Origin of the sequence: Catellatospora chokoriensis (assembly GCF_011297315.1) — a bacterium.
Lineage (GTDB): Bacteria > Actinomycetota > Actinomycetes > Mycobacteriales > Micromonosporaceae > Catellatospora > Catellatospora citrea.
The window spans coordinates 282,457-340,127 of record NZ_JAAOTI010000002.1; the positions used below are offsets into that span (position 1 = coordinate 282,457).

Below are 57,671 nucleotides of genomic sequence, written 5' to 3' on the forward strand. Positions count from 1 at the left end.
CCACGGGCTGCACCACGGTCCCGCCGACCCCGGCCGGCCTGACGGTCACCGGCACCACCAACACCTCGGTGTCGCTGTCCTGGTCCGCCTCCTCCGGCGCGACCGGCTACCGGGTGTACGAGGGCACCACCCAGGTCGCCTCCGGCACCGGCACCACGGCCACGGTCAGCGGCCTGGCCACGTGCTCGGCGCACGCGTACACGGTCGCGGCGTACAACGCCTCCGGCGAGTCCGCCAAGAGCGGGGCGGTCAGCGCGACCACCACGGGCTGCGTCAACACCGGGCTGCCCAAGCACGCGCTCATCGGTTACCTGCACGCCAGCTTCGCCAACGGATCCGGTTATCTGCGGATGGCCGACGTGCCGTCCTCGTGGGACATCATCAACCTGGCCTTCGGTGAGCCGACCTCGGTGACCTCGGGTGACATCCGGTTCCGGCAGTGCCCGGTGGCCGAGTGCCCCAATGTGGAGAGCGAGGCGGACTTCATCGCCGCCATCCGGGCCAAGCAGGCCCAGGGCAAGAAGGTGCTGATCTCCATCGGCGGCGCGAACGGGCAGGTCCAGCTCACCTCGACCGCCGCCCGGGACACGTTCGTCAACTCGGTCAGCGCCATCATCGACAAGTACGGCCTGAACGGCCTCGACATCGACTTCGAGGGCCACTCGCTGTTCCTGAACGCCGGTGACGGCGACATCCGGAACCCCACCACCCCGGTCATCGTCAACCTGATCTCGGCGCTGCGCACGCTGAAGGCGCGCTACGGCTCGGGCTTCATCCTGACCATGGCGCCCGAGACGTTCTTCGTGCAGCTCGGGTACCAGTTCTACGGCGGCACGTGCAGCGGCTGCGACAACCGGGCCGGGTCGTACCTGCCGGTGATCTACGCGCTGCGCAACGACATCACGGTGCTGCACGTGCAGGACTACAACTCGGGCCCGATCATGGGGCTGGACAACCAGTACCACAACATGGGCGCGGCGGACTTCCACATCGCCATGACCGACATGCTGGCCGCGGGCTTCCCGGTGGCCAACACGGGTGTCACGTTCCCCGCGCTGCGGGAGGACCAGATCGCGTTCGGCGTGCCGGCCGCGGTCAGCGCCGGCGGCGGGTACACCACCCCCGCCCAGGTCCAGCAGGCGGTCAACTGCCTGGTCAAGAACCAGAACTGCGGTGGTTACACCCTGCGCGGCGGCACCAGCCCCGACTTCCGCGGCCTGATGACCTGGTCCATCAACTGGGACCGCTACTACAACTGGGAGTTCAGCAACTCCCACGAACCCTTCCTCAACGCCCTCCCGTAACCCCTTCCCCGCACCACGCCCCGCCCGGCCCCCGGCCCGGCGGGGCTCACCCTTTCTCCGGGTTGATCATGAACTTATGGACGTGTTCGACCGGTGTGTCGCCGCCCTAACTTCATGATCAACCCGCCGGCCGCCGGCCGCCGGCCGGCAGCGGGCAGTGGGTGGTGGTCAGTCGAGGAGGCGGAGGCGTTTCATGTCCATGCCGCCCAGGCCGTGCGGTATGTCCGAACCTGAGTGCAGGTCCTCGCCGGCGCTGACCGCCTCGCTGGTGCTGGTACGCGAATGCTCGCTGGCGAAGTCGGCCTCCTCGGCGAGCACCTCGTCCAAGCTCAGCGATTCGCGGGGTTCGGGCTGCATGTGGCCATTGTCCGCCCGCCGGATGGTTCGAGTTCGCCTGATCGGGGAATCCCACGGGCAGCCCCGCCGAACCCACCCGGCATCGATCATGAAGTTAGGGCAGCGACACACCGTCGAACACGTCCATAAGTTCATGATCAACGGGAAAAGGGGGTGGGTGAGTGAGGGGGAATCATGGGGTGGGGGTGGGGTTGGGGGAGTAGGTTGGGCGGTCTCACGTACCGGTGGTGATGGGCGGGGGTGAATGTGGTGGTGCAGCAGCAGGTGATGCGGGACGCGGGGGTGCGGATCGCGGATCGGGCCGAGGCCGAGGGCTATGTGGCCAAGGTGTGTTTCAAGACCGGGCCGCCTGGGCGGGTGGGCATCGAACTGGAGTGGACCACGCACCACCTGGACGATCCGGCGCGGCCGGTCGATCCGGGAGCACTCGGCTCGGCGCTGGGCGAGCACGCCCCGCGGAGCCTGGTGCCGGACAGCCCGCAGACCCCGCTGCCGCACGGCGGCCGGGTCACCCTCGAACCGGGCGGGCAGGTGGAGATCTCCACCGAAACCAGCGACTCCCTCGCCGGGCTGCTCGACGCCACCACGGCGGATCTTTGGCAGCTGACCGGCCTCCTCGATCACGCGGGCCTGGCACTGGACGGGCGGGGCTGCGACGCCCACCGCCGGCCGGACCGCATCCTGGACACCCCGCGGTACGCGACCATGGAGCGCGTCTTCGACCGCTTCGGCCCGTACGGCAGGCAGTGGATGTGCGGGACGGCCAGCGTGCAGGTGTGCCTCGACGTGGGCCTGCCCGAGCGGGTCGCGCCGCGCTGGCGGGCCCTGCACGCGGTGGGCCCGGCGCTGGTCGCCGCGTTCGCCAACTCGTCCCGGCACGCCGGGGTGGACACCGGCTGGGCGTCGGCGCGGATGCGGGCCTGCCTGGCCGCCGACCCGATGCGCAACGGGCCGCCCGCCGACGACGCCGATCCGGTGGCCGCCTGGGCGCGGCGGGCGCTGGACACACCCTTGCTGTGCGTACGCCGGGACGGCTCGTGGGAGGCGCCGCCCGGCGTCACCTTCGCGGACTGGATCGGTGGCGCGATCCCCCCGGGGCCGACCTATGCGGACCTCGACTACCACCTGAGCACGCTGTTCCCGCCGGTGCGGGCGCGCGGCTACTTCGAGGTGCGCTACCTGGACATGCAGTCCGGGACGGACTGGGTGGCCCCGGTGGCGGTGCTGGTCGCGCTGTTCGCCCGGGAGGAGACCGTCGATGCGGCGGCGGCGCTGGCCGCCCCTGCGGCGGGGCGCTGGGTGCAGGCGGCCCGGCACGGCCTGGCCGACCCGGCGATCGCCGCGGTGACCCCGCCCCTGCTCGACCTGGCCTGCTCCGCACTCGACCACACCGACCTGCCGCCCGCGACCGCCGAGGCGGTGCGGGACGTGGTGGCGCGGCGGCTGCGGGAAGGGGGCGTCAGATGAGCGCCCGAACCGTGCCGCCGACGAGCGAGCGAGGTGAAGCCATGAGCACCGGACTGCGGGAGCGGGCCGCCGCCGAACTGACCCGGACCCGGCAGCGCAGCGTCGGGCTGACCGACGCGGTGGACGACGACGATCTGGTCCGCCAGCACTCCCGGCTGATGTCGCCGCTGGTGTGGGACCTGGCGCACGTCGGCAACCAGGAGGAGCTGTGGCTGGTCCGCGACGTGGGCGGGCGGGAGCCGGTCCGCGCCGACATCGACCAGCTCTACGACGCGTTCAAGCACCCGCGCGGGGAGCGCCCGCAGCTGCCGCTGCTGGGGCCGGCCGAGGCGCGGGCGTACGTGCGCACGGTGCGCGAGAAGGTGCTGGACCTGCTGGACACGGTCGAGCTGGAGGGCCGCCCCCTGGTGGAGCAGGGCTTCGCGTTCGGGATGATCATCCAGCACGAGCAGCAGCACGACGAGACCATGCTGGCCACCCATCAGCTGCGTACCGGTGACCCGGTGCTGGTCGCCGTGCCGCCCCCGCCGTCGCAGGCGATCGTGGCGGGCGAGGCGCTGATCCCCGGCGGCCCGTTCGAGATGGGCACCTCGCTGGAGGCGTGGGCGCTGGACAACGAGCGGCCCGCGCACCAGGTCGACGTGCCGCCGTTCTTCCTCGACCGCGCGCCGGTCACCAACGCGATGTACCAGGCGTTCATCGACGCCGGCGGCTACGACGACCCGCGCTGGTGGAGCCCGCGGGGCTGGGCGCACCGGCGGGAGGCCGGGCTGACCGGTCCGGGGCACTGGCACGGCGACGGCACGTACACCCGGTTCGGGCGGCGGGAGCCGATCGTCGGTGACGAGCCCGTGGTGCACGTGAGCTGGCACGAGGCGTCCGCGTACGCGGCCTGGGCCGGGCGGCGGCTGCCGACCGAGGCCGAGTGGGAGAAGGCGGCCCGCTTCGACCCGGCGACCGGGCGCTCGCGCCGGTACCCGTGGGGCGACGAGGATCCGGCGCCCGAGCACGCCAACCTGGGCCAGCGGCACCTGTCCCCGGCGCCGGTCGGCGCCTACCCGGCGGGCGCCTCACCCGCGGGCGTGCATCAGCTGATCGGCGACGTGTGGGAGTGGACCAGTTCACCGCTGTACGGCTACCCGGGCTTCCGGGCGTTCCCGTACCGGGAGTACTCCGAGGTCTTCTTCGGCGACGACTACCGCGTGCTGCGCGGCGGCTCGTTCGGCACCGACGCGGCGGCCGTCCGGGGCACGTTCCGCAACTGGGACTACCCGATCCGGCGGCAGATCTTCAGCGGCTTCCGCTGCGCCCGCGACCCGCGCCCGGGGGAGCTGGCCGCCTGATGTGCCGCCACCTGGTCTATCTCGGTCCGCCGGTGCCGCTGGCGGCGCTGCTGGTGGAGCCGCCGTACGGGCTGCAGCACCAGTCCTGGGCGCCCCGCGACATGCGCGGCGGCGGGACGATCAACGTGGACGGTTTCGGGGTGGGCTGGTACACCCCGGCCGGTCCGGTGCGCTACCGGCGGGCGGTGCCGATCTGGACGGACCGCAACTTCGCCGCGCTGGCCCGGGTCACGGTCACCGGCTCGCTGCTGGCGGCGGTGCGCTCGGCGACGCCGGGCCTGACCGTGACCGACGACGCGTGTGCCCCGTTCAGCGGGGACGGCTGGTTCTTCAGCCACAACGGGTTCGTCGCGGGCTGGCCGGACACGGTGGCGAAGCTGGCCGAGCGGCTGCCGGTGACGGATCTGCTGACGATGGACGCGCCCACGGACGCGGCGTTCGTGTGGACGCTGGTGCGCGACCGGCTGCGCGCCGGCTACGGCCCGGCCGAGGCGCTGCGCGCGACGGTGGCCGAGGTGAGCGCCACCGCGCACGGCTCCCGGCTGAACCTGCTGCTCACCGATGGCGACAAGGCGTACGCGACGACCTTCGGGCACGCCCTGGCGGTGCACCACTCGCCCGGGCGGGTGGTGGTCGCCTCCGAGCCCTTCGACGACGACCCCGGCTGGGTGCAGGTGCCCGACCGCCGACTGGTGGTGGCGCACCCGGCCACGTACACCGTGGAGGAATTATGAAGCTCGACGTGTACCTCACACCCGACGACCTGAGCGAGCAGCTGCGCGAGGACGCCCGCGAGGGCCTGACCTCGTCTCCGAAGTGGCTGCCGCCGAAGTGGTTCTACGACGCGTACGGCAGCGACCTGTTCGAACGCATCACGCAGCTGCCCGAGTACTACCCGACCCGGGCCGAGCGCGCCGTGCTGGCCGAGCACGCCGCCGACATCGCCCAGGAGACCGGCGTGAAGACGCTGGTGGAGCTGGGTTCCGGGTCGTCGGACAAGACCCGGCTGCTGCTCGACGCCATGCACGACACCGGCACGCTGGCCCAGTTCGTGCCGCTGGACGTCTCGGAGACGGCGCTGCGCTCGGCCGCGAAGGCGATCGACGGCGACTACCCCGACCTGGAGGTGCACGGCATCGTCGGCGACTTCAGCCACGACCTGCACCGTATCCCGGAGGGCGGGCGCCGGATGGTGGTGTTCCTGGGCGGCACGATCGGCAACCTGCCCCCCGTCGAGCGGGCCGCGTTCCTGGAGGAGCTGCGCGACGTGCTGCACGAGGGCGAGTGGCTGCTGCTCGGCACCGACCTGGTCAAGGACCCGCAGACGCTGGTCGCGGCGTACGACGACGCGGCGGGGGTGACCGCGGAGTTCAACCTGAACGTGCTGCGGGTGCTCAACCGCAACCTCGGCGCCGACTTCGACCTGACCGCGTTCGAGCACGTGGCGCTGTGGGACCCGAAGCACAGCTGGATCGAGATGCGGCTGCGGGCGACCCGGGACATGCGGGTGGAGGTGCCTGCGCTCGACCTGGACGTGGACTTCAAGGCCGGCGAGGAGCTGCGCACCGAGGTGTCGGCGAAGTTCGACCGGGTGCGGGTGGAGGCCGAGCTGGCCCGGGCCGGGTTCCAGGCGGCGCGCTGGTGGACCGACCCGCAGGGCCGTTTCGCGGTGACGCTGGCGCGGGCGGTGGAGTAGCCGGGTTCGGTCCCTCCGCCGTGCCGTTGGTGGTGAGATGTCGGGTATGGGGGATCTGCGGCCGCGAATGCCGGGCGACGCCGCCGACAAGCCCCGCCTGACCTGGTTCGACTTCGTCATCACCGCCGTCGCGCTGATCGTCGGCCAGATCGACGAGCTGGTCGGCGCCGGCTCGCCGGGGCTGCTCGGACACTCGGTGATCGCCGAGGTGCTGACCCTGGCCGCGGGACTGTCCCTGCTGGCCCGGCGGCGCTGGCCGCTGCTCGTCACCCTGTTCGTGGCGGCGTGCCACCTGTTGGCGTTCACCCCGTTCGTGTTCGCGGTGATGATGTACACGATGGGCGTCATCACCCGGCAGTGGTGGCAGCTGGGCGTGCTGTCCGTGTTCGGGGTGGGCGTGCAGGCGCTGTCGGCGGCGGAAGGGCTGGCCCCCGATGTGCGCGCGTGGGCGTACACCCTGTCCTTCGCCCTCGGGCCCCTGTTGCTGGGGTGTGCCGCCGGGGTGCGCCAGGACCTGGTGGTCAGCCTGCGGGCGCGGGCCGGGGACCTGGAGCGGGAACGGGACATGATGGCGCAGACCGCGCGCCGGGCCGAGCGCGCCCGCATCGCCCGCGAGATGCACGACGTGGTGGCGCACCGGGTCAGCAACATGGTCGTCACGGCCACCGCGCTGCAGAGCGTCCCCGAGGCGCAGGCCCCCACGGTGCGCCTGGAGGTGGACCGCATCCGCGACGAGGGCCGCGAGGCGCTGACCGAACTGCGCGGTCTGCTCGGCCTGCTGAACGCGCGCGGCGCGCCCGGTGACAAGGCCCCGCTGGCCCCGCAGCCCGCCGCGCGCGACCTGCCCGCTCTCGTGGAGCGCATGCGTGGCGTCGGCCGGATGCCGGTCGAGTTGGACGTCACCGGCTTTCCCGAGCTGCTGGCAGACCGGACCCAGCGCGCGGTGTACCGGCTGGTGCAGGAGTCGCTGACCAACGCCGTCAAGCACGCGCCGGGCGCGCCGGTGCGGGTCGGGGTGCGCTGCGCCGCCGACGGGGTGCACGTCACGGTGGAGAACGACCGTCCGCCGGGCGGGCGGGGGGCGGGTCTGCCCAGCTCCGGCCACGGTCTGATCGGGCTGAGCGAGCGTGTCGACCTGCTCGGCGGCGAGTTCGCCGCGTTGCCGCTGCCCGCCGGCGGATTCCGGGTGACCGCGGTCATCCCGCCCGCCGGGCAGCCCAAGGCCGTCCCGCCGGGCGGCGGTGTCGCGGCGCAGCCGCAGGTCAGCGCGGGAGAGGGCAACTCATGATCAAGGTAATGATCGTGGACGACAACGACATCATCCGGCGCGGCCTGCGCACCATCATCGACGCGGCCGACGACCTGCGGGTGGTGGCCGACGCGGGCGACGGGCGCAGCGCGATCGAGGCGGCCCGGCGGGCCAGGCCGGACATCGCGCTGGTGGACATCCGCATGCCGGGCATGGACGGGCTGACCGCCACCCGCCGGCTGCTGGAACTGGACACCCCGCCCCACGTGATCATCCTGACCACGTTCAACACCGACGAGTACGTCGACGAGGCGATCCGTTCGGGTGCGGCCGGTTTCCTGCTGAAGGACTCGCCGCCCGAGGAGCTGCTGCGGGCGCTGCGGGCCGTGCACGAGGGCCACGCGATGCTCGATCCGGCGGTCACCCGGCAGGTCATCGACGCCATCGCCGACCAGGCGCCCCGGCTCAGCCCGCAGGAGAAGGCGCAGCTGGAGTCCCTGACCGCGCGGGAGGTCGACGTGCTGCGGCTGATCGGGCGGGGACTGTCCAACGCCGACATCGGCGCGGAGCTGTTCATGACCGAGGGCACGGTGAAGGGCTACGTCAGCGCGATCCTCACCAAGCTGGCCGCGGAGAACCGGGTCCAGGCCGCCCGGGTGGCCTACCGGGCGGGCCTGGACAGCGGGTGAGCAACGCGGCAGCGCTCGGCCAGGAAGAGGGGGACACCGAGGCGCCGGCTGTTCGTCGGTGACCGGCGTCACCGCGAATATTTCATCATGCGTTGACTTGACGCCGTGGTGGCGCGTTAAGCTTGCGTTAACGCATTAGTTGCGAAGTCACAAGCAAGAGGAGGTGCCGTGGAGAAGCAGCACGACCAGCTCGCCGAGGACATCGGGCTGTTCCGGCGCGCGCTCATCCCGGACTTCCTGCTCGGCCTGCTCCGCCGGATGGGCGACGAGGAGCCCAACCTGCTGCAGATGGCCAGCCTCTACGCCCTGGACGCCGGACCGCACCCCACGGTCCGAGACCTCGCCGAGCAGGTCGGCCGGTCGATGTCGGTGACCAGCAGGCTGATCGACCAGATGGTGCGCCGCGGCTGGGTCGAGCGCGCGGAGGACCCGGTCGACCGGCGGGCCAAGCGGCTGCGGATCACCCCGGCCGGGCGTGACTACCTGCGTGCCTTCGAACGCGTACGGGCGCAGGCGCAACGGCAGCTGATGACGTACCTGACCGACGACGAGCAGCGCCAGGTGAGCGAGGCCATGGCACTGCTCGGCAAGGCCTCTAGGAGACATCTCGATGAGCGAGCGCAGGGAGCGGATCATGTGGCCTGAGACCCGGGTCGCGGGCGAGCGAATCAGGGCGACGGTGACTCGTGCCGGAGCCGGGCGCAGCGGGGTGACGGCATGAGCGCGACGGTGACCCCCGCGACCGACCTCGTCCTCGACTTCGCCGACATCGACGCCGGGATGCTGCCGGTGGTCGGCGGCAAGGCCGGCAACCTGGGCGTGCTGACCCGGGCCGGCCTGCCGGTGCCACCTGGGCTGTGCCTGACCACCGAGGCATACCGGCTCGTCGCCGACACCGCGCACCTCGACGAGATCCACGAGGAGCTGGCGCGCACCGCGCCGACCGACGTGCCCGCGCTCACCGCGCTGGCCGGGCGGGCGCGGGCGGCGCTGCTGGCCGCCCCGATCCCGGCGGGCATCGCCGCCGCGGTCGCCGCCGGGTACGCCCAGCTCGGCGACGACGTGCCGGTGGCGGTGCGCTCCTCGGCCACCGCCGAGGACCTGCCGTTCGCCAGCTTCGCCGGGCAGCAGGACACCTACCTCAACATCGTTGGCGAGGACGCCGTGCTCGACGCCGTACGCCGCTGCTGGGCGTCGCTGTGGACCGACCGGGCGGTGGTCTACCGGGCGACCCACGCCATCGACAACCGCACGGTGCGGCTGGCCGTCGTCGTGCAGCGGATGGTCGACTCCGCCGTGGCCGGGGTGCTGTTCACCGCCAACCCGGTCACCGGTCACCGCCGCCAGGCAGTCGTCGACGCCAGCCCCGGTCTCGGCGAGGCCGTCGTCTCCGGCGCGGTCAACCCCGACCACTTCGTGGTGGACACCGCGGGCGGGGTCATCCTCGACCGGCGGCTGGGCGACAAGCGGCTGGCCATCCGGTCGCTGCCCGGCGGCGGCACCGAGCACGTCGCGCTGCCCGCCGGCGGCGACACCGCCTGCGTCACCGACGCGCAGGTGCTCGCGCTGGCCGCGCTCGGCGACCGGGTCGAGGCGCACTACGGCGCGCCGCAGGACACCGAGTGGGCCATCGACGGCGACGGAGCGCTGTGGCTGACCCAGGCCCGTCCCGTCACGACGCTGTTCCCGCTGCCGGAGCACGCCCCGCCGGCCGGTGCGGACACCCGGGCCTACTTTTGCTTCAGCGTCGCCCAGGGCCTGTACCGTCCGATCACGCCGATGGGCATGGCCGCGTTCCGGGTGGTGGCCTCGTCGGCGGCGCGGTTCTTCGGCTTCGGCGTCGCCGACCCGCTGGCCGGTCCGGCCGTGTTCGCCCCCGCCGGGCAGCGCCTGTTCCTCGACGTCACCACCGCAGTGCGCAGCACCATGGGCCGCACCCTGATCCCGAAGATCCTCGGGGTCATGGAGGCCCGCTCCGCGGCGATCTTCCTGGAGCTGTTCGAGGACCCGCGGTTCACGGTGACCCGCCGCTCGCGCCTGCCGTTCGTGCGCCGGGTCGGCCGGACGGCCGTCAAGCACCGGGTGCCGGTCAGGCTGGTGCGGGCGCTGGCCAAGCCGCAGCGCGGGCTGGCCGCGGTGGACCGGGTCGGGGCCGAGCTGGAGAGCCGGCTCACCGCGCCGGAGCGGGCCACCGCCGCGCAGCGGCTGGACTTCGTCGAACGCGTGCTCGGCAACGAGGTGGTCCCGCTGCTGCCGCGGGTCATGCCGGTGGCCGCGGCGGGCTTCGCCGCGCTCGGCATCGCCGACCGGCTGCTCGGGGCCGACGCCGCGGTCGGCGACGTGCAGGCCGTGCTGCGCGGCATCCCGCACAACGTCACCACCGACATGGACCTGGAGCTGTGGCACCTGGCGGTCCGGCTGCGCGCCGACGACGCCACGGCACGGCTGTTCGGCACGGCGAAGGTGGACGAGCTCGCGCACCGGTACACCGCCGGCACCATGCCCGCGGCGGCCCAGGCCGGGATCGCGGAGTTCCTCGCACGGTACGGCCACCGCGCCGTCGCGGAGATCGACATGGGCATGCCGCGCTGGTCCGACGACCCGCGCTACCTCCTCGGCGTGCTGGCCAACTACCTGCGGACGGACCCGGCCGACGGGGCCGCGCTGACGCCCGACCGGCTGTTCGCGCAGGGCGCGGCCGAGGCCGAGGCGATGGTGGAGACGCTGGCCGCTCGGGCCGCCAAACGCAGCCGCCTGCGCGGCAGGCTGGTGCGCGCCATGCTCGGCCGGGCCCGGCAGCTGGCCGGGGTGCGCGAGCTGCCCAAGTACTACATGGTGCGGATCATCGCGGCGTGCCGGCAGCAGGTCGCCCTGGTCGGGGCCGAGCTGGCCAAGGAGGGGCGGCTCGCCGAGGCCGACGACGTGTTCTTCCTCGACCTCGCCGAGACCCGGGCGGCACTGTCCGGAACGGACCAGCGGGTGCTGGTCGACGCGCGCCGCCGGGCGTACGACGAGGAGCTGCGCCGCCGCCACATCCCGCGGGTGCTGCTGTCCGACGGCACCGAACCCGCGGCGAAGGCGGCCCCGGGCAGCGCGGACGGGGCGCTGACCGGCACGCCCGCCTCGGCCGGGACGGTCACCGGCACCGCCCGGGTGATCCTCGACCCGGTCGGCGCGCACCTGGAGCCCGGCGAGATCCTCGTCGCGCCGTCCACCGACCCCGGCTGGACCCCGCTGTTCCTCACCGCGGGCGGCCTGGTCATGGAGATGGGCGGGGCGAACTCGCACGGGGCCGTGGTCGCCCGCGAGTACGGCATCCCCGCGGTGGTCGGCGTCCCCGACGCCACCGCCCGCATCACCACCGGCCAGCAGATCACCGTCGACGGCGCCGCCGGCACCGTCACCCTCCCCTGACTCCCACCCATCCCCACCCGGGCGGCCCGCCCCCAGCGGGCCGCCCTGCACTGCCTCATGACCCTCCACCTGCCGCAACTCTTGAAGAGTCGCGGTCCCAGCAGGCCGGTGAGGGCGCGACTCTTCAAGAGTTGCGCCAGGGTTGGGGCGGGGTGGGGTGGGGGAGGTTATTGGCCGAGGGCGCGTTGGAGGGCTCGGTAGATCTTGCCGAAGCGGGCGGCGTCGTCGATGCGCAGCAGGAGGACCTGGGTGCCCTGGGTCTCGGCCCAGACCTCGTAGATGGCGTTGCCGCGGTCGTAGCTGTCGTCGACGCGGTGCAGGGCCCACTCCCAGAGCAGCGGCACCAGGCCGAGCACCAGCAGCAGCACCGCCACCAGCAGCAGGGTGTCGCGGGGGAACGGCAGCCTGCCGAGCGCGGCGGCGACGCGGGACTCGCCGTACGCGGATGCGATCAGCCCGATCAGCGCGACGAACCCGGCGAAGGCGGACAGGATCATCAGCAGGTTGAGGATCCCGCGCCCGGCCGTGCGGCGGCGCACCTGCCAGTCGGGGCGCTCCTGGCGGTGCCAGACGTAGCGCAGCTCGGAGAGCCGGAACCGGCGGTCCTCGACCTGTATGTACGTCGAGGTCACCGCCACCGTCTCATCACGATAGTAGGTGATCACGACCCCTCCGACGCTTCAGCGTTGTCTTAGGATCGCGCAGAGTGACCAAGTCGTCCGTGAGTGAATCCGCCCGCCCTCGATCGGCGGACTTGCCTGGCACCTGTGCGTATCTTGGTCCCGCTTTCGCCCACCTGCCTGGCAAGTCGGGCGATCTTTGCCCCCGACCGCGCGCGACGGGGGTGGGGTGTCGCCCGTGAGCTGGCGCGGGGTCGACATACTGGGACGATGTTCACCCTGGACGAAGCGCGCACCCGGCTCGCCGCGCTGATGCCGCAGCTCGAAGAGCTCATCGGCGTACGCGCCGACCTCGCCGAGCTGCGCGCCGATCTGGACACCGGCGGGCACAGCGAGCTGGGCGGGCTGGCCGAGGCCAAGGCGCTCGAAGCGCGGCTCTACGCCGCGCTGGAGGAGATCGCCGATGCCGACATCGAGGTCAAGGGCTTCGCCCCGCTGCTGCTGGACTTCCCCGGCGAGCTCGACGGCCGTCCGGTGCGCTGGTGCTGGCTGGAAGGCGACGACGGCATCGACTGGTATCACCGCAGCGACACCGGCTTCGCGGGCCGCCGCCCCTGCTGACGGCGGGTCAGCCGCGACGCTGGGCGCGGGCGGGCATCTGCTCCTGAGGGCGCAGCAGCAGCCCCGCCTGGGCGGCGGGCAGCGGCCGGGACAGCAGGTAGCCCTGCCCGAGGCGGCAGCCCAGGTCCCGCAGTGCCGCGCGCTGGTCCTCGGTCTCGATGCCCTCGGCGATGGCGACCAGCCCGAGCGAGTCGGCGATGGCCAGGATGGCCCGCACGATGCTCAGGTCGAGGTGGCCGCCCCCGGGACCGGTGACCCCGCTGACGAAGGACTTGTCGATCTTCAGGATCTCGATGGGCAGCCGCTTGAGGTAGCTCAGGTTCGAGTAGGCCGTGCCGAAGTCGTCGAGCACCAGGTGCACCCCGGCCGCGCCGAGCGCCCCGGCGTACTCGGTGACCTCGTGGCGCAGGTAGCTGTGCTCGGTGATCTCCAGCCAGATGTCGGCGGGGTGCAGCCCGGCGGCCCGGATGACGTCCAGCGTGCGCTCGGCGGCGCGGTCCTGGTGCAGCTGCACGGGGGAGAGGTTGACGCTCATGCCCAGGCCGCGGCCCTCGGGCAGGCGGTGCCACTGGGCGAGCTGGCGGCAGGCCTGCGCCAGCACCCACTGGCCGATCTCGACGATGGCCCCGGTCTCCTCGGCCAGCGGGATGAACACGTCCGGCGGCACCGTCCCGTGGTGCGGGTGGGTCCAGCGCAGCAGCGCCTCGAAGGCGACGATGGCGCGGGTGTCCAGCGCGAAGATCGGCTGGTACGCCAGGTGCAGTTGGCCGCGGGAGCGCGCGAGCAGCAGCTCGGAGCGCAGGTCCAGCCGGTCGCGGGAGCGGTGCGAGGCGTCCTCGTCGAAGACCTCGACCTGGCCGCTGCCGCGGGCCTTGGCCACGTACATGGCCGCGTCGGCGTCGCGCAGCATGGTGCTCGGCGTGGCCTGGCCGCGGATGCCGAGCACGCCGCCGATGCTGGCGGACACGTGCACCTGCTCGCCGCTGACCACGAGCCGGTCGTCCAGGTCGGCGCAGACCCGGGCCCCGATCTCGGCCACCTCGGACAGCTGCTTGACCCCGTCGAGCACGATCACGAACTCGTCGCCGCCGAACCGGGCGAGCAGGTCATCGGGACGTACGCTGCTGCGCAGCCGCTCGGCGACCTGCATCAGCAGCTCGTCGCCGGCCTCGTGGCCGAGCAGGTCGTTGACGGCCTTGAACCCGTCGAGGTCGCAGAAGAGCACGCCGACCCGGGTCGCCTCGTCGGCGGACAGCAGCGTGTCCAGGTGCGACACCAGCGCGCTGCGGTTGGCCAGGCCGGTGAGCGGGTCGCGGGTGGCCCGGTCGGTGAGCGCGCGGTACAGCTCGGCGTTGGTGAGCGCGACGCCGAGGTGGTTCGCGAAGATCGTCATGATTTCGAGGGTGCCCTGGGCGAACAGCCGGGGGCGCTCGCGTCCGGCGCACAGCAGGGTGGTCGCGCCGTTCTCCCGGGAGACGGCGACCTTCAGCATCTCGGGCAGCCCGGCGTCGCAGGTGGGCAGGTCGTCGAGGCTCTTCGCGGGGACCGGCCAGGCCGCGACGTGCTCGGGTGGCAGGCCGCGGTGGGCGCGCAGCTGCCCCTGGCCGCCTTCGACGGTGACGACCCAGGCCCGGTCCGCGCCGGTGAGCCGGAGCAGCAGCCCGGCGGCCTCGTCGAGCAGCGGCTCCACCTCCAGGTGACGGGCCAGCAGGTGGCCGTAGTGGGCCAGCTGCTCGATGATCGCGTGGCGCTCGCGCTCCTCCAGCGCCATGTGCAGACGGGCCGCGACCGAGGTCAGCATGCGCAGGTCGGCGACGGCGAACGGCTGATCCAGGCTGCGGAACAGGATGAGCAGGGTGTCGGCGTACGGCTCGGTCGACAGCGGGATCCACGCGGCCGACCGGATGCCCAGTCCCGCCACCGAACCCGGGGCGTCCTCGCCGGGCACGTCGCCGTGCAGGGCGGCCGGCTCGGCGGTGGTCAGCGTGCGGCGGGCGGCCTCGCCCACCGGCCAGCCCTCGGTGTATGCCGGGTCGTCCTCGGGCAGCCCGCACGACGCGGACACGATGAGCCGGTCCCCGGTCACCCGGGCCATGCAGACGACATCGGCGAAGAAGGCGTCGGACAGCTCGTTCAGCATGTCGCCGATCAGCTCCGCCGAGCCGGCCGGGCGGCCCAGCAGGTCCAGCAGCTGGATGAGCCGCGTGGTGTCGCGGTAGGCGTCGCGGGCCGCGTCGACGGCCTCGGCAAGCTGCTGTCTGAGCTGCTCGGTCTCGCTGTCGGCGGGCACGGCGGCGGTCACAGCGCGATCGCGGTCAGGGTCGCGTTGTGGTATCCGGCGACGCGGGTGGTCCGGGCGAACTCGCCGTAGGTGTAGAAGCCGAACGTCGCCACGTCACCGGCGGCGTCCTGGATCAGCGCCGCCTCCTCGGCGCCCTGCTCGGCCAGCACGTCGAGGCGGGCGACGCAGCTGAACGCCAGCAGCACCGACGCGTGGCGATCGGCCAGGCTCCGGCGGACCACGTCGCCGGTGACCCGCAGCAGGTCCTCGGCGCGGCAGGACACGATCTGCACCGGGGCGTACAGCGGCAGCGGGCTGAATGTCATGAGCCGGCCGTCGTCGTCGATGTACGCGCCGCGGATCAGCTTGCTGCCGTCGGGCTGGATGAGCCCGAAGGCGTACGCCGACAGGTAGCCGGGCGCGGGTTTGATCAGGCCGGGGCGTTCGAAGTTGACGTCGTCGTGGAAGTGCTCGCGGAACACCTCGACCGCGGGGCGGCCGGCGATCTCCTGGATCTCCAGGCCGTCGGACTTGGTGACCAGCAGCGGCAGGCCCACGTCGTGCCAGCCGTGTTCGGCGACGACCGACAGCGGCGCCGGTGCGGCGATCCAGACGGCGGTGGCCCCGCCGTCGGTGAGCACGTTGTCGTTCTCGAACACGCAGGTGCGGATGAGCAGGCGGTCGTCGCCGGCGCTGCCGCCAACCACGGGCACCGGCGCGCCGAGCACCTTGTGCACGCCGTTGAGCAGCTCCTGCTGGTGACCGGCCAGTCCGGTGGTGAGCAGCAGCAGGGCGGCGTGCGCGGCCGGTTCGGGCCCGGCGGCGGCGCGCGCGGCCCGGGCCAGGCGCTGCCCGGCATGGTCGCCGTCCTCGGTGACGCCGGTGACCGAGGCCACGCCGAAGCGGTACGGCCCGGCCGACAGCGCGAGCACGGACACCCCGAGGCCGGGGTCGATCAGCCGGCCGTCGTGGAACTGCCCGCTGGTCGTGGCGCCGACCAGGGGCGCCTTGCCGGTGGCCCGGCGCACCGCGTGCAGCAGGGCGATCAGGTCGTAGGAGACGGAGGCGTACATGATGATCAACTCTGGTGGCGTGCCGTGCAGGCCGGCCAGGGCCTCGGCGGCCGCGCCCCGCCCGGCCGTGACCGCGTCGGCGGCGTCGCTGTAGCCCACCCCGACGCGCAGCGGCTCGGCGGCGGTCGGACGGGCGCCGGGCCGGGGTGTGGGTACGTCGACAGGCATCATCACTCCTAGCGCCCCACGGAGGCCCGTACGGGCCGCCTGACCTGGCACTTCACAAAGCGACCATAACTCGCTAACCGGTCAGTACGCCAAAGATCACGCCTCATGGCAGCGCCCCCGCCAGCGCCACGATCAGCGGTCCGAGCAGCGGCAGGAGCACCGCGGAAAAGGCATAGACGATGGTGTACGCCATCAGGGGTGTGGAGTTGCCCGCGGCCTTGCGCACCGCGTCGACCGCGGGCGTGCTGCACTGCTGGCCCGCGATGGCCCCGGCGACCAGCGGCGCGGGCAGCTTCATCAACCGGCCGCCCACCCACAGGCTCAGCAGCGCCGGGATCACGGTGACCAGCACCGCGATCAGCGGCAACAGCACGCCGTACCGCTTGAGCAGGGTGATCGCGGCCGGGCCCGCGCTGAGCCCGACCGCGCAGACGAACGTGGCCAGCCCGAACTGCTGGATCACCTGGGCGGCGGCGGGATGGTACTGCCCGTAGGTGGGGTGCCGGGCCCGCAGCCAGCCGAAGAACAGGCCGCTGAACAGGCAGCCCCCGCCGATGCCCAGCGACAGCGGCACCCCGCCCATCGGCACCGACAGCTGCCCGACCAGCATGCCGACCACGACGCCCAGCGCGATGAAGCTCAGATCCGCCTTGACCGCCGGGTCGATGCGCACGCCCAGCAGCGGCGTGTACACGTCCAGGTCGTGCGCCGCGCCGGTGAGCCGCACCGTGTCACCGGTGGTGATGCCGGTGTGCGGCTTGATCGGCAGGTCGTGCTCCATCCGGGACAGGCCGGTGACGAACACGCCGCGCGGCGGGACCTGCTGGTGCAGCCGTTCCAGCGTCCAGCCGCGAAAGCGCGGATCGGTGATCACGACCTCCGCCACGTCCAGGCTCAGCGGGTCGGCTCCGCTGCCGATCGTCTCCGGCCCGATCAGCTGCTCCGCCTGCAGCAGCGCCTCCCGCCTGCCGACCAGCACGATCCGGTCCACGGTCTGCAACACCATGCCGGGCTCGACCGGCGTGATCTCGCCACCGCGGCGCAGCCGCTCCACCGCCGCGTCCGGGCCCAGCGCCTCCGCCAGCTGCGTGAGAGTGCGCCCGTGCGCCGCCGTGACCTCGTACACCCGCCCCACGACGCCGGGCACCGCCCGGGTCGTGCTGTCCGAGCGCTCGGGCTCGCCGCCCAGCGCGCGCCACAGCGCGCGGGCCTGCTCGCGCAGGTCGACCCGCATCAGCATGGGCACGAACTGGCTGGTGAACAGGATGAGCGTGACCAGGCTGAAGATGTACGCGATCGAGTACGCGGTGGCCAGGTTGGACTGCAGCTCATGGATCCGCGCGGGGCCGACGGGCAGCGCGCCGATCGCCTCCCCGGCCGTGCCGAGCACCGACGACGACGTCGTCCCGCCGGCCAGCAGCCCGGCCGCGGTGCCCTGGTCCAGCCGCAGCGCCACGGTCGCGACGCAGACCAGCGCGACCAGCGTGACCACCTGGATCACGGTGAAGACCGCATACCGCAGCGCCTTGCGGTTGAGGCTCGCGAAGAACGACGGCCCGGCCAGGTAACCCAGCGTGAAGATGAACAGGGCGAACGCGACGTTGCGCAGTTCCGGGCTCAGGGTGACGTCCAGCATGCCGACGGCGAGCGCGACCAGCAGCGTGCCGGCCACCCCGCCGAGCGTGATCTTCCAGAAGTGCACCCGGCCGAGCGTGAAACCAGCCGCCAGGCAGCTGAACAGGGCCAGCCCGGGGATGCTGCGCAGCAGGTCGCCCAGCCAGTCGAGCACCCCGCACCCCCGCCCCATGAGTTCACCTCATATTAGGACAAAGGTGATGAGCGCTTATGGCATCTCCACCGTCTCGGCCCGCATGATCTCCGCGAAGGCGGCCGACAGGTAGGGATCCAGCCGCCGGCCCGAGACCGTGAGCAGGTATGCCAGCAGCACCGGCGCGTGCCAGGCCAGCAGCCGCGGATCGGGCCGGGGTGCCCCGTCCTCCTGCTGGTGCACGCCCAGTGCCCCGGTCAGCACCACGACCAGGGTGTCGACGTCCAGCTCGACGGTCCACGCCAGGGTTTCGCGTACGCACTGCTCCAGCACGTCCTGGATGTCCTCGCTGGCCAGCCCGTCCGGGTGCAGGTCCTCCAGCAGGGACCGGACGACGCTGCCGAGCACCAGCCCGACGTGCTCCGAGTCGGCCGCCGCCAGCCGGTCCGCCGCCTCGCGCAGCCCCTCGGCGTCGCGCGCCCGCGCCGCGTCCACCGCGTCGACCGCCGCCTCGGCGATCGCTCGCGCCACTCCCGGCAACCGTCGCAGCTCCTGACTCAGCACCCCCGGATACTCCCACGCCCCACCGACCACCTGGGCCACCCACCCTGGCCGCCGGTCGCCGCCACCCAATTGAATCGACGCCGGCCTATTACATCGAGTTCGATCTCCGAATACTCGATGTAATAGGCCGGCGTCCATGGGGAGATGGTGTGCCAGGCGGGAGGGCGAGGCGGCGTGGGGCCGCCTCGGGGTGTCAGCTGGGTTGGGTGGAGCGGAGGGAGATGGCCTTGAGGAAGATCTCGCCGATCTTGGCGGGGTCCTTGGCGGAGAAGACGCCGCCGCCGGTCAACTTGGTGATCTTGTTGAGCGGGTCGGTGCTGACGTCGCCGATGGTCAGGATCACGACCTGGATCGGCCGCGCCGGGTCGGCGATCTCCTTCAGCTTGTTCAGCAGCGCGTCGTGCGAGATGCCGTTGGCGTCGTCGTTGTCGCCGTCGGTCATCAGCACCACGGAGTTGACGCGGCCGGGATCCCAGTCCTTCTGCACGGTCTGGTAGGCGGCCAGGATCGTGTCGTAGAGGCCGGTGTCACCGGTCGGCTTGGGCTGGATGGCGGCCAGGGTCGACAGCATCTTCGTCCGGTTCGACGACAGCGGCCCGATCGGCATCAGCTGCTTGTAGTCCTTGCTGCCGTCCAGTTCGGTGGAGAAGGTCCACAGGCCGACCGCCCACGAGTCGTCGAACAGTCCCAGCCCGCGCCGTGCCGCCTCCAGGGTCACCTGGGCGCGGGTCGCGCCGCCCGCGGTGGCGACCTGCTGCAGCATCGAGCCGGACACGTCGATCACGGCCAGCATGCGTGCCGGCAGCGTCACGGCCACCCAGGTGGACAGGATCCGCTCGACGGCGGCCGTGGTGGTGGCCGCGGTGGGCGAGGCGGCGGGCGCCGGAGCGCCCATCACCTCCGGCGCGCCGCGCGGGGTCGTCGCGCCCGCGCCGAAGCCGCCGTCCGGCCCGCGCAGGCCGATCTTGGCGAGCCGGTCGCGGAACGAGGGCGTCTGCAGCGCCTCCAGCAGGCGGGCCGCGGTGGCATGGCGCTCCGGCTCGATGCCGGGCATGACGGCGTACGGGTAGTCCAGCGCGATCGGGGCGGGCTCCAGGTAGAGCCCGGCCAGCGGCACCGGCGGCTTCGCCGCGTTGTACGCGATGACGGCCTGCTCGGACAGCGGGGCCGCGCTCAGCCCGGAGGCGATCGCGGCGGGATCGCCGGCCCGCGGGAAACGCGCCAGCACGTCCTGGCGCAGCGCGGAGCGGCCCGCGGCCAGGGAGCGCAGCGCGCCGGTGGTGGCGGCCTGGGCGTTGGGCGAGGTGCCCGCCGCCTGCGCCATGGCCAGCAGGCCGGACAGGCCGGCGGAGTCGCGGGTCGGCTCGACGATGCCGACGTGCAGCTTGGTGCCGGCGGTCATCTGCTGGAGCAGCGCGGGCCACGTCAGCTTCGCCGCCGGCCAGCCGAGGCCGGTCGCGATCGGCTCCGGCATGGCCACCACGATCGGGCTGCGCGCGATCGAGGGCGACTCCTGGACCGCGGTGTTGGGCGCGGCGGCGCTCACCCGGGCCAGCCAGGTCGCGGAGTCCGGGATCCACACGTCGGGCACCTCGGTGCTGCCGCTGGGCTGGCCGACACCGGTCAGCGAGAGCCCGCGCAGCGCGGCGACCGCTGCCGCGACGTCGGCGGGGTCGGCCGCCTTGACCTGCACGGCGATGCAGGCACCGTCGACCTCGGCCTTCTGCGCGGTGAGCGCGGCGGCGGTCTCCTGCAGCGCAGGCGCCAACTCCGCGGGCGCGGCCACGGTCAACGGCGCCTCCCCGGAGCAGCCCGGCTCGGCGAGCTGGCGGTAGACGAGAAAGGCACCCGAGACGACCAGCGCGACCGCGAAGACCGCGGCAATGGCGCTGGTGGCGGGGTGGAAGCGGCGTACGTTGCGATGGCGGCCCGGCACAAGAAGCTATGTTTCGTCAACATGAAGGCGTCTCGCCACATACGTTCGGACGAATGTTACCGGAGAGAAACATGTCACACCGGCCTTCTGTACTGCCTGATCACCGCTAACCCGGCGGAAAGATCACCCGTTACTCCTTCTGGCGGACAGGAATTCATCCCGTCCCGTCCCATTCCCCGGGACCCCCAGGAGGTGCGCCGATGTGGGCGTCACGACAGCGAGCTTCGACCGCGCGGCGCGAGGACGATCCCGTGCCCGGGTCGGGCGGGGTCGCCGTCGAGGAGCTCCCGTACGCCGCGGACGCGCCGCACCGCGCCCGGCACGGGGCTGACCTCGGCCCGGAAGAGGAGACGGCACTCGCCGAGTCCTACGACCGGCAGGTGCGCATCGGTCGGCGGCGGGCGTACGCCGAGCCGGACGACATCGAACCCGGCCTCGCCGAGCAGTGGGACGACCGGGCCGCCGAGTCCTGGGACGAGCCGTCGGACGGCGGGTCCTGGCCGCCCGCCGAACCCGACGCGCAACGGTGGGACGGGCGGTCGCGGGACGAGGCAGGGCGGCCGGCGGGCGTCGAGCTGACCCGGGCGCGGCTGCTCAGCTTCACGCCGTACCAGCCCAAGCGGGACCGGTTGTGCACCGACACCGCGTCGCTGCTGCGGCCGCTGGTCCGGGCCGGGATCATCGACACCTGGGCCACCGATCACAGCTACCCGTCCCACCGGGCGTGGAAGCTGCTGCCCTCCCGGCTGGCGATGCCCCGGCAGCTGCCGCTGGACGGGTACGTCGAACCCGACGGCGGCATCACCCTGCTCCCGCTGCCCGAGGCCTACGACGAGCCGCCGCTGTGCATGCTCGACTGGGTCATCGACTGGACGTCCGCGGGCCGCCTCGACAGCGGCTGGTGGACCACCGCCGTCCACGTCACCGCCTCCGCCGGCCTCCCGCCTACCGGCACCGTCCGCCCCTGACGCCACGCCCGCCCGGTCAGGCGGCGATCCAGGCGGGCTTTGGCTGGCGGGCGTCGAGCCAGGTGGCGGGAGACCCCGTCGAGGCCGGCGCGAGGATCCCGTCGACCGGCGGACCCGTCAGGACACCGCGCGGCGGGCTTCGTCCTGGATGTCGCGGCGGATCCGGTCGACGGCGCGGGACACGCCGAACAGCAGCAGCAACGCCACGGCCGACGCGCCGGCCAGGCCGGGCAGGGTCAGCGGGAGGTCGCTGCCGTAACCGGTGGAGCTCGCGGCCTCCACGATCAGCGGGCCGAGGGCCTGCCCGGCGAGCAGCACCGTGGCGAGGCCGAGCACCGCCGAACCGGCGACGTCGACCGGCGTGCCCTGCGTGGTGCGCAGCACCCGGGCCAGCCCGGCGGCCAGCGCGAACCCGGTGCCGGTCGCGACGAGCACCGCGGACGCGTAACCCCAGGACGGGCCCATCCGGTAGGCGGCGGTGCTGACCGCGATCCCCACCCCGGCGAGGCAGACGCCCAGCGCGTCCGCGGGCAGCCAGCGGTCGGCGTAGGCCGCCGCGGCGACGCCGAGAGCCGCCGCGCCGGCGGCGGCCAGCAGCATCACGTACGGCGCCGACGGCAGGTACAGCCCTCGGACCAGCCCCATGTGCAGCGGCGCGGCGAGCGCGAGGCAGAGCAGCGTCCAGCGGGCCAGGTCCGCGCGGCCGCGGCGGTAGGCGTACCCGGTCAGCACGAGGCCGACCGCCACCGCGACGGCGAGCATGCCGTAGCGGGCGAGGTCCTGTACGAAATCGATGCGTCGCTCGGAGGCGAGACCGTCGCGGCTGAGCCGCAGCGCGTCGACGGTGGCGGCGAGCGCGGCGTCGCCCCCGTACAGCACGGCGGCGGCGACGGCGGTCGCGACCGCGGGCCCCCACACCCGCGCGGTCGGCGCGGTGGCGGGAACGGGGCGGGTCGTCGCGGTGACGGCCGCGGCCACCACCAGCGCGAGTGCGATGCCGGGCAGGTAGACGTCCGGGCCCAGCGCCTCGGGATCGTAGTTCCGCGGGGCGAGCAGCAGGAGGACCGGCGAGGCCACCCCGAGTCCGGCGGCGAACCCGCCCGCGGTGGCGAGCCGCCCGGCGAGCTGCTGCTGTCCGGCCGCGACCAGCAACCCGCCGCACATGACGCCGAGCCCCGCGGCGACGAGCGCCGTCGAGACGATGCCCTGGTCCGGCACGCCCGCGTTCGCGAACTGCAGGCCCGCCAGGGTCAGCAGCACCCCGGCCGCGCTGACCGCCCAGCCGCTGAGCCGGGCGAGCGCGGCGGCCGACCCGGCGGCGAGCACGGTCAGCACCGCGGCCAGCGCGATCACGCCCGGCTCGAACGCGCCTACGGCCAGCTCACCGTTCGGATAGCCGGCGAACAGCCGCCGCGGGACCGCGACCAGGCCCCAGCGGGCCAGCAGGATCCCGGCGGCGCAGGCGGCCAGCCCGGCCACGACGACGGTCAACATAGACGTACGACGATCTGATTCCCCGTTCATGACGCGTGATCGTGCCACAGCGCGCCGCGCCGTGCCGCCCCGTCCTGACGCGCCGGCCCCTGCCCGGACGGCAGAATCGAGGCGTGGGCCTCGCGGTGACGGAGCCGGACCGGCTCGGGCAGGTGCGACTGGCCGACGGCCGCCGGCTGGGCTGGGCCGAGTGGGGTCCGCCGGGCGGTGCGCCGGTGCTGTTCTGCCCGGGTGCGGGCACGAGCCGCCGGCTCGGGTTCGGGGCCGAGGCTGTCGACGCGTTCGGCGTACGCCTGATCTCGCTGGACCGGCCCGGCCTGGGCGCCTCCGATCCCGCGCCGGGGCGCACGCTGACCGGCTGGGCCGCCGACGTCGCCGAGTTCGCCGGCCTGGCGCGGCTGCGGCGGCCCGCAGCGGTGGGTTTCTCGCAGGGGGCGCCGTTCGCGCTGGCCTGCGCCGCGGCCGGGGCGGTGAACGCGGTCGCGGTGGTGTCCGGCACCGACGAGCTGGCCCGGCCGCAGGTGACCGCGGCGCTGCCGGAACAGGTGCGCTGGCTGGTGGGCGCGGCCGCCGACGACCCCGACGAGGCCGAGGCACACTTCGCCCAGTTCGACGCGGAGCGGCTGCGGCACATGGTGACCGCCATGTGCGGACCGTCCGATCGCGAGGTGTACGAGGGGGAGCCGTTCGCGGCGCAGTTCCGCCGCGCCCTGGCGGAGGGCTTCGCGCATGGCTCGGCCGGATACGCCCGGGACACCCTGCTGTCGATGACGCCGTGGCCGTTCGACCCGGCCGCGATCCGGGTCCCGGTCGAGCTCTGGTACGGGGCGCTGGACACCAGCCTGGTCCACTCGCCCGACTTCGGGGAGGCGCTGGCCGCCCGGATCCCGCACGCGCGCCGCCACCTGCTCGCCCAGTCCGGCGGGGCGCTGCTGTGGACGCAGGGCGAGCGCATCCTCGTCTCCCTGCTGCGCCTTGCCGGCGTGCTGGCGTCACCGGACTTCTGACCGGCGTCCCCGGGATCCGGGCCGCCACCGGGCGGGATCGGGCGGGCCGGGTTCCGTGCCACCGGCGTGAGGGGTGATGCTGGTCGGGTGGACATGACCCTGAACGACGTCAGCCGCCCCGGTCGCCTGGCCGAGCCGGACGAGGGCATCAGCGCCGAGGAGCTGGCGCTGGCCGCCCGCAACCACGGCATGCCGCTGGAGGCGCTGCGCTACGACGTGACCCCGGCCGGGCTGCACTACCTGCTGATCCACTACGACATTCCGTACGCCGAGGAGGCGTCCTGGCAGATCGCCGTCGGCGGGCTGGTCGACCGGCCGGCGGCGCTGGACCTGGCGGCGCTGCGGGCGATGCCGGCGCGCACGGTGCGGGTGACCATGGAGTGCGCGGGCAACGGCCGGGCCCGGCTGTTGCCCCGCCCGGTCAGCCAGCCGTGGCTGGTGGAGGCGGTCGGCACCGCGGAGTGGACCGGCGTACCGCTGCGCGACGTGCTGGCGGCGGCCGGCGTGGACCCGTCCGCGGTCGAGGTGGTGTTCACCGGCGCGGATCACGGGGTCGAGCGCGGGATCGAGCAGGACTACCAGCGCAGCCTGCCGGTGGCGGAGGCGCTCGGCGAGGACGTGCTGCTGGCGTACGAGATGAACGGCTCGCCCCTGCTGCCGCAGCACGGATTCCCGGTGCGCCTGGTGGTGCCCGGCTGGTACGGCATGGCCCACGTGAAGTGGCTGCGCGAGATCACGCTGGTCGACCGGCCGTTCGAGGGCTTCCAGCAGGCCGTGGCATACCGGGTGCGCCGCGACGCCGCCGACCCGGGCGTGCCGGTGACCCGGATCGCGCCGCGGGCGCTGCTGGCCCCGCCCGGTTTTCCCGACTTCATGTCCCGCGCCCGGGTGGTGCGCCCGGGACCGGTGTCCGTGCAGGGGCGGGCCTGGTCCGGCCGGGCCCCGGTGACCTCGGTGGAGGTCAGCGTGGACGGCGGCGAGACCTGGTCGGCGGCCGAGCTGGAGCCGGACAACGGGCACCGGTGGGCGTGGCGGCGCTTCACGTACGCCTGGGACGCGGCGCCGGGCCGGCATCTGCTGACCGCCCGCGCCGTCGACGCGCTGGGCGGGGTGCAGCCGGTCGAGCAGGCTTGGAACCGCGGCGGCTTCGCCAACAACGCGGTGCAGCAGGTCCCGGTGGCCTGCCTGGACTAGTCCCCACGGCTGCTGGACCAGCCGCCGCAGGTCACACGTGGTCGACGGTTAAGAAGGGCACCTTCTACAACGCATGGCGATGTGAAGGTGCCCTTCCTTCACGGGTGGCGGGGCCACCAGGTGCGGGGGCCTACGTGGTGGACGAGGGCGGGGACCAGGAGGGTGCGCACGATGAAGGTGTCCAGGAGGACGCCGATGCCGACGAGGATGCCGACCTGCATCATGAAGACGACCGGCATCAGGGAGAGCACCGAGAACGTCGCGGCCAGCACCACGCCGGCGCTGGTGATGACGCTGCCGGTGACGGACAGGGCGCGGGTGACGCCCTCGGCGTGGCCGTGCACGGCGACCTCCTCGCGGGCCCGGGTCATCAGGAAGATGGTGTAGTCGACCCCCAGCGCGACCAGGAACAGGAAGCCGTGCAGCAGCACGGAGCGGTCGATCGCGGGGAAGCCGATCGCGTGGTAGATCAGTGCGGCCGCGCCCAGCGCCGCGCCGAAGGACAGCAGCACGCTGCCCAGCAGCAGCAGCGGTGCGACCAGCGAGCGCAGCAGCACGATCAGCACGCCCAGCACCACCGCCAGGATCAGCGGGATGAGCAGGCGCAGGTCGGCGTCCATGGTGGTGTTCTCGTCGAGTTCCTGCGCGGTCGCGCCGCCGACCAGGGCCGACGGGTCGACGGCGTGCGCGGCGTCGCGCAGCCGCAGCACCGTCTGCTCCGCGCGGTCACTTGACGGCGCGTCGGCGAGCACGATGCGCAGCCGGGTCCAGCCGCCCGCCAGCGACGGCTCCGCCTCGCCGACCTCGGCGACGCCGGGCAGGCCGCGCAGCGTGCCGGTGACCCGGTCCGCGGTGGTGGTGTTGAGGTACACCTCGGTGGGGTCGCCGGAGCCGGCGGGGAAGTGCGTCGCGAGGACCTCGAAGCCGCGTACCGAGTCGGGTTTGGTCACGAACGACTCCGACTGGCGCAGGCCGGTGTCGAGCGTGGTCGCGCCGAGGCTCAGCGCGGCCAGCCCGAGCGCGGTGACGATCCAGATCGGACGGGCATGCCGGGACACGTACCCGGCGGTGCGCGCCCACAGGCCCGGTCCGCGGGCCGGTTCGGCGGCGCCGCGCACCGCGGGGACCAACGGCCAGAACACCCGCCGCCCGCACATCACCAGCAGGGCGGGCAGCAGCGTGGTCATCGCCAGCAGCGCCGAGACGATGCCGAGCGCGGCGACCGGACCCAGCCCGCGGGTGGAGTTCAGGCCCGCGGCCAGCAGGGTGAGCAGCGCGAGGATCACCGTGACGGCGGACGCGATGATCGCGGGCAGGCTGTGCCGCAGCGCCAGGCGCATCGCCTGCCGGTGGTCGGCGTGGCGGGTCAGCTCCTCGCGGTAGCGGGAGATCAGCAGTAGCGCGTAGTCGGTGCCCGCGCCGAACACCAGCACAGTGAGGATGCCCGCGCTGGCCCCGTTGACGACCAGGCCGAGATACTTCGCGCCGACGTAGACCAGCGCGCTCGCGAGCTGGCTGGCGACGCCGACGGCGAACAGCGGCACCAGCAGCAGCACCGGGCTGCGGTAGGTGAGCAGGAGCAGCAGCGCGACCACGCCGACGGTGACCCCGAGCAGTGTGGTGTCCAGCGAGTCGAAGGCGGCGTCGAAGTCGGCCCCGGCCGCCGGTCCGCCGGTCATCCAGGCGCCCAGGCCCGCGGGCAGGCCCTCGGTCAGCACTGTGCGGGCCTGGTCCAGCACCGGGCCGACGGCCTCATCGGCGGTCTGTGCCGGGCTGAGCGGCACGGTCACCAGCAGTGCCGCGCCGTCCTCGGACGGGATCGGCGGGGGCACCGGGCCCGCGGCCAGCGCCGCCAGCGCGGTGGCGTCGGCCGCGGCCGCGTCGCGGTCGGCGGTGGTCAGGCCGCCGTCGCGGACGTACACGAGCAGCAACTGCTCCGGTTCGGCGGCCGGGAACTCGCGCTCGGCCAGTTCGAGGGCTCGGGTCGACTCGGCCGAGGCGGGCAGCCAGGAGCTGAGGTCGTTGGTCTCCACGTCGCCGGTCTTGGCGAACATGGTGGCGGCGACGGCGATGAGCAGCCACGCGGTCAGCACGGACCACGCGGTGCGGCGGCCGGCGGGGGCGGTGGCGATCCGCTGCCAGGCGGAGGACATGGGTGGGCCTTCCTGTTCGGGTCACAGAACCCGGCCAGGCTCCCCGCCCGCCGCTGTCGCGCACATCCGCCCGAGCACGTATCCCGGCCTACGTCCCCGAGCGGCCCCGCCGCGCCCCACCCGCGCGTCCCGCCCCGCCACCGGACGCAAGATCGCCCGACTTGCCTGGCACCTGTGCGTATCTTGCGGCCGAATTCGACCATGTGCCAGGCAAGTCGGGCGATCAAGGGGCGTGCGCCGCGGGCTGCGGGCGGGTCAGGGGTGGGGGATGGGGAGGCCGGACTGGTAGGCGATGACGACGAGTTGGGCGCGGTCGCGGGCGTGGAGTTTGATGAGGGCCCGGCTGACGTGGGTGCGCACGGTGGCAGGGCTGACCACGAGGCCGGCCGCGATCTCGTCGTTGGACAGTCCGGTCGCGACCCAGCCCACGATCTCCCGCTCCCGCTCGGTGAGCAGGTGCAGCTCAGGGTGTACGCGTTTCGGCGGGGCCGCGCCCGGCGTCGCGCCGAACCGCTCGATGACCCGGCGGGTCACCGTGGGCGACAGCAGCGAGTCCCCGGCGGCCACCACCCGCACCGCGCGCAGCAGCTCGGCCGGCTCGGCGTCCTTGGTGAGGAAGCCGGACGCCCCGGCCCGCAGCGCTTCGAAGACGTACTCGTCCAGCTCGAACGTGGTCAGCATGATCACGCGGGTGGGGCCGTCGAGGCGGCGCAGCACCTCCAGCCCGTCCATCCGCGGCATGCGGATGTCGAGCAGCAGCACGTCCGGCCGGTGGGCGGCGACGAGGTCCAGTGCGCCGAGCCCGTCCTCGGCCTCGCCGACGAGTTCGAGGTCGGGTTCGCAGCTCAGCAGCGTGCGCATGGCCAGCCGCAGCAGCGCCTGGTCGTCGGCGAGCGCGACGCGGATCATGCGACCCCGCCCGGGACCGGGTCCAGCGCTTCGCGGGGGCCCAGCGTGGCGGGCAGCGGGTCCGGGTCGGGGGTGTCGCCGTAGGGGAGGTCGGCGTGCACGCGGAAGCCGCCCCCGGGCAGCGGGCCCGCGTCGAGGACGCCGTGCAGGGCGCGGGCGCGCTCGCGCATGCTGTCCAGCCCGGAGCCGCCGGGCTGCGGGGCGCCGCCGCGGCCGTCGTCGGCGACGGTCAGCGCCACCCCGTGCGGGCCGTACGCGACCTCCACTGTGGCCTGCCGGGCCGCGGCGTGGCGCAGCACGTTGGTGAGCGCCTCCTGCACGATGCGGTATCCGGCCAGGTCGACCGCGTGCCGGACGGGCCGGGTCGGGCCGTGCACGGTCAGCCGGACCGTGAGCCGCTCGGACGTGGTCGCGGCGACCAGCTCGGGAAGCAGGCCCAGCCCGGCCGCGGGGCGGTCGGGGGCGGGGCACGCGCCGGTGAACGCGGACAGGGTGACCCGCAGCTCGTCCAGGGCGGCGGTGCTGGTCTGGCGGATGGCCCGCAGCGACTCCTCGACCTGCGGGGCGGTGTCCGGGCGGCGGCTGAGCACGTGCAGCGCCGCGCCGGCGTTCATGCTGATCACGGCGAGGCTGTGCCCGACGACGTCATGCACCTCCTGGGCCATGCGCAGCCGCTCCTCGTACGCGTGCCGTCGCCGCTCCTCGATCGCCGACTGCTCCACCGCCAGCCGCCGCATGCGCACCGCGATGCCGGTGACCAGTGGGGTGGCCAGCCAGAAGGTGGTGGTGACCAGGTTGAACAGCAGCCCGTCGGGCTCCTTCTCGACCCAGCCGCTCAGCCAGAGGTAGAGCACAATGAGCACCGCCGTGACGGGCACGGACCAGCGGGTGTCCCGCCAGGCCGCCAGTGAGTACACGGCGATCATGACGTAGCTGAACACCGGTCCGTAGGGGTAGCCCACGCCGATGAACACGGCGACCACCGCGAACGTGGTCAGGCTGGCGAGCACCGCCCAGCGGCGGCGGACGACCAGGGCGAGGGCGCCGAGGGCCAGCAGCGCGAACGCCGCGGCGTCCAGCCGGATCCGGTCGGGCTGCTCGCTCTGCGTCGGCCACGAGCAGCCGATCACCAGCACGCCGGTGACCAGCGCGAACAGGGCGTCGTAGCGCTGGGGGCGGGCGGCCAGGCGATGGAGCAGGTGCACAGGGGCGAGGTTACGGAGTCCGCCCGCCCGGCCGCATCCGCGTGGCGGCGTACGTCGGGCTGCGTACGCCCTGATCACGTCCCGGCCTGGGTAAATGGGTCGTTTTGCTGCTGTTCGGCGGTGACGCACCCGACACTGTTCATGGATACGCCGATGGGAGGGATTGTCTGTGGGCACGTGTGAGGTCTGCAAGAACGACTACTGGCTGTCGTTCGAGGTGCACACCGCGGGTGGCGCGGTGCACGTCTTCGACTCGTTCGAGTGTGCGGTGCACATGCTGGCGCCGGTGTGCGAGCACTGCGCCTGCAAGATCATCGGGCATGGGGTCGAGGTGTCCGGCCACTTCTACTGCTGCGCGCACTGCGCCCGCTCGGCCGACGCGCGGGAGGGCTTCAAGATCCGGGACGCGGTGGGGGTGCATCCGGGCTGAGCCGGCTCGCGATCGGGGCTCCGTTCGGCCGAACCAACGTCACGAACGGAGCTTTTAACATGAAAAAGGAATGAGTCGGGCACGCAGTACCGCCGGGTGGCGGATGTTTCGGTCTGCCGGGTGCCGGATCGTGGATGTCACGGAAGCACCGGCGCCTCTCCGGCCGCGTCAGCGGGTCGAGTGGAAGCGGGCGGTGCCCCGCACCCGATCATGACGACGAGCCGGCAGCTGGGAGATGAGCATGTACGTCACCGCGGACCACGCGCTGTGCCTGATCGACCAGGCCGTGGCCACGGGCGGCGGGACCGCCCATGACGCCGGCTCGCTGCGCTCGGCGATCCGGGAGGCGTTCGCCAGCAACGCGCCCGTCGAGCACATCGCCACCCGTGCCCGCACTTCCATCCATGACGTGCTCACCGTCGTCAACGAGATGTACGCCGGACGCGCGGACCACTGACGTTCCTCGCACCCATCCCACCCCACCCCGGACACGGTGTGGCCCGGTGAAGCCGCCCACGGCGGCCCACCCCGGGACACCCCACGTTCGGCCGCATGGCGCCGCCTGGGACCTGCCTGAAGACTAGGCTTGTCCCATGGCGGCGCCTGTGTTCGTGGGCCGCGATCCCGAGGTCGAGCGCCTGCGCGCGCTGGCCCGGGCGGCGGCCGCCGGAACCGGTGCCGCGGTCCTCGTCGAGGGCGAACCCGGCATCGGCAAGACCAGCCTGCTCGACACGACCGCCGCGGAGTGCGAGCGGCTGGGTATGCGGGTGCGGCGCGGCGCGGCCGAGGACCTCGAACAGCAGTTGCCCTTCTCCGCCATCGGCGCGTGCCTCGGCCTGCTGGTCGTCACCGACGACCCGGCCCAGGCCCGGGTGGCGCGCCTGCTTCGTGGCGAGGATGCGCTGGCGTTGCGCGCGGCGGCGGCCAACCACCAGCTCGCGGTCACCGAGGCGATCCTCGATCTGATCGACACCTGGTGTGCGGCCGGTCCGTTGGCGGTGCTCGTCGACGACGTGCAGTGGGCCGACCCGGCCAGCCTGGTCGTGCTGCATCGGATGGGCCGCGGCATCGAGGAGTACCCGCTGCTGGTCGTCGTCGCCGCGCGGCCCGCCACCCGGGCCGAGGCCGCGGGGCTGCTGCGCAGCCTGCAGGCGCGCGGCGCGGACCTGGTCGAGCTGGCCGCGCTGCCGGACGCCGCGGTGACCGCGCTGGTCACCGACCGCCTGGGCGCGCCGCCCGGTCCCCGGCTGGCCCGCCTGGTCGCGGGCGCGGGCGGTCACCCGTTCTACCTGACCGAGCTGCTGGCCGCGCTGATGCGCGAGGGCTGGATCCGGGTGGACCGCGGCAGTGCCGAGCTGACCGCCGACGCCGCCGAAGCGGGTATGCCGCGCTCGCTGGTCGACATGATCCTGCGCCGGCTGGCCTTCCTGCCGCGCAAGGAGCGCGAGACGTTGCAGCAGGCCGCCGTGCTGGGCCGCGCCATCGACGTGGCAGAGCTGGCGGCGGTGCTGGAGATGCCGGTGATGACCCTGTCGGAGATCATGTTCGCGGCGCTGGACGCCGGCGTGATCGTCGACGCCGGGCCCTACCTGGAGTTCCGGCACGCGCTGATCCGCGAGGCGCTCAGCGATGGTGTCCCCGAGCAGATGCGCACCGCGCTGCACCTGCGCGCCGGGCAGGTGCTCACCTCGTCCGGGGCCTCCGTGGAGCGGGTCGCCGAGCACCTGGTCGCCGGGACCGCGCTGGACGCCGCGACGCTGGACTGGCTGGTGGCCTTCGCCGACGATCTGATCACCAAAGCGCCCGGCGCGGCGGTGCGGCTGCTGCGCCGGGCGCTGGCAGAGGTGTCCGAGGAGCGCGCCGGCGACATGCGCTTCCACCTGGTGCGGGCGCTGATCTGGGAGAGCAGCCTGCGCGAGGCCGAGCAGGAGGCCCGGGAGGCGATCAGCCGCGACCCCGACCCGCACCGGCGCAGCGCGCTCTACTGGCTGCTGATGGACGCGCTGTTCCGGCAGGGCCGGCAGGCCGAGGCGGTGCAGGTCGCGACGGTCGCGCTGGCAGCCGACGACCTGCCCGCGGCCGACGCCGGACGCCTCCACGGGTTCTGCGCCAAGTGCCGGTTCTTCCTGCGCCAGCACGAGGCCGCCGCGTCCGCCGCCGCCCTGGCGATCGAGCACGGGGAGCGGGCCGGTGACGGGTACGCGGTGGGGCTGGGCAGGCTGGTGCAGGCGGGGCTGCGGTTCATCGAGGGCGACGTCGGGCAGGGCCTGGCCCTGAGCGAGCAGGCCGTCGCCGACATCGGACAGGGCGTGCTGCCCGACATGCCCGCGGGCCAGAGCGTGCTGCGCGGCTACTGCCTGCTGCAACTGGACCGGCTGGACGAGGCGGAGCAGGTGCTGGCCGACGCGCTGGAGAGCAACCAGCGCTACGGCGGGCCGTACCTGGCGCTGATCCACGCGCTCCGGGCGCAGCTGCGCTTCCTCACCGGGGCCTGGGACGACGCGCTCGCCGAGATCGAGGCGGGGCTGGAGTATCCGGATCCGCTGGGCGACCGGCCCTGGCTGCGCGGCCTGGGCAGGCTCATCGCGATCCACCGTGGCGAGCCGGCGCCCGAGGCCACGATCGTGGCGCAGGGCCAGGGCGGCGCGGCCGAGGCGCAGTACGTCTACCTCGACACCTGGGCGCGGGTGCTGCTGGAGGAGCCCGCGCGGGCGGCGTACTGCCTCGACCTGTTCTTCCCGTGCTGGGAGCATGCCTCCGCGCTGGAGCACCTGCCGCACCGGGTGATGTACCACATCTGCCCCGATCTGGCCCGGCTGGCGGCCGCGGCGGGCGACCGGGACCGGGCCGCCGCGCTGGTCGCCAAGACGGCGGAGCTGGCCGCCGCGCAGCCCGCGGTGAGCCTGACCGCGACCGCGCTGCTGTGCCGCGGGCTCGCCGAGGGCGACGCGGACCTGCTGCTGGCGGCCGTGGAGTCCTACCGCGCCTGCGGCTGGCGGCTCTACGAGGCACAGGCCGCCGAGGACGCCGCGGTGGCGCTGGCCGCGCGGGGCGACCTGGACCCGGCGCGGACCGCGCTGGGCCGGGCGCTGGACCTCTACACCGCGATGGACGCCAGCCGGGACATCTTCCGCGCCGACGCCCGGTTGCGCCGGCTCGGGGTGCGCCGCGGCCGGCAGGGCCCGCGCAAGCGCCCCAAGCACGGCTGGGAGGCGCTCACGCAGACCGAGCACCGGGTCGCGGCCCTGGTCGCCGCGGGCATGTCCAATCCCGAGATCGCGGCGCAGCTGTTCCTGTCCCGGCGCACCGTCCAGTCACACGTGTCGAGCATCCTCGCCAAGCTGGGCGTCCACTCCCGTGTGGAGCTGGCGGTCAGCGCCCACCAGCGCGCGCGCTCGGCCTGATCGGCACCGATGATCGTCAGACTTGCCGGGCACCTGTGCGAATCATGGGCACGCATCCGCCCACCTGCCTGGCAAGTCGGATGATCGAGGGACCAGGTCAGGACCAGCGCACGCGTACGGGCAGCACCCGGGCGCCGGTCATCATGCGCGGGTCGTAGAGCCGCACGCCGTCGTCGACGGACAGGTCGCCGCAGCGCCGCAGCAGGACCTCCATGGCGATCCGGCCCTCCAGCCGGGCCAGCGGTGCGCCGATGCAGAAGTGGATGCCGTGGCCGAAGCTCAGGTGCGGGTTCGGCGTACGCGTGATGTCGAAGGTGTCCGGCTCGACGAACTGTGCGGCGTCCCGGTTGGCCGAGGCCACCCACAGCATCAGCACCTTGCCCGCGGGCACCCGGCGGTCGCCGACCGTGGCGTCGGCGGTGGTGAGCCGGGCCAGCCGTGGGAACGGCGAGCGGTGGCGCAGCACCTCCTCCAGCGCGGCCGGGATGCGTTGCGGGTCGGCGCGCAGCGCGGCGGCGGCGCCGGGGTTCGCGTCCAGGGACAGCACGGTGTTGGTGAGCAGCGTCGTGGTGGTGATGTGCCCGGCGATCAGCAGTACGCCGAGGAAGCCGACGATCTCCTCGTCGGTCAGGCGTTCGCCGTCGACCTCGGCTTCGATCAGGGCGTTGGTGAGGTCGTCGGCGGGGTTGGCGCGCCGGTGCCGGATGTGCGCCAGCAGGTAGTCGATCATGCCGCGCAGCCGGGCGCCGGCCTGCTGCATCGTCTTCTCGTCGGGGATCACGGTGTCCGGCACCTGCGCGTTGAGCAGCTCGTCGGCCCAGCGCCGGAAGGTGTCGCGGTCGCTGCCGGGCACCCCGATGAGTTCGGCGATCACGGTCACCGGCAGCGGATAGGCCAGTGCCTGCACCAGGTCGACGCTTTCGCGCCCGGCCACCTGGTCGAGCAGCTCGTTCGTGATCGCCTCGATGCGCGGGGCCAGCCCGGCGACGACCCGCGGGGTGAACGCCTTGCTCACGATGCGGCGCATCTTGGTGTGCCGGGGCGGGTCCATGCGCACGAAGTTGCCGCGGCTGAACAGCTCGATCTCCTCCTGCGGCGGGACCAGCCCGGTCAGGTCGGAGGAGAAGGTCGCCGGATCGGAGAGCACCTTCTCGATGTCGGCGTACCGGAAGACGTGGTAGGCCCCGTAGCGCTCGTCCCAGCTGACCGGGTCGCCCTCCCGCATCCGGGCGAACCAGCCCAGCACCTCGTCCAGCTGCGCGGGCACCGCGGCGAAGCCCGTGCTCTTGTCGACCGTCACCACAGCCATCACTCCCCGTCGATAACTTTGTCATCTTAGCGGGGGATCAAAGGCGTTTTGCCGGAATCGGCGAACCGTGCCGGTTGGTCATGTCTGATCATGGTTTCCGCCGTCGGCAGACCGGTGCGCGACTCGCCCTCTGCCGTCGCATTCATGACTCGGGGCGCTCGGCTCACCATTTGTCGCGATCGATGGATAGCTGCCTGCTGTCAGGGAGATTGCCCGCACCGGCCGTAGGCTCCAGAACGGAATGATCGTGAGTCGTAAATGGAAGATCCGATGGCAAACACTGTCCGTGTGGCTATTCCTCACCCCTTGTTATATCGGCGGAGTTCATCGTACGATCGGCCGTCTGATGCGGGGGGATCCGCTTACACGGCAACAACTTCTGGCAGGTGAAGGACTCAGCGAGGCTCGTCGGGGACGAGGGGGGCGCATGATTCCGTACAGCCGAAGAGGACGGTCGGTCGCTGCCGCGGCCCTGCTGGCCGCTGCCTCTTTTCCGGTGCTCGCCGGGTGCTCGGCCGAGGTGCCGGAGCCCCTGGCGCTGCCGACGACCGCCGCCGTGCGGCAGTCGCCCGGCCCGGCGCTCAGCGACGACCAGCAGCGCACGGTCGACGCCGCGTGGACGGCCTTCCAGCAGTTGAACGGCATCTACCTCGCGGCCGGCCAGACCGGCAAGTACGACTGGACCAAGGACCCCACCCGGCGCCCCCTTTACAAGTACGCGGGCGGCCGCTACATGGCCCAGCTGGAGCGCGACCTCGGCCTGCTGTCCGAGCAGGGGCTGGTGCGCATCGGAAAACCCACCGTCACGCTGCGCCGGGTCGTCTCGGTCAGCGCCACCTCGATCGTCGTGGAGGCCTGCGTGGACGACGCCGGCACGGACACCGTCAACAAGAAGACCCGCAAGTCCGTCGCGGCACCCGGGCAGAACAAGCGCTACCCGGTGACCCTGCGCGCCGGGCTCTACCCGGACAGCCTCTGGCGCTGGGTGGACTCGCACACCGACCGGGCGTCGTCGTGCTGACCCGGTCCCGCGGGCTGGCCGCGCTCGCCACGACCGTGCTCACGCTGGCGCTGACCCTGGTCGTGACGCAGAGCCCGGCATACGCCGACTACATCTACTGCCCGCCCAACAACGGTCCCTGCGTCCTCATCGTCACCGGTGGCGGCGGGGGAGGCGGTGGTGGCGGCGGCGGGGGAGGCGGCGGTGGCGACGGCATCGACTGCGAGCACGAGGACCTCGGCCCCATCCCCTGCCACGACCTGAGCATGGGCTGGTTCAACCACACCGACAGCTGCTACTACAGCCGCCTGGAGCTGACGGACGACGACCCGCTCTGGGGCGGCAACGACCCGGACGACGGCTTCATGTACGCGGTCTGGTGCTGGGGCGGCCTGTCGGCCGGCTGGCAGCAGGGGACCGACGAGTACCTGACCGACCCGCCGCCGGGCTACGGGGCGATGCCCTCGCCGATGGCGCTGGCCGTGCGGGCGATCAGGCTCATGCCCATCGCCGGGCCGGACATCCACATGGCTCCCCGCCCCAACGGCGCGGGCCTGGTCGGCCTGCCGGTCTGGATGTGGACCCCGGTGACCGGCAGCACCTGGGGCTCGGTCACCCGATCGGCGTCCGTGCCGGGGCTGACGGTCACGGCCACCGCCACGGCCGTGGTGATCCGCTGGAACATGGGCGACGGCACGACCCCGGTCCCCTGCTCGCGCCAGGTCGGGACGGCGCCCCACTACTTCGTCGGCACGCCGTACACGGCCGCGGCGGGCAACGCGCCGTCACCGGACTGCGGACACCGGTACACCGCGCCTTCCCGCGGCCAGGCGGACGGCACCTACGACATCGAGGGCGTCACGACCTGGCACGTGGTGTGGTCCGGCGGCGGCGAGTCCGGCGTGATCGACATCGAGCGGTCGTCCAGCACCGAGGTCCGGATCGACGAGATGCAGGTAGTGAACTCACCGGCCGTCAGCTGACCGGCCGGAGCGTCGAGAAACGAGGCAAGGCGGTATGAGCGTCAACACGAGTGCACCGGCGCGGGCGCTGCCCGCGGCGCCGATCCCGGTGCCCCGCACCGCTCCCCGACGGCGGTCGGTGGCACAGGGCGCGCTCGCCGTGCTCCTGATCATCGTCGGTGCGCTGACCGCGGCGTACGTCGCGCAGCGCATCGGCGGCACGCACGACTACCTGGCGATGGCCCGGCCGGTCGGCAAGGGCGCGCAGATCAGCCGCGACGACCTCGTCGTGGTCCGGGTCAACCAGGCAGTCGGCCTGCGCCCGATCCCCGCCGCGAACGCGGCGCAGGTGATCGGCAAGCGCGCCGTCATGGCGCTGGTCCCGGGCACGCTGCTGACCCTGGACCAGGTCACCGAGACGCCCGTGCCCGCGCCCGGCCACCAGCTGATCGGCATCGCGCTCGGCGAGGACAAGATGCCCTCGGCCTCCCGGCTGGCCGTCGGGGCGAAGGTGCTGCTCGTTGTCGTGCCCGTGCGCAGCAACACGGACGGCCCGGACCTGGTCCCGCCGCGCACCATCACCGCCACGATCGTCCAGCTGGCCGCCGGCAGCAGGTCCGGCCAGTGGGTGATCAACGTGGAGGTGGCCACGGTGGACGCGCCCACGGTGGCGGCGCTCGCCGCCGGCGACCGCATCGTGCTCGTCCTCGACGGATCGTGAGCGGCCGCCGATGACCCTGATCGCGATCGTCTCCGCCAAGGGCTCCCCGGGGGCCTCCACCGCCGCGCTGGCGTTCACGCTGACCTGGCCGTCGCCGGTGATGCTGGCTGAGTGCGACCCGGCCGGCGGCGACCTGCTGGCCGGCTACCTGGCCCGCTACGAGCTGCCCGCGAACCGCGGCGTGCTGCCGCTGGCCTCGGCGGCGCTGCGCGGCACGGCCGAGGCCGAGCTCGCCGGCAACCTCATCGACCTGGACGCGCCGCGCCAGCAGCGGATGGCGCTGCCCGGCCTCACCGAGCCCGCCCAGAGCGCCACCCTGGACCTGGCCTGGACCAGCCTCGGCGAGTTCTTCGCCCGGATGGCGGCGCAGGTGGTGATCGCCGACTGCGGGCGGCTGTCCGCCGCGCACCCGCCGTGGGCGCTGCTGGCCAAGGCCGACCTGGTGCTGCTGGCGCTGCGGCCGCACTCGCTGCGCACGGTGTCGCCGGCCATGTCGGCGGTCACCGCGATGCGCCGCCAGCTGCCGGCCGGTTTCGTGGAGAACAGCCTCGGCCTGCTGCTCATCGGAGGCGGGATCGGGGGGCGGGAGGTCTCCCGGCACCTGGGCGTGCCCGTGGTGGCGTCGCTGCCCTGGGACACCTCGACCGCGGGCGCGCTGTGCGGTGACGGCCGGGGCCGCCGCCGGGCCCCGCTGATGCGCAGGTCCGCCGCGGCGTACGAGAGCATCACCGCGATGATCGCCGCCCGGCGCATGGACAGCGCGCTGTCCCGGCGCGACACCGAGCCGCTGACGCCGGTGCTGCCGTGACGGCCCCGCGCTTCATCCCGATCCCGCCGGAGGCGACGGCCGTGCCCCGGGTCAACGGCCATGCCCGGGTGCACCCCGCGCAGCCTCCGGGCGCGTTTGCCGCGCCCGCGACGCCGGTGGACTACGCGGTGGTGCGCCAGCTGCAGGGCCGGGTCACCGAGACGCTCACCCGGCTGCTCGCCGACTCGGCCAACGTCACCGCGGTCTACCGGCGGGAGACGGCGGCGCGGATCGGCCGCGAGGTGATCGCGGACTACGCGGTGGCGATGGCGCACGCCGGCCAGCCGGTGAGCCCGGCGTACGAGCAAGCGCTGCTCGACGCGGTGGTGGCCGGCATGTTCGGGGCCGGGCGGCTGCAGCGCCTGCTGGACGACCCGAAGATCACCAACGTGCACATCATCGGCTGCGACCAGGTGCTGCTGCACCACGCCGACGGCAGCCGCAGCCGGGGAGAGCCGGTCGCCGACACCGACGACGAGCTCATCGGCATGCTGCAGGTGCTGGCGATGCGGGTGGCGGCCACCGAGCGCCAGCTGTCGGAGTCCAATCCCGAGCTCGACATGCAGCTGCCCGACGGCTCCCGGATGACGGTGCTGTACAAGGTGTCGCCGCGGCCGATCGTCTACATCCGCAAGCACAGCCTGTTCTCGGCGACGCTGGAGGAGCTGCGCGACCGCTGGGGCATGATCGACCTGCTGCTGTACCGGTTCCTGATCAAGGCGCTGGAGTCCGGCGCCAACATCATGATCGCTGGGCTGGCCGCGTCCGGGAAGACCACCCTGCTGCGCGCGCTCGGCCGCACCATCCCGCCGGGGGAGCCCTACATCACCCTGGAGGAGTCGCGGGAGCTGGGCCTGCACGAGTCCCTGTACCCGTCGGACGAGAACTGGGTGATCAGCCTCGAAGCCCTGCAGGGCCACGGCGAGTACGACAACAACGGCAAGCGCCGCGGCGAGAAGACGCTGCACGACATGATGCCGATCACCCAGCGGCTCGGCGTGCGGCGGGTGATCGTCGGTGAGACGCGCGGCCGTGAGATCGTGCCGATGCTGCGCGCGATGACGGTCAGCCGCGGTGCGATGTGCACCATCCACGCCCGGCAGGCCCGCGAGGTGATGGACTCGATCGTCCAGCTGGCCTGCTCGTACGGCAACGACATCGGCGCGGAGCAGGCGCTGCGCATGGCCGCGCAGGGCATCGACCTGATCGTGTACACGGCGGTGGTCGACGAGCGCGCCATCGGCGGCGGCGAGCACCGCTTCGTCTCACACGTCATCGAGGTCGGCGGCATGCGGGAGGACCGCGTGGTCACCACGACGGTGTTCGGGCCGGGGCCGGACGGCCGGGCGGTGCCGCGGCACCTGCCGGAGCGCATCCGGGACGACCTGATGGACGTCGGCTACGACCCGCGCGAGCTGGTGCCCTACATCGAGGCGGGGCCGCACAACCGGGGCTCCTGGACCAGGGAGATGCACGTCAAGCGGGTGCGGCAATGATCCAGATCCTCGCGGCGCTGTCCGTGCTCACGGCCGGCACCGGCGTCGTGCTGGCGGTGCTCTTCATGATCGGCACACGCCGCCCACCAGGCCCCGCCTCGCCGACCCGGCTGTGGCTGCGCGGGTTCTGGCGCGGGCCGGGACGCACGGCCGTCCAGCGCCGTACGCACCAGGGTGTGCTGATCTTCGCGGTCTGCGCCGGGGCGGCAGCCTGGCTGCTCACCGGTTGGCCGGTGGGCGGGATCATCGTCGCGCTGGCGGTGCCGGGGGTGCCGTGGCTGTTCTCCGCGGCCACCGCCGAGAAGAAGGCGCTGACCCGGCTGGCCGCGCTGGAGGCGTGGACCCGGCGGGTCAGCGACTACGTGCGCAACGGCATCGGTCTGCAGGCCGCCATCGTGGCCACGGCCCGCACCGCCCCGCCGCTGCTCGCGACCGAGGTGCGCACGCTGGCCGCGCGCCTGCAGGCGGGCACCGACCTGGCCACCGCGCTGCGCGCCTTCGCCGACGAACTCGACGACCCCAGCTGCGACGAGGTGGTGGCCCCGCTCATCCTGCAGTCGGCGGACGGCGGCGAGGGCCTGCACCTGGCCCTGCTGGACATCGCCAGCGGGCTGGGCGAGGAGATCGTGGCCCGGGCCACGGTGGACAGCGAACGCTCGTCGGCCCGGTTCACGGTGCGCTTCCTGACCGGGGTGACCGTGGTCATGGTGCTGTTCGGCGCGCTGAACCCCGGCTACGCCGCGCCGTACCGCACCGGCCTGGGCCAGCTGATCCTCGCCCTGCTCGCGGTCATGTACGTGGCGCTGATGATGTGGATCCGCGGCCTGTCGCTGCCGGAGCGCCTGCCACGGCTGCTGCGCTCGGACGCCGGCGCCACGCCTCCGGCGGAGGTGACCTCATGATCGGTGGGAACCTGTGGTTCGCGCTGGGCATCACCGGCGGCGCGGTCGCCGGGTTCGGGGTGTATCTGCTGATCAAGCAGTTCGTGCCGGCCACGCCCGCGCTCGGACCGGCGCTGCGGCGGCTGCATCCGGGCGTGGACCCGCACTACGCTCCGCCGGCCGACCTGCCCGTGGTCACCGGCGACTGGCTGTCGAGGCTGCGGCTGCCCATGGCCGACCTGGCGATCCTCGACAAGACACCGGAGCGGCACGTGACCAGCGTGGTGGTGTCGGGCCTGCTCGGCCTCGCGCTGCCGGTGGTGGTGACGGTGGTGCTGGTCGCGACGGGCCGCTCACTGCCGGTGGTGGTGCCGGTGGCGCTGACCCTGGTGCTGGCACTGGGCACGAGCGCGCTCGCGCACTACGACATGCTGGCCAAGGCGAAGTCCGCGCGGGCCGAGTTCGTCCGGGCCCTGTGCACCTACGCGACGCTGACCGCGCACCAGGTGCGCTCCGGGCACGGCGCGGTCGAGGCGATGGAGCGCTCGGCGCGCATCTGCGACGGCTGGCCGTACGTGCGGCTGCGGACCGCCCTGCTCAGCGCGCAGCTGCAGATGCGCGCGCCCTGGGACGAACTGAAAGGTCTCGCCACGACCATCGGCGTGGTCGAGCTGACCAGCTTCGCTGACATCATGCGCAGCGCCGGCAACGACGGCGCTCAGGTGTACCAGACGCTGCGCGCCCAGGCGGCGTCGCTGCGCGACCAGATCCGGGTGCGTGCCTTGGAAGTGGCCAAGACGCGCACGTCCAAACTCGACATCCCGTCCACGATGATGATCATGATCTTGCTGGTCCTGGTCGGATATCCGCTGATGGTGAGTCTGTTCAACCAACGATGAGGAGTAGGAGCGCCATGTTCACCACGTTATGCGCGGCGATCGAGGTTCGCTTGCGCACCCTGCTGTCGCCGGCCGTCCGCGACCGGGGCGAGGGGCCGGTGCCGCACATCGTGCTGGTCGCCATCATGGGACTCGCCGCGGCCGCCATCGCCTTCGCGGTGTGGGAGATCGCCGTTGACTGGGTAGACCAGGTCCCGACGGAGGCTCCGGATGCCCCGGTCGGCGGCGGAGGCGGCGGAGGCGGCAACTAGTGATCCGGCACCTCATCCGTGACCGGCTCCGGCGACGGAGCCGGTCACGGGCGTGCCCGGATCGCGGCGGCGGCGCCGTCGAGTTCGCCATCATCGCCGCGCCACTGCTGCTGGTGTCCATGATGGTCCTGCAGACGGCCCTGGTCTTCTACGCCCGCTCGATCGCGCTCGCCGCGGCGACCCAGGGCGCCAACGCCGGACGCCAGCAGGGCAGCACCGACGCCACGGCGAGGGCCAACGCCGACGACTTCCTCGGCGTGATCGGGCCGGGTCTGCAGAGCCCCACCGTCACCGTGGCCCGCAACGCGGCCAACACCGAGGTCACCGTGGTCGTCACCGGGCGGGCCGTCAGCCTGATCCCGTTCCTGAACCCGTTCGAGATCTCGCAGCAGGCGCACGGACCGGTGGAGAGGTGGGTGCCGTGAGGACGGCGATGCGGCGCGGGGACCGCGGCTCGGCCGCCATCGAGCTGGCCATCCTCGTGCCCTCGGTGCTGCTGTTCTTCGCCGCCGTCATCGTCGCCGGCCGGTACAGCCTGGCCCGCCAGGCGGGCGAGGCGGCCGCCTACGACGCTGCGCGCACCGCGAGCCTGGCCCGCACCGAGGCCGCCGCCCGCACCGAGGCGCGCACCGCCGCGCTCAACGCCTACCAGGCCGCGGGTCTGACCTGCGACCCGCTGTACGCGCGGCTCGTCGATCCCACCGGTTTCCAGGAGCCGGTGGGCGTGGCCGCCACGGTCACCGTGCTGGTCGTCTGCGAGGTCCGATTCGAGGACATCTCGATGCCGGGCGTGCCGGGCAGCTTCCGGATCGAGTCGACGTTCACCAGCCCGCTCGACACCTACCGGAGCCGCGGATGACCAGGTGGCGCGGTGACGCGGGCAAGGCGACCGTGTTCGTGGCGATCATGGCGATGGCCTGGGTCGCCATGTTCGGGATGGTCGTCGTCGGCGGCGGGCGGCTGCGCGCCTACCAGCGCGCCGACAACGTCGCCGCCGAGGCCGCCCGCAGCGCCGGACAGGCCATCAACCCGGCCCAGGCCATCCAGGGCGACGGCAGGGTCATCGACCAGGCGCTGGCGAGAGCCGCCGCGCTGGCCTACCTGAACAGCGTCGGCGCCACGGGCGACGTCAACGTCGCCGATGACGGCGCCTCGGTCACGGTGATCGCCAGGATCACCTACCAGAACCCCTCCGGCCTGGCCTTCCTCGGCGGGGCGACCTGGACCGCCACCGGCGAAGCCACCGCGACACTCCTCATCGGATAGACCTGCTCGCCGGTCGAGCAGCCACACGAAAGGGCGCAATCATGGCACCAGTCCGGCGTAACCGGCCCCACTGGACGCTGCGCCTGCTCGCCGGCCTGGCAGCGCTGTCCGGGATCGTGGCGATCGTCGCGGGCGTGCCCGTGCTGCTGGTGGAGTTCGCGGGCAACCCGCTGCCCCGGCACCTGCCCTCGCTCGACGAGATCACCACCCTGCTGACCTCCACCGACAACGGCGACCTGTTCCTGCGGGTGCTCACGCTGGCCGGCTGGATCGCCTGGGCGACCTTCACGCTCAGCATCCTGGTGGAACTCGGGGCGCGGATCACCGGCCGCCGCGCGACCCGGCTGCCCGGCCTCGGCCTGCAGCAGCGGGTCGCGGCAGTGCTGGTGGGCGCGCTCATCGCGGTGTTCGCCGGCGCGAGCGTGGCGACCGCGGCGCTGCCCGCCCTGCCCGTGCCCAGTGCCGCCCGGGTGACGGCCACCGTCGCCGCGCCGTACGCCGGGACGCCCATGGCCGCGCAGGCGCTGCCCCGCCCCGCACCCGCCCTGGCGTACGCCGCCCCGGCCCAGGCCGCACCGGTCGCCGCCGCACCCGCGGCCGCGTCGATGGTGCGGCACCAGGCCCCGCCGCCCCGCCAGCGCGTCGAGCGCCCCGTGTACGTGGTGAAGAAGGGCGACTACCTCGGCTGCATCGCGCAGCGCTTCACCGGCGACTTCGACCGCTACCAGCAGCTCGCGGCGCTGAACCCGCAGCTGATCCGCAACCCGAACCATATCGAGCCGGGCTGGCGGATCGTGCTGCCCGCCGACGCGCACGACCGCGGCGCGATCCGCCACGCGACCGGCCGAGTGCTGCTGCCCGCCGTCGAGACACCCGCCCCGCAGCAGCCCGCGACCCCGCCGCCGCCCGCCACCCCGGCACCGGTCGCGCCGTCCACCCCGGCGAGCCCGCCCCCGGCGTCACCCGCGCCGTCCACCGCCACCACACCCGCGGCGACGCCGTCGCCCGCGGCCCCGGCCGCGTCCGCGGTGCCCGCCCCGGCCACCCGGCCGCACGTCACCCCGGTGGACGAGACCGACCCCGGCACCGGCCGCACCAGGGTGCTCGCCGCCGGTGCCGGGCTCGCGCTGGCCGGGGTGCTCGCCGGGCACGTCGTGGTGCGCCGCCGGATCCGCCGCCTGCACCGGATGCGCGTCGGCCGCCGCCGCGGCGTCGGCGGCGTGCGCAGCCCGCTGGGCTACCGGTCGCGGGAGATGCCGCCACGGCACCTCGCCGCCGAGCGCCTCGACGCCGGGCTGCGCCAGCTCACCGCGGGGTTGCGCGGCCGGGCCCAGTGGGAGATGCCGGACATCGCCGCGGCCTGGGAGCACGGCGGCGACCTCGCGATCATCCTCGCCGCCCCGTGCGCGGACGCGCCGGAACCGTTCGACGTGCAGTGGCCCAACACCTGGTCGCTGTCCGCCTCGTCCTGGCTGCCCGACCGCGTCGACACGCCGTCGCTGCTGCCCGGCCTGCTGAAGATCGGCACCTGGCCGCAGGGCGGCGAGCTGTTCGTCGACGGCGAGCGCACCGGCCTGCTGACGCTGCTCGGCGACCCGCAGCGCTGCGACGACCTGCTGCGCTACCTGGTTGCCGAGGCCGCCACGGCGACCTGGGCCGACGGCGCCGCGGTCACCGTCGCGGGGCTGAGCAGCGCCGACATGCGCGCGCTCGGCGCACTCAGCGACCGGGTGCGCACCAGCTCGTCGGTCAGCGACGCCATCGCGCGCATCGGCCGCCGGGCCGCGGCCAACGCCGCCGTGCTGCACGACTCGCAGACCGCGGACATGCCCACCGCCCGCATCAACAACGTCACCGGCGACGCCTGGGGCATCCAGCTGCTGTTCGTCGCCGACCCGTGGGGCGAGCACACCGAGCAGCTCCGCGACCTGGACGCGCTGCTGGCCGACCTGGGCCGGGTCGGCGTCGCCGTGATCGCCACCCACCCCACCGGCACCCGGTGGTCGGCGAGCATCTCCTCCGACGGCGGCGTGCACATGTCCTGGCTCGCCGTCACCGACATCACCGCCTGCGAGCTGACCAGCGCCCGGCTGGCCGCGCACGTGGCGGGGCTGGCCCAGGTGGCCCGGGTGCCGGTGCAGACGGCCAGCGGGCCGCGCCATCGGCTGCGGTGACGGAGAGGTTGTCGACAACCTGGCCGCCCGGTGGACCGGGGTGTCGGCCGGTGGTTAAGGTCTCCACCGGCAAACGCGGCTGCGGCTGCGAGATCATGCGTGCTCAGGGGGGATCGTGTCGGTGGACGACGGCGCCGGACGGCGACTGCGCGTCGGCGGCTGGATCCCCGGTGACCCGCCAGGCGAGCGGACGCCGCCACCCGCGAACCCGGACCTGTCGCCCGAGCGCGGCCGGCCGAGCCCGCCGCCTGCGGACGCCCGGAGCGGCCACGACATGGCCGGGCCGGGACGTGACCTGGGTGGGGCAGGTCCCGAGCGTGGCAGGTCAGGTCACGACTCGTCGGTAACCGGCGGTGACTCGCCTTCCGGCGTACCCGAACGGGCCGACGGGTCGGCCGAGTCCGACGCCGCGAAGGCCGGCCCACCGCCGTCGGCCCGCGGCGGTGACACCGGCGGAGCCCGGCCCGGCCGCCGCCGGATCGCGCCCACCAGCAAGAACCGGCGGCCGCTGGTGCTCGCGACCCTCGGCGGAGCTGTCGCCCTCGTGCTGGCCGTCATCGCCGGTGTGGCCTGGCTGTCGCCCTCCGGCGCTCCGACCGCCGGCGAACCCGGCCTGTTCGCCGCCGGTGAGGGCGCCCGCAGCGCGCCCGCGGCGACCGGTCTCACGACGGACCCGGTGGCGACCCCGTCCGCCAAAGCGTCGCCGTCACCCTCGCCCACCAGCTCCGCCAGCCCGTCGGCGGGCCTGCGCCCCGTCACCTATGAGGCCGAGGCGCGCGGCAACACCCTGCTCGGTCAGGCCGCGGCCGCGTCAGCATGGCCGGCGCGTCCGGTGGCACGGTGGTGCGCAACCTCGGCGACGGAAGCGGCAAGAGGGACGGCGCGCTGCGGCTCAACGGTGTCACCGTGCCCGCTGCCGGCACGTACACGCTGACGGTCCACTATGCCCAGCTCGCGGGACCTCGGGCCCACCAAATGGTGATCACCGTGGCGGGCACGGCGGCGATCACCGTCGCCGTCGACGCGGTGGACGGCTGCTGCGCGAGCCGCGCGGTCAGGGTGAGCCTGCGCAGCGGTGCCAACACGATCACGTTCGACAACCCGGCCGGCCCCGCGCCCGCCGTCGATCGCGTCGTCCTGGGGCCGTAACCCGCTGGCCGAGCCGCGACCAGGCTGGCTACGGTGTCGGCCATGCCGAAGATTCTGGTCGAACGCGCCATGGAACTCATGTGCGCCAACTACGTGTTCCCCGAGCGCGCCGTCCCGGCCGCGGCCGACGTGCGCCGCCGCCTGACCGAGGGGGAGTACGACGGCATGGACGAGGCGGCGCTCGCCGACGCGCTCACCCTGACGCTGGCCGAGCACTGCGCCGACAAACATCTGCGCGTACGCACCCGCGACGCCCGCCTGCACGCCACCGTCGACCCCGCCGAGGCCGACGCGGTGTCCCGGGAGCACCTGCGGGTCACCAACCACGGCATCGCCCGGGTGGAACGCCTCGACGGCAACGTCGGCTGCCTCGACCTGCGCGGCGTCACCGCGGCGGGCCTGGGCGGCCGGGCGATCGCCGCGGCGATGGAGCTGGTCTCGCAGACCGACGCGCTGATCATCGACCTGCGCCACAACCGGGGCGGCTCACCGGACGGCGCGATCTTCTGGACCAGCTACTTCTTCCCCGACGGCGAGACCCACCTCAACAGCATCGAGTCCGGCGCGGGCAGCTCGCTCCGCCAGTACTGGAGCATCGCCTACCTGCCCGGCGAGCGTTACCTCGACCGTCCGGTGTACGTGCTGACCAGCGGGTTCACCTTCTCCGCAGGGGAGGAGCTCTCGTACAACCTGCAGACGCAGGGCCGGGCCACGCTGATCGGCGAGACCACCCGCGGCGGCGCACACCCCACCGACCGCTTCCCGATCACCCCCACCCTGGAGATCACCGTCCCGGTCGCCCGCTCCATCAACCCGGTGACCGGCACCAACTGGGAGGGCACCGGCGTCGCGCCGGACATCGCCGTCCCGGCGGAGCAGGCGCACACGGTGGCATACCGCCTGGCGCTGGAGCACGTCCTGGCCGCCTCGGCATCGCCGGTGGTCCGCGACGAGGCCCGCGACGCACTCGCCGCCCTGGCCTGACCTCGCTCCATCCCTGCGCAGGTGAGGGTGGGCTCGGGTCGTGATGATCGTCGCCGGCGAATCGCGGGAGGGTTCGCCGGAGAGATGGCATGCTGCGTCGCGTGACTGGACATGGGGAGCGGGTCGGTGGGCTGTGGCTCGAGGTCACCGGCGCGGGAGAGCCGGTGGTACTGCTCCACGGGGCCGGTATGGACTCCCGGCTGTGGGACGGCGTCGTGCCGGAGCTGGCCGGTCGGCACACCGTCATTCGGTATGACGCCCGCGGGCTGGGCCGCTCCGACCAGCCGACAGGGCCGTACCTCGACGTAGACGACCTGAGGACGGTGCTGGACCACGTGCGCGTGGACCGGGCGGCGCTGGTCGGCCTGAGCATGGGCGGTGAGACCGCACTCGACTTCGCGCTGGCCGAGCCCGGCCGGGTCGCCTCGCTGGCCCTCGTCGGCACGTCGGTGTCGGGATGGGATTGGCCGCGAACGCCCGAGCTGGCGGCGTACGACCGGGCACGGGGCGACGGCGCCGCTGACCTGTTGGCGACCTTGGAGCTGGAGATCTGGGCGGGGCTCGGCAACGGGCCGCCGGGCGGCGCGCTGATCGAACGCATGGTCGTCGACAACGCCCGGCGGCGCGTCGGTGCTGAGGCGTACGCCCTGTTCCCGGCGGAGGACGCGCTGCCGCGACTCGCCACGATCGCGGTGCCGACGCTGGTGCTGTGGGGCGAGCACGACCACCCGGAGATCGCCGTCATCGCGCGTCGGCTGCTGGTGGAGATGCCGGGCGCGACCGGCGAACCGGTGCCGGACGCCGACCACTACCTGCCCCTGCGCACCCCGGACCACCTGACCGAGCAGCTGTTGCGCCACCTGGCGTAGCCTGGCCCAGGTCGGGGGAGGGTGCCTGTGCGGGCAGATGTGATCATCAAGCTGCGGGCGGCGGGCTGCGTGTTCGCCGAGGACGAGGCCGATCTGCTGATCTCGGTGGCGGCCGGTCCGGACGAGTTGGACGCGATGGTCGCGCGGCGGGTCGCCGGGCTGCCGCTGGAGCACATCGTCGGGTTCGCCGAGTTCTGCGGGCGGCGCATCGCCGTGGACCCGGGCGTGTTCGTGCCCCGTCGGCGCACCGAGCTGCTGGTCGAGGAGGCCGCGCGGCTGCTGCGGCCGGGGGCCGTGGTGCTGGACATGTGCTGCGGGTCGGGCGCGGCGGCGGCCGTGCTCGCCGCGCACGGCGGCATCGAGGTCCACGCCACCGACATCGAGCCCGCCGCGGTGGCCTGCGCCCGGCGCAACCTGGAACCGCTCGGCGGCCACGTCTACGAGGGCGACCTCTACGAGCCGCTGCCGGACTCCCTGCGCGGCCGGGTCGACGTGCTCGTGGTGAACGTGCCGTACGTGCCGACGGACGCGATCGCGCTGATGCCGCCGGAGGCCCGCCTGTACGAGCCCGCGGTCGCCCTGGACGGCGGCCCCGACGGCCTGGACATCGCCCGCCGGGTCCTGTCCGGTGCGGCGGACTGGCTCGCCCAGCAGGGCCACCTGCTGCTGGAGACCAGCGACGAGCAGGCGGACACGGCCTGCGCGGTGTTCACCGCGGCGGGACTGACCCCGCAACTGGCCCGATGCGACGAACGCGGCGCAGTCGTGGTCATCGGGGCTCGTCCAGGAGCCGGCGGAGCTGCGGGTCCAGCGTGAGCCGGGCTCCGGCCAGCGCCTCGTCGAGCTGTGCCGGGGTGCTCACGCCGACGATCGGGGTGATCGCGGGTTGCCCGCCGACGAGCCAGGACAGCACGACCGCATTGCGGGACACGCCGAGCTCCCGGGCGACTTCGGCGAGCGCGGCCAGCCGCCGGGACGTGCCGGGGTGGTCGTAGGACTCGTGCAGGGGCCGGTCGTCGCGGGTGTAGCCGCCGTTGAGCAGGGCCGTGTACGCCCAGAGCGACAGCTCGGGGTCCGTGGCGACGTAGTCGAGGACCTCGTCGGTGACCCAGCCGAAGCGGTGGCCCTGATCGGGCACCGTCGCCCACGGGCGCGGGTGGACGTAGGAGTGGCGGAGCTGCAGCGCGGTGTAGCCGGCGGTCGCGCTCACGGCGGCGATGCGGCGCGCGCGCTCGACACGCCATACCGGATGGTTCGACGCGCCCAGCCGCCCGACGAGGCCGTCGTGGACCAGCCGGCCGAGGGCGGCCACGGTCTCGGCCGGCGGCACGGACCGGTCTTCCATGTGCGCCCAGTACACGTCGACGTGCTCGGTGCCCAGCCGCTTGAGGCTGCCCCGCACGGCCTCGCCGATCGCGGCCGCGGACAGGCCCTGCCTGCTCGCCGGCCAGTCGCCGGGGATCGTCGGCTCCGCGCCGACCTTGGTGCTCAGCGTGATCCGGTCGCGTATGCCGGGCCGGGCGGCCAGCCAGCGCCCGATCACCGCTTCGCTCTGGCCGCCGTACCCGCTCGGGTCGGCCCAGAACGAGTAGCAGTCGGCCGTGTCGATGATCGTGCCACCGCCGTCGACGAACCCGTCGAGCAGTGCGAACGATGCCTTGTCGTCCAGCCGGGTGCCGAAGTGCATGGCGCCCAGCGCGAGGTTCAGCTCGGTCATGGCGCCGATGGTGGCACCTGGAGCGCACTCCAGGTCAACACCATGGGCGCGGACCGTCCGGAGTGATCGCGAGCTCGGCACTTGCGCGGCGCGGGTACCGTTGCCGCGTGCCGATCACCGCTGCCTCCCGCTGGGCCCTGACCCTGTGGGCGGCCGTGCTGTGCACCGGCGCGGCGGTGGATCAGCCGAGCCTCGCCGGCATGCTGGCCGGTGCGGCGGCCCTGCTGCTCGTCACCGCCCTGGCCGTGGCCGCCGTGCACGGCATCGGCCGTGGCCCGTCCGGCCGGGCCGCCCTCGACCTCGCGCTGCGCGAGCTGTCCCGGCGCACCGGCGTGCTGCGCCAGCGTGACCCCGACGCGGCGGGACGGCCCCGCCCCCGAGCACCCGGATTCACCCCTCTGCCCTGCTGACCCGGCATTGCCCGGGTCACGGGCGTCACGGTCCGAGTCCATGCCCGCCGGTCGACCGACGTCCCGGCCGGGCAGCCGTACCCGCAGAGGGGTTCTTCTTCCATGTTCGATTCGCTGTTCCATGCCGCCCACACCGCCGTCATCCACCTGTCCACCGTGCTCGCGCCCGTCGGCGGCACGGCCGCGGCCGTCGTCGCGGTGACGATGCTGGTCCGCCTGCTGGTGCACCCGCTGACCCGGGCCGCCGTGCGCGGGGAGCGGGCGCGTGCCGCGCTCGCGCCGCAGCTGGCCGCCCTGCGCAAGAAGCACGGCAAGGACACCGCCGCCCTCGCCCAGGCCATGACGGACCTGCACCGCGAGGCGGGTGTGTCGCCGCTGGCCGGGTTCGCGCCGATGCTGCTCCAGGCGCCGGTCTTCATCGTGCTCTACCAGCTGTTCGCCAGCGCGACCGTGGCCGGTCAGGCCAACGTGCTGCTCGACAGCACGCTGTTCGGGGTGCCGCTGAGCGCGCATCTGCTCGCCCCGGCGGCCGCGTGGCTGCCGCATCTGGCCGTGTTCGGCGGTGTGGTGGCGGTGCTGACCGCACTGGCGTGGGCATCGTCACAGCGGGCCGTGCGGCTGGCGGCGCTGCAGGAGACGCCGCCGACGGGCCTGCTGGCGGCGCTGCCGCGGGTGCTGCCGTACGCCATCTTGGTCAGTGCCGTGGTGTTGCCGCTGGCAGCGGTGCTCTACCTGGCGACCTCGACCGCGTGGACGGTTGCCGAGAACGCGCTGCTGCGGCGCGGCTACCCGGCCCGGGCCGCGAGCGGGCTGCCGGCCTCGGGCGGTGCGGTGGCGTGACTTCGGTCGGACAGCCGATCGCGATCATCGGGGGGCGTGGGTAGCGTCCTGGCGTGACCAAGCATCGGCTCAACGAGGACGACGCGACCACGATCATGCCCAGGTTGAGCCTGCCGGCGACCGTCGAGGAGCTCGCGGCGCAGGAGCGGGAGCCCGAGGCGAGGCGGTCCCGGCGGCCGGTCGTGATCGTCGCGGCGGTCACGGCCGTGCTCACCACCGCGGCGACGGGCTGGGCGCTGGCCCGACCCGCGGACCAGCCGGTGTCGCCGCCGGCCGCGCTGGCCACCGCGGGATCACGCGGGTTCGTCGACGGGTTCGGCGAGGTCAGCGCGTCGGCGGAGGCGCCGTCGCGGTCGTGGCCGCGCAGCCCTTCGGCACGGCCCTCGACGCCGCCGTCGACGCCTCCGTCGCCGTCGGCCGCGCCCGCCTCGCCGGGCCAGCCGCTGGCCGCTTCGGAGCTGGTGGCCGGCAGCCAGCGGTCGCTGCGGGCGGCCGAGCGGCCCGACCGGTTCGTGCGGCAGAGCGGCGGCCTCGCCTCGCTGGTCACCGTCACGCTGAGCAGCCCCGGCGGGGTGCGGCAGGCGGCCACGTTCACGGTGGCGAAGGGGCTGGCCGACGCGAACTGCTTCTCGTTCGTGGGCGTCGACGGCGGCTACCTGCGCCATTACGACTGGCGCATCCGCCACGACAAGAACGACGGGTCCGCGCTGTTCCGGGCCGATGCGACGTTCTGCGTCCGGCCGGGTCCCCAGCCCAACACGGTCTACCTGGAGTCCCACAACTACCGCGGCTACTTCATCCATCTGCGCGGTGACGAGCTGTGGATCGACCAGTGGCGCGACCGGGACAGCTTCAAGCGCGAGAGCGCCTTCACGGTCACCACGCCCTGGGGCTGACCTGCAATTTGCATGTTCCGCGGCCATCCGTAGGTAGGCGCGGTTACTTGCGTATGGCTACGTAGCGCTCTACGGATTGTCGCCACAGGGGCCGCTCGGCGATCGTTGAGGGCATGGGTGGACCACCTGGGAACCGCCGAGCGACTCCCCAGCGGCACGTGACTTCGTCTCCGTGTCGCTGGGTGGATTCGCACCCCCGTCGGGGGTTCCCGAACGGTTTGGGGTAACGGCCGGTCACCGCCGGTCGGAACCAGTGCGCTCGCTGAGCGGTGTGGCAGGGAGATGCGTCGTCATCCAGAGCTGACGGCGTACGACCCTGAGGTGGGGGAGCGGCCGATCGTCGCTCCCTCACCACCAGCACGAACGACAGGCTCGATCCACCGTCGTCCGGCCAGTGCCAGGGCCGCCGACGGGGCCTGGGGAGGAGGTGGCCTCCGGCGCCGGCAACGGCTCCGGGGGCCGCTCACGTTCTGACCCGGCTCAGGAACAGGTGACGGTCAGCGCGCGGTCAACCCGGCAGGTCCAGTTCCACCCCGGCCAGCTCGGCTCGGGAGTGGACGCCCAGTTTGTGCAGCGAGCGGGCCACGTGCTGCTCGACGGTGCGCGGCGACAGGAAGAGCATCTGGGCGATCTCGCGGTTGGTGCGCCCCTGCGCGGCCAGCCGGGCCACCTCTCGTTCCCGGGGGGTGAGGCCGCCGCCGTAGCCCGGCCGCCCGCCCCGCGCCACCACCCCGTGCTCGCGCAGCGTGTGCTGGCAGCGGGCCGCGTCCCAGCCCGCACCCAGCGCGGTGAACGCGGCGCCCGCCGCGGCCAGCGTGGCCAGCGCGTCCGCGTCGCCCGGTCGCAGGGCCAGTTCGCTGCGGGCCCGGCCCTCCTCGGCCTGCGCCGCTTCGTACGGGCGCGGCTGCGCGGCGAAGCCCTTGGCCGCTCCGGCGAAGTGGGCCACCGCCTCGGCGTGGCGGTCCTCGGCGGCGAGCAGGTGCCCTCGGCACAGCTCCAGGGACGCTTCGGCCAGCGGCGACTCCAGGCCGCGCATGCCTTCGGCGAACTCCTCGGCCAGGTCGCGCGCCTCCCCGGTCAGCCCGGCCTGGCCGAGCACGTGCACCGCGTACGGGGCCAGTTCGGCCGCCCAGTTCCAGATGGCCTTCGCGCGCACCCGGGCCACCGCCCGGCGGGTCTCGGCGACGGCCTCGTCGAGCTGCCCGCGGGCGGCCAGCACCCGGATGTGGGCCCCGGAGGCCGCGGCGACCACCGGCACCGTGCTCGTGTGCGGGGCGGCGACGCCCGCGGCGGCCAGGGAGGACTCCGCGGTGTCCCAGTCGCCGCGGGCCATCGCCAGCTGCCCGGTCACCAGATGCCCCTCGACCGTGGTGGTGGGCCCGTCCGGCCCGGTGAACTCGGCGGCCCGGTCGGCCAGGCCGGGCCACCGGCCCATCGCCCAGTCCAGGCGCAGCATGGTGCACCGGGCGGTGGTGCTGGTGACCGACGCGCCGACCTGGTCGGCGAGCTCGGTGGCCTGGCGCAGGAAGTCCTCCGCGGCGCGGTGGCGGCCCAGCAGGATCGTCGCGTCGGCCAGGTTCTGCAGGCCGCGGGCGACCTGCTGGCGCACGGCCAGGTTCGAGCCACCCTCGGTGGTCAGCCGCTGCGCCACCGTCCACGCGGCCGGGTCGCCGCAGTTCATCAGGAGGGTGGCCCGGTTGGCGAGCACCGCCATCTTGATCGCGTCGTCGTCGCAGGCGGCGGCGGCCTCCTCGGCGCGTTCCAGCCAGCCCAGGTCACGGCTGAACGAGGAGAAGTGCAGCACCGGCCACGACAGCACGGCCATGGCGCGGGCCGCCAGCGCCGGCCGCTCGTGCAGCTCGTCGACGGCCTGTTCCACCTCGGCAGCGCCCTCGACGTACTCACCGGCCTGGTTCATCAGCACCAGGCCCAGCTTGAGCCGCAGCTCCCCACGGGCGGCGACGGGCAGCCGGTCGTCGGCGATGATGCGCCGCAGCAGAGCGACGGTCTGGTCCGAGCGGCGGCCGACCTCGGCGGTCTGCGCCAGCCGGATGGTCAGCCGGGTGCGCACGTTGCGCGGCACGGTCTGGTCGGCCAGCACCTCCTCCAGGGTGGCGATCGCGGACTCGTTGTCGCCGTCGGCGATGTAGCGCTCGGCCGCCGCCTCGGCGTGGCGCATCCAGGCCTTGTGCTGGCCCGAGCGGCGGTGGTGGTGGGCGAGCCGGGCCAGTTGCGGGGCCGCGTTGCCGTGCGCGAGGGCGATCGCGGCGCGGCTGTGCAGCTCGCGCCGCCACGGGCCGGGCATCACCTCGTACACGGCGCGGGCGGCCAGCGGGATCCGGTAGCCGTAGCGGCCGTCCTCGGCCTCGGCGAGCACCGCCCCGGCCAGCACCTCGACGAGGGCGTCGCGGCCCTCCCCGGCGTCCATCCCGGACACCTCGGCCAGCAGTTCCTCGGCGACGGGCTCGTCGAGCACGGCGGCGGCCTCGGCGATGCGCCGCCCGGCCGTGGACAGCGCGGCGACGCGGGCGTTGGTCAGCTCACGCAGCCGCGCGGGCGGGGCGAACCGGCCGAAGCCGTTGCCGTCGCTCTCCTCCCCGGGCGCGCGCAGCTGCTCGAGCACGTCCTCGATGACGCGGGGCACGCCGCCGGTGACCGCGGTGAGCCGGGCGGTGAAGTCGGCCGGGGGGTCCTGCCGCCGGACCTGGCGGACCAGGCGGCGCACGTCGTCGGCCTGCAGCGGGTGGACCCGCACGGTGGCCGAGCGCATCTGCGGCGCGTACGCGGCGGCGACGCCGAGCGGCAGCCCCGGCACCGCCAGCTCCTCGGGCCGGTACGACAGCACCAGGCAGACCTCCGGCAGCGGTGCGGACAGCAGCAGCGACAGCAGGTCACGTGAATCGGGGTCGATCCACTGCAGATCCTCGACCACCAGCGTGACCCGGCCCAGCGAGCCGAGCAGCGCGCCGATCGCCCGCAGCATCCGGTGCCGGTCCTCGGCGGGGTCGGCCAGACCCGGCAGGCCCGGCGGCATCCGGTCGGCGAGTTCGGGCAGCAGCGGGCGCAGCACGCCCAGCAGGGGGTTCAACGTGGACGCCGGGGCCAGGTGCGGCTCGGCGGACAGCAGCAACCCGGTCGCGGCGGCCAGCGGCAGCGGCGGCCGGATGGGCGGGCAGGCGGCGGCGAGCACCGTCCCGGCGGCCTGCCGCCGCCACTCGTTGATCAGCCTGGTCTTGCCGCTGCCCGCTTCGCCCGCGACGAACAGCACCGCGGGCGGCTGCGCCACAGCGTGCAGGAAGCGTTGCAGAGTCTCGTTGCGCCCGACGAACACGCGGTCTGTCTGCACGCCCGTATCTTCGCCGTTGTCGGGCATCGACGCCAAGTCATCCCGCGCCGTGAACGGAACCCGACTGCCGGGGCGGCTTCGTGCGGGCGGCCGACGTCCGGTCGGCCGAACCGCCCCCGGGCGGCCGTGGGTAGTGTGGCGGCGCGAGACGGAGGAGGGCGGATGGGCCGGGTCATCGTCATCGGGGACGTCGGCGGCTTCCCGGATCAGCTCCGCGCGGCGCTGGTCGCGGCCGGGGCGCGGAAGAAGGACCTGCGGCTGCCCGCCGAGCTGACCGTGATCCAGGTCGGGGATCTGGTCGACCGCGGCCCGGACAGCTCCGGCGTGCTGCGCATCGTGGCCGGCCGCCTCGACGACCAGCCGGACCAGTGGATCCAGCTGCTGGGCAACCACGAGTCGCAGTACCTGCCCGGCGGCGACCAGTTCTTCCCGCAGCGGTTGTCCAAAGCCGACGCCCGGCTGCTGCGCTCCTGGTGGGACGACGGCAGGCTGCGCGTGGCGACGGCGGTGCGCACCGCGGACGACGACGACTACCTGCTCAGCCATGCCGGGCTGACGGTGGCGTGCTGGCAGGAGCTGGGCGAGCCGGTGACCGCCGCGGCCGCCGCCCGGCTGCTCGACGAGCGCCCCGAGCCGTTGCTGTGGCGCGGTTTCTACACCGACGCCGACGGCAAGTCCGGGCCGCTGTGGGCCGAGGCCGGTTCCGAGCTGTACGGCGAATGGCTCGATTTCCATGCCACCGGGGGCTTCGTGCCGTTCGGGCAGATCCACGGGCACTCGCAGATCGTGGGCTTCCGCGACCGCAGCTGGCGCGTCACCGGCCGGATCCGGCAGCGGGCCACCGTCGACTGGGCGGCCCGGCACGTCCGGCTGCGCGCGGGCGGCCGGGTGTTCATCGGCGTCGACCCCAAGCACGGCCGCAGCGGCGCGCCCTCGTGGCGGCCGCTGGAACTCGACGGCGCGACGGTGCTCTTCTCCGGTCACCAGCCGAGCGGCATGGAGCAGCCGGCCCCGCCGCCACGACCGGACGATGCGGTGACCGCAGGCGCCTCGGCCGCAGCGGGCTCCGTGCTGTCGACGACCCGTGAGCGAACGTCCGGAGATGCCGAAGTGACGGTGACGCGCGGTGTGGATCGGCCTTACGACCTCGTGCTGTTCGGCGCGACCGGGTTCACCGGCGGGCTGACGGCCGACTACCTGGCGCGGCATGCGCCGGACGGGTGCCGGTGGGCACTCGCCGGGCGCGATCAGGCCCGGCTCGCGGCGGTGCGGGACCGGCTGGCGTCAGCCGTGCCCGGCTGCGCCGAACTGCCTCTGCTGTACGCCGACAGCGCCGACCCGGCGTCGCTCGACGCGCTGGCCGCCGCGGCCCGGGTGGTGATCAGCACGGTGGGCCCGTACGTGCTGCACGGCGAGCCGCTGGTGGCCGCGTGTGCGGCGGCCGGCACCGACTACGTGGACCTGACCGGCGAGCCCGAGTTCATCGACGACATGTACGTGCGCCACCACGCCGCCGCGGTGACCAGCGGGGCCCGCCTGGTCCACGCGTGCGGGTTCGACTCGGTGCCGCACGACCTCGGGGTGTGCCTGACCGTCGGCCGGCTGCCGGCCGACGGACCGATCCGGGTCGACGGCCACGTGCGGGCGCACGGCTCGGTCTCCGGCGGCACGCTCGCCTCGGCGCTGCTGGCGTTCTCGCGGCGGCGTCGGACCGCCCACGTCGCCCGCGAGCGCCGCGCGCTCGATCCCCGCCCGGCGGACCGGCGCGTCCGGACCCCGCTCGGCGGCCTGCGCCGGGTGCGCCCGGAGAGCGGGCTCAAGGGCTGGGCGGTGCCGCTGCCGACGGTCGATCCGCAGATCGTGGGCCGGTCCGCGGCGGCGCTGGCGCGCTACGGCCCGGACTTCGCCTACACCCACAGCGCGGTGGTGCGCCGGCTGCCGGTCGCGCTGGCCGCGCTCGCCGGTGCGGCGGTGCTGTTCGTGCTGGCCCAATGCGGTCCGGTGCGGCGGTGGCTGATGCGGCGGCTGCCCGGGGGGCAGGGCCCGAGCCCGCAGCAGCGGGAGCGGAACTGGTTCAGCGTCCGGTTCGTCGGCGAGGGCGGCGGGCAGCGGGTGGTCGCCGAGGTGGCGGGCGGCGACCCCGGCTACGGCGAGACCGCGAAGATGCTCGCCGAGGCGGCGCTGTGCCTGGCCTTCGATCCGTTGCCGCAGACGTCGGGCCAGGTCACCACCGCTGTGGCGATGGGTGACGCGCTGACGGCCCGGCTCGTCGCGGCGGGTCTGCGGTTCGAGGTCGAAGCGAGCTGAACACGCGGGGGCGGCAGGTTCGCGCGAGCGGGTGCTCGTTCCGCCGTCGCGGGCTGGTCGCGGCTACCGGTC

Annotated in this window: 51 protein-coding genes and 1 pseudogene (1 of these 52 running past the window's edge); 38 read left to right on the plus strand and 14 right to left on the minus strand. The window is 73.8% G+C overall.

What is annotated here, in order from left to right; translation table 11 throughout:
- A protein-coding gene (locus HAV39_RS43580; protein ID WP_239120359.1) for a fibronectin type III domain-containing protein crosses the window boundary here: on the plus strand, positions 1–1,304 show its 3' portion. Its footprint begins 997 nt before the window's first position; only the last 1,304 of its 2,301 coding nucleotides appear in the window; its start codon lies off the left edge, out of view; it ends in the stop codon at positions 1,302–1,304.
- 168 nt (positions 1,305–1,472) lie between these two features.
- Here HAV39_RS43580 and HAV39_RS03875 read toward each other — a convergent pair whose 3' ends face one another.
- On the minus strand, positions 1,473–1,661 hold the full coding sequence (locus tag HAV39_RS03875) for a hypothetical protein (protein WP_120318829.1): 189 nt from the start codon (positions 1,659–1,661) through the stop codon (positions 1,473–1,475).
- 246 nt (positions 1,662–1,907) lie between these two features.
- Between HAV39_RS03875 and HAV39_RS03880 the strand changes: the two genes are divergently transcribed.
- From HAV39_RS03880 to HAV39_RS03915, 8 genes are all read left to right on the plus strand, one after another.
- Positions 1,908–3,128 (plus strand): glutamate-cysteine ligase family protein, encoded by a 1,221-nt coding sequence (locus HAV39_RS03880; protein WP_191837981.1) that lies wholly within the window; start codon positions 1,908–1,910, stop codon positions 3,126–3,128.
- A 41-nt stretch (positions 3,129–3,169) separates the two neighbouring features.
- Positions 3,170–4,471 carry an ergothioneine biosynthesis protein EgtB gene (gene egtB / locus HAV39_RS03885; RefSeq protein ID WP_191837765.1) on the plus strand — a complete coding sequence of 434 codons (1,302 nt, stop codon included), beginning with the start codon at positions 3,170–3,172 and terminating at the stop codon, positions 4,469–4,471.
- Entirely contained in the window at positions 4,471–5,205 is a 735-nt protein-coding gene (egtC, locus tag HAV39_RS03890) for an ergothioneine biosynthesis protein EgtC (protein WP_191837766.1), read from the plus strand. The genes egtB and egtC overlap by 1 nt, the downstream gene beginning before the upstream one ends.
- Positions 5,202–6,167, plus strand: a complete 966-nt coding sequence (egtD, locus tag HAV39_RS03895) for an L-histidine N(alpha)-methyltransferase (RefSeq protein ID WP_191837767.1) — start codon at positions 5,202–5,204, stop codon at positions 6,165–6,167. The genes egtC and egtD overlap by 4 nt, the downstream gene beginning before the upstream one ends.
- A gap of 46 nt (positions 6,168–6,213) precedes the next feature.
- Entirely contained in the window at positions 6,214–7,455 is a 1,242-nt protein-coding gene (locus HAV39_RS03900) for a sensor histidine kinase (protein WP_191837768.1), read from the plus strand.
- Positions 7,456–7,463: 8 nt separating this feature from the next.
- Complete coding sequence (locus tag HAV39_RS03905; protein WP_239120357.1) at positions 7,464–8,105, plus strand: response regulator; 642 nt, start codon at positions 7,464–7,466, stop codon at positions 8,103–8,105.
- Between the two features lie 168 nt (positions 8,106–8,273).
- Positions 8,274–8,750, plus strand: a complete 477-nt coding sequence (locus HAV39_RS03910) for a MarR family winged helix-turn-helix transcriptional regulator (protein WP_191837770.1) — start codon at positions 8,274–8,276, stop codon at positions 8,748–8,750.
- Between the two features lie 72 nt (positions 8,751–8,822).
- Positions 8,823–11,519 carry a PEP/pyruvate-binding domain-containing protein gene (locus HAV39_RS03915; RefSeq protein WP_191837771.1) on the plus strand — a complete coding sequence of 899 codons (2,697 nt, stop codon included), beginning with the start codon at positions 8,823–8,825 and terminating at the stop codon, positions 11,517–11,519.
- 167 nt (positions 11,520–11,686) lie between these two features.
- Here the strand turns inward: HAV39_RS03915 and HAV39_RS03920 are convergent, their stop codons facing one another.
- A complete protein-coding gene (locus HAV39_RS03920) occupies positions 11,687–12,184 on the minus strand; it encodes a DUF6232 family protein (RefSeq protein WP_191837772.1) in 498 nt (165 codons plus the stop codon).
- Between the two features lie 225 nt (positions 12,185–12,409).
- On the opposite strand from HAV39_RS03920, the gene HAV39_RS03925 reads away from it, so the two are divergent.
- Entirely contained in the window at positions 12,410–12,760 is a 351-nt protein-coding gene (locus HAV39_RS03925; RefSeq protein WP_191837773.1) for a DUF2203 domain-containing protein, read from the plus strand.
- 7 nt (positions 12,761–12,767) lie between these two features.
- Here the strand turns inward: HAV39_RS03925 and HAV39_RS03930 are convergent, their stop codons facing one another.
- The 5 genes from HAV39_RS03930 to HAV39_RS03950 all read right to left on the minus strand — a co-directional run bounded on the left by HAV39_RS03930 (position 12,768) and on the right by HAV39_RS03950 (position 20,550).
- A complete protein-coding gene (locus HAV39_RS03930) occupies positions 12,768–15,062 on the minus strand; it encodes a putative bifunctional diguanylate cyclase/phosphodiesterase (protein ID WP_191837774.1) in 2,295 nt (764 codons plus the stop codon).
- A complete protein-coding gene (locus tag HAV39_RS03935; protein ID WP_191837775.1) occupies positions 15,059–16,282 on the minus strand; it encodes an FIST signal transduction protein in 1,224 nt (407 codons plus the stop codon). Before HAV39_RS03935 ends, HAV39_RS03930 begins: the two co-directional genes overlap by 4 nt.
- A 103-nt stretch (positions 16,283–16,385) precedes the next feature.
- On the minus strand, positions 16,386–18,089 hold the full coding sequence (gene aspT, locus HAV39_RS03940; protein WP_239120356.1) for an aspartate-alanine antiporter: 1,704 nt from the start codon (positions 18,087–18,089) through the stop codon (positions 16,386–16,388).
- 36 nt (positions 18,090–18,125) lie between these two features.
- The gene (locus HAV39_RS03945; RefSeq protein ID WP_239120355.1) at positions 18,126–18,614 is read right to left on the minus strand and encodes a hypothetical protein; all 489 of its coding nucleotides are present in this window, start codon (positions 18,612–18,614) and stop codon (positions 18,126–18,128) included.
- A 193-nt stretch (positions 18,615–18,807) separates the two neighbouring features.
- Positions 18,808–20,550, minus strand: a complete 1,743-nt coding sequence (locus HAV39_RS03950) for a VWA domain-containing protein (protein ID WP_191837776.1) — start codon at positions 20,548–20,550, stop codon at positions 18,808–18,810.
- A 200-nt stretch (positions 20,551–20,750) separates the two neighbouring features.
- Between HAV39_RS03950 and HAV39_RS03955 the strand changes: the two genes are divergently transcribed.
- Positions 20,751–21,518 (plus strand): hypothetical protein, encoded by a 768-nt coding sequence (locus tag HAV39_RS03955; RefSeq protein ID WP_191837777.1) that lies wholly within the window; start codon positions 20,751–20,753, stop codon positions 21,516–21,518.
- A gap of 117 nt (positions 21,519–21,635) precedes the next feature.
- Here HAV39_RS03955 and HAV39_RS03960 read toward each other — a convergent pair whose 3' ends face one another.
- Positions 21,636–23,012, minus strand: a complete 1,377-nt coding sequence (locus tag HAV39_RS03960; protein ID WP_191837778.1) for a hypothetical protein — start codon at positions 23,010–23,012, stop codon at positions 21,636–21,638.
- Positions 23,013–23,170: 158 nt separating this feature from the next.
- On the opposite strand from HAV39_RS03960, the gene HAV39_RS03965 reads away from it, so the two are divergent.
- Together HAV39_RS03965 and HAV39_RS03970 are read left to right on the plus strand one after the other, a co-directional pair.
- Positions 23,171–24,019 (plus strand): alpha/beta fold hydrolase, encoded by an 849-nt coding sequence (locus HAV39_RS03965; protein ID WP_373311660.1) that lies wholly within the window; start codon positions 23,171–23,173, stop codon positions 24,017–24,019.
- A 93-nt stretch (positions 24,020–24,112) separates the two neighbouring features.
- Positions 24,113–25,213, plus strand: coding sequence for a sulfite oxidase (locus HAV39_RS03970; protein WP_191837984.1), 1,101 nt, complete (start codon positions 24,113–24,115; stop codon positions 25,211–25,213).
- A 98-nt stretch (positions 25,214–25,311) separates the two neighbouring features.
- On the opposite strand, the gene HAV39_RS03975 is transcribed toward HAV39_RS03970, so the two are convergent.
- The 3 genes from HAV39_RS03975 to HAV39_RS03985 all read right to left on the minus strand — a co-directional run bounded on the left by HAV39_RS03975 (position 25,312) and on the right by HAV39_RS03985 (position 29,480).
- Entirely contained in the window at positions 25,312–27,366 is a 2,055-nt protein-coding gene (locus HAV39_RS03975; protein WP_191837780.1) for an MMPL family transporter, read from the minus strand.
- A 255-nt stretch (positions 27,367–27,621) separates the two neighbouring features.
- The gene (locus HAV39_RS03980; RefSeq protein WP_191837781.1) at positions 27,622–28,275 is read right to left on the minus strand and encodes a response regulator; all 654 of its coding nucleotides are present in this window, start codon (positions 28,273–28,275) and stop codon (positions 27,622–27,624) included.
- Complete coding sequence (locus tag HAV39_RS03985; protein WP_191837782.1) at positions 28,272–29,480, minus strand: sensor histidine kinase; 1,209 nt, start codon at positions 29,478–29,480, stop codon at positions 28,272–28,274. Before HAV39_RS03985 ends, HAV39_RS03980 begins: the two co-directional genes overlap by 4 nt.
- 169 nt (positions 29,481–29,649) lie before the next feature.
- On the opposite strand from HAV39_RS03985, the gene HAV39_RS03990 reads away from it, so the two are divergent.
- From HAV39_RS03990 to HAV39_RS04000, 3 genes are all read left to right on the plus strand, one after another.
- Entirely contained in the window at positions 29,650–29,910 is a 261-nt protein-coding gene (locus HAV39_RS03990) for a Prokaryotic metallothionein (RefSeq protein ID WP_120318848.1), read from the plus strand.
- Positions 29,911–30,151: 241 nt separating this feature from the next.
- Positions 30,152–30,367 carry a hypothetical protein gene (locus HAV39_RS03995; RefSeq protein WP_147432935.1) on the plus strand — a complete coding sequence of 72 codons (216 nt, stop codon included), beginning with the start codon at positions 30,152–30,154 and terminating at the stop codon, positions 30,365–30,367.
- 136 nt (positions 30,368–30,503) lie between these two features.
- Positions 30,504–33,314: an ATP-binding protein gene (locus HAV39_RS04000; protein ID WP_191837783.1), complete on the plus strand. Its 2,811-nt coding sequence runs from the start codon at positions 30,504–30,506 to the stop codon at positions 33,312–33,314.
- A gap of 97 nt (positions 33,315–33,411) precedes the next feature.
- On the opposite strand, the gene HAV39_RS04005 is transcribed toward HAV39_RS04000, so the two are convergent.
- Positions 33,412–34,623 (minus strand): cytochrome P450, encoded by a 1,212-nt coding sequence (locus HAV39_RS04005; RefSeq protein WP_191837784.1) that lies wholly within the window; start codon positions 34,621–34,623, stop codon positions 33,412–33,414.
- A gap of 427 nt (positions 34,624–35,050) precedes the next feature.
- Between HAV39_RS04005 and HAV39_RS04010 the strand changes: the two genes are divergently transcribed.
- From HAV39_RS04010 to HAV39_RS04090, 17 genes are all read left to right on the plus strand, one after another.
- On the plus strand, positions 35,051–35,644 hold the full coding sequence (locus HAV39_RS04010) for a hypothetical protein (RefSeq protein ID WP_191837785.1): 594 nt from the start codon (positions 35,051–35,053) through the stop codon (positions 35,642–35,644).
- A complete protein-coding gene (locus HAV39_RS04015) occupies positions 35,638–36,606 on the plus strand; it encodes a hypothetical protein (protein WP_191837786.1) in 969 nt (322 codons plus the stop codon). The genes HAV39_RS04010 and HAV39_RS04015 overlap by 7 nt, the downstream gene beginning before the upstream one ends.
- A 34-nt stretch (positions 36,607–36,640) precedes the next feature.
- Positions 36,641–37,306 carry an SAF domain-containing protein gene (locus HAV39_RS04020; RefSeq protein WP_120318854.1) on the plus strand — a complete coding sequence of 222 codons (666 nt, stop codon included), beginning with the start codon at positions 36,641–36,643 and terminating at the stop codon, positions 37,304–37,306.
- A 10-nt stretch (positions 37,307–37,316) separates the two neighbouring features.
- A complete protein-coding gene (locus HAV39_RS04025) occupies positions 37,317–38,114 on the plus strand; it encodes a CpaE/TadZ family protein (protein ID WP_191837787.1) in 798 nt (265 codons plus the stop codon).
- Positions 38,111–39,610 carry a TadA family conjugal transfer-associated ATPase gene (locus HAV39_RS04030; protein ID WP_191837788.1) on the plus strand — a complete coding sequence of 500 codons (1,500 nt, stop codon included), beginning with the start codon at positions 38,111–38,113 and terminating at the stop codon, positions 39,608–39,610. Before HAV39_RS04025 ends, HAV39_RS04030 begins: the two co-directional genes overlap by 4 nt.
- Positions 39,607–40,512 (plus strand): type II secretion system F family protein, encoded by a 906-nt coding sequence (locus HAV39_RS04035; RefSeq protein ID WP_191837789.1) that lies wholly within the window; start codon positions 39,607–39,609, stop codon positions 40,510–40,512. Before HAV39_RS04030 ends, HAV39_RS04035 begins: the two co-directional genes overlap by 4 nt.
- Positions 40,509–41,390, plus strand: coding sequence for a type II secretion system F family protein (locus HAV39_RS04040; protein ID WP_191837790.1), 882 nt, complete (start codon positions 40,509–40,511; stop codon positions 41,388–41,390). The genes HAV39_RS04035 and HAV39_RS04040 overlap by 4 nt, the downstream gene beginning before the upstream one ends.
- A 14-nt stretch (positions 41,391–41,404) precedes the next feature.
- Entirely contained in the window at positions 41,405–41,641 is a 237-nt protein-coding gene (locus tag HAV39_RS04045; protein ID WP_191837791.1) for a hypothetical protein, read from the plus strand.
- Positions 41,641–42,066, plus strand: coding sequence for a TadE/TadG family type IV pilus assembly protein (locus HAV39_RS04050; RefSeq protein ID WP_191837792.1), 426 nt, complete (start codon positions 41,641–41,643; stop codon positions 42,064–42,066). Before HAV39_RS04045 ends, HAV39_RS04050 begins: the two co-directional genes overlap by 1 nt.
- Positions 42,063–42,500 (plus strand): TadE family protein, encoded by a 438-nt coding sequence (locus HAV39_RS04055; RefSeq protein WP_239120353.1) that lies wholly within the window; start codon positions 42,063–42,065, stop codon positions 42,498–42,500. Before HAV39_RS04050 ends, HAV39_RS04055 begins: the two co-directional genes overlap by 4 nt.
- Positions 42,497–42,907, plus strand: coding sequence for a hypothetical protein (locus HAV39_RS04060; RefSeq protein ID WP_191837793.1), 411 nt, complete (start codon positions 42,497–42,499; stop codon positions 42,905–42,907). Before HAV39_RS04055 ends, HAV39_RS04060 begins: the two co-directional genes overlap by 4 nt.
- A gap of 41 nt (positions 42,908–42,948) precedes the next feature.
- Complete coding sequence (locus tag HAV39_RS04065; RefSeq protein WP_191837794.1) at positions 42,949–45,081, plus strand: LysM peptidoglycan-binding domain-containing protein; 2,133 nt, start codon at positions 42,949–42,951, stop codon at positions 45,079–45,081.
- Positions 45,082–45,196: 115 nt separating this feature from the next.
- Entirely contained in the window at positions 45,197–46,015 is an 819-nt protein-coding gene (locus HAV39_RS04070) for a hypothetical protein (protein ID WP_191837795.1), read from the plus strand.
- A complete protein-coding gene (locus tag HAV39_RS04075; RefSeq protein WP_373311646.1) occupies positions 45,898–46,230 on the plus strand; it encodes a CBM35 domain-containing protein in 333 nt (110 codons plus the stop codon). Before HAV39_RS04070 ends, HAV39_RS04075 begins: the two co-directional genes overlap by 118 nt.
- A 24-nt stretch (positions 46,231–46,254) precedes the next feature.
- Entirely contained in the window at positions 46,255–47,214 is a 960-nt protein-coding gene (locus HAV39_RS04080; protein ID WP_275413910.1) for a S41 family peptidase, read from the plus strand.
- A gap of 101 nt (positions 47,215–47,315) precedes the next feature.
- Entirely contained in the window at positions 47,316–48,083 is a 768-nt protein-coding gene (locus HAV39_RS04085) for an alpha/beta fold hydrolase (RefSeq protein ID WP_191837798.1), read from the plus strand.
- A gap of 27 nt (positions 48,084–48,110) precedes the next feature.
- Positions 48,111–48,899, plus strand: coding sequence for a putative protein N(5)-glutamine methyltransferase (locus HAV39_RS04090; RefSeq protein ID WP_191837799.1), 789 nt, complete (start codon positions 48,111–48,113; stop codon positions 48,897–48,899).
- Here the strand turns inward: HAV39_RS04090 and HAV39_RS04095 are convergent.
- Positions 48,853–49,800 (minus strand): aldo/keto reductase, encoded by a 948-nt coding sequence (locus HAV39_RS04095; protein WP_191837800.1) that lies wholly within the window; start codon positions 49,798–49,800, stop codon positions 48,853–48,855. The two genes, HAV39_RS04090 and HAV39_RS04095, sit on opposite strands and share 47 nt — an antisense overlap.
- A 107-nt stretch (positions 49,801–49,907) precedes the next feature.
- On the opposite strand from HAV39_RS04095, the gene HAV39_RS04100 reads away from it, so the two are divergent.
- From HAV39_RS04100 to HAV39_RS04110, 3 genes are all read left to right on the plus strand, one after another.
- Positions 49,908–50,210 carry a DUF6412 domain-containing protein gene (locus tag HAV39_RS04100; protein WP_239120351.1) on the plus strand — a complete coding sequence of 101 codons (303 nt, stop codon included), beginning with the start codon at positions 49,908–49,910 and terminating at the stop codon, positions 50,208–50,210.
- Between the two features lie 102 nt (positions 50,211–50,312).
- The gene (locus tag HAV39_RS04105) at positions 50,313–51,050 is read left to right on the plus strand and encodes a YidC/Oxa1 family membrane protein insertase (protein WP_191837801.1); all 738 of its coding nucleotides are present in this window, start codon (positions 50,313–50,315) and stop codon (positions 51,048–51,050) included.
- Between the two features lie 53 nt (positions 51,051–51,103).
- The gene (locus HAV39_RS04110) at positions 51,104–51,946 is read left to right on the plus strand and encodes an AbfB domain-containing protein (protein ID WP_191837802.1); all 843 of its coding nucleotides are present in this window, start codon (positions 51,104–51,106) and stop codon (positions 51,944–51,946) included.
- Between the two features lie 508 nt (positions 51,947–52,454).
- On the opposite strand, the gene HAV39_RS04115 is transcribed toward HAV39_RS04110, so the two are convergent.
- Complete coding sequence (locus tag HAV39_RS04115; RefSeq protein WP_191837803.1) at positions 52,455–55,292, minus strand: ATP-binding protein; 2,838 nt, start codon at positions 55,290–55,292, stop codon at positions 52,455–52,457.
- 162 nt (positions 55,293–55,454) lie between these two features.
- On the opposite strand from HAV39_RS04115, the pseudogene HAV39_RS42520 reads away from it, so the two are divergent.
- Positions 55,455–55,847: pseudogene (locus tag HAV39_RS42520) on the plus strand (metallophosphoesterase); the annotation flags it as partial.
- Between the two features lie 573 nt (positions 55,848–56,420).
- Positions 56,421–57,599 carry a saccharopine dehydrogenase family protein gene (locus HAV39_RS42150; protein ID WP_239120377.1) on the plus strand — a complete coding sequence of 393 codons (1,179 nt, stop codon included), beginning with the start codon at positions 56,421–56,423 and terminating at the stop codon, positions 57,597–57,599.
- Positions 57,600–57,671: the final 72 nt, after the last annotated feature.

Coding starts and splice junctions, on each gene's coding strand:
- HAV39_RS03875 (WP_120318829.1), bottom strand. CDS start 1,661: ATGCAGCCCGAACCCCGCGAATCGCTGAGCTTGGACGAGGTGCTCGCC.
- egtB (WP_191837765.1), top strand. CDS start 3,170: ATGAGCACCGGACTGCGGGAGCGGGCCGCCGCCGAACTGACCCGGACC.
- egtC (WP_191837766.1), top strand. CDS start 4,471: ATGTGCCGCCACCTGGTCTATCTCGGTCCGCCGGTGCCGCTGGCGGCG.
- egtD (WP_191837767.1), top strand. CDS start 5,202: ATGAAGCTCGACGTGTACCTCACACCCGACGACCTGAGCGAGCAGCTG.
- HAV39_RS03900 (WP_191837768.1), top strand. CDS start 6,214: ATGGGGGATCTGCGGCCGCGAATGCCGGGCGACGCCGCCGACAAGCCC.
- HAV39_RS03905 (WP_239120357.1), top strand. CDS start 7,464: ATGATCGTGGACGACAACGACATCATCCGGCGCGGCCTGCGCACCATC.
- HAV39_RS03915 (WP_191837771.1), top strand. CDS start 8,823: ATGAGCGCGACGGTGACCCCCGCGACCGACCTCGTCCTCGACTTCGCC.
- HAV39_RS03925 (WP_191837773.1), top strand. CDS start 12,410: ATGTTCACCCTGGACGAAGCGCGCACCCGGCTCGCCGCGCTGATGCCG.
- HAV39_RS03935 (WP_191837775.1), bottom strand. CDS start 16,282: ATGCCTGTCGACGTACCCACACCCCGGCCCGGCGCCCGTCCGACCGCC.
- aspT (WP_239120356.1), bottom strand. CDS start 18,089: ATGGGGCGGGGGTGCGGGGTGCTCGACTGGCTGGGCGACCTGCTGCGC.
- HAV39_RS03955 (WP_191837777.1), top strand. CDS start 20,751: ATGTGGGCGTCACGACAGCGAGCTTCGACCGCGCGGCGCGAGGACGAT.
- HAV39_RS03960 (WP_191837778.1), bottom strand. CDS start 23,012: ATGTTGACCGTCGTCGTGGCCGGGCTGGCCGCCTGCGCCGCCGGGATC.
- HAV39_RS03970 (WP_191837984.1), top strand. CDS start 24,113: ATGACCCTGAACGACGTCAGCCGCCCCGGTCGCCTGGCCGAGCCGGAC.
- HAV39_RS03975 (WP_191837780.1), bottom strand. CDS start 27,366: ATGTCCTCCGCCTGGCAGCGGATCGCCACCGCCCCCGCCGGCCGCCGC.
- HAV39_RS03980 (WP_191837781.1), bottom strand. CDS start 28,275: ATGATCCGCGTCGCGCTCGCCGACGACCAGGCGCTGCTGCGGCTGGCC.
- HAV39_RS03995 (WP_147432935.1), top strand. CDS start 30,152: ATGTACGTCACCGCGGACCACGCGCTGTGCCTGATCGACCAGGCCGTG.
- HAV39_RS04000 (WP_191837783.1), top strand. CDS start 30,504: ATGGCGGCGCCTGTGTTCGTGGGCCGCGATCCCGAGGTCGAGCGCCTG.
- HAV39_RS04005 (WP_191837784.1), bottom strand. CDS start 34,623: ATGGCTGTGGTGACGGTCGACAAGAGCACGGGCTTCGCCGCGGTGCCC.
- HAV39_RS04010 (WP_191837785.1), top strand. CDS start 35,051: ATGATTCCGTACAGCCGAAGAGGACGGTCGGTCGCTGCCGCGGCCCTG.
- HAV39_RS04020 (WP_120318854.1), top strand. CDS start 36,641: ATGAGCGTCAACACGAGTGCACCGGCGCGGGCGCTGCCCGCGGCGCCG.
- HAV39_RS04025 (WP_191837787.1), top strand. CDS start 37,317: ATGACCCTGATCGCGATCGTCTCCGCCAAGGGCTCCCCGGGGGCCTCC.
- HAV39_RS04035 (WP_191837789.1), top strand. CDS start 39,607: ATGATCCAGATCCTCGCGGCGCTGTCCGTGCTCACGGCCGGCACCGGC.
- HAV39_RS04040 (WP_191837790.1), top strand. CDS start 40,509: ATGATCGGTGGGAACCTGTGGTTCGCGCTGGGCATCACCGGCGGCGCG.
- HAV39_RS04045 (WP_191837791.1), top strand. CDS start 41,405: ATGTTCACCACGTTATGCGCGGCGATCGAGGTTCGCTTGCGCACCCTG.
- HAV39_RS04060 (WP_191837793.1), top strand. CDS start 42,497: ATGACCAGGTGGCGCGGTGACGCGGGCAAGGCGACCGTGTTCGTGGCG.
- HAV39_RS04065 (WP_191837794.1), top strand. CDS start 42,949: ATGGCACCAGTCCGGCGTAACCGGCCCCACTGGACGCTGCGCCTGCTC.
- HAV39_RS04075 (WP_373311646.1), top strand. CDS start 45,898: ATGGCCGGCGCGTCCGGTGGCACGGTGGTGCGCAACCTCGGCGACGGA.
- HAV39_RS04095 (WP_191837800.1), bottom strand. CDS start 49,800: ATGACCGAGCTGAACCTCGCGCTGGGCGCCATGCACTTCGGCACCCGG.
- HAV39_RS04105 (WP_191837801.1), top strand. CDS start 50,313: ATGTTCGATTCGCTGTTCCATGCCGCCCACACCGCCGTCATCCACCTG.